At 60.9% G+C, this 57,671-nt stretch carries 34 protein-coding genes (2 of these 34 cut by a window edge); 20 read left to right on the plus strand and 14 right to left on the minus strand.

What is annotated here, in order from left to right; all coding sequences use genetic code 11:
* Both HS122_12510 and HS122_12515 read right to left on the minus strand, forming a co-directional pair.
* Window positions 1-464, minus strand: partial view of a LacI family DNA-binding transcriptional regulator gene (locus tag HS122_12510; GenBank protein ID MBE7539220.1) — the 5' end (the start) only. The gene continues 637 nt to the left of window position 1, outside the view; 464 of the gene's 1,101 nt are visible here — the first part of the coding sequence; the start codon lies at window positions 462-464; the stop codon falls past the left edge of the window.
* A gap of 48 nt (window positions 465-512) precedes the next feature.
* Window positions 513-3,077 (minus strand): CehA/McbA family metallohydrolase, encoded by a 2,565-nt coding sequence (locus HS122_12515; GenBank protein ID MBE7539221.1) that lies wholly within the window; start codon window positions 3,075-3,077, stop codon window positions 513-515.
* Between the two features lie 251 nt (window positions 3,078-3,328).
* Between HS122_12515 and HS122_12520 the strand changes: the two genes are divergently transcribed.
* Genes HS122_12520 through HS122_12535 form a run of 4 tightly spaced genes read left to right on the plus strand, consistent with a single transcriptional unit; the run spans window position 3,329 to window position 11,011 of the window.
* On the plus strand, window positions 3,329-6,244 hold the full coding sequence (locus tag HS122_12520; GenBank protein MBE7539222.1) for a TonB-dependent receptor plug domain-containing protein: 2,916 nt from the start codon (window positions 3,329-3,331) through the stop codon (window positions 6,242-6,244).
* 6 nt (window positions 6,245-6,250) lie between these two features.
* Window positions 6,251-7,594 carry an arylsulfatase gene (locus tag HS122_12525; protein MBE7539223.1) on the plus strand — a complete coding sequence of 448 codons (1,344 nt, stop codon included), beginning with the start codon at window positions 6,251-6,253 and terminating at the stop codon, window positions 7,592-7,594.
* Between the two features lie 8 nt (window positions 7,595-7,602).
* Window positions 7,603-9,726 carry a prenyltransferase gene (locus tag HS122_12530; protein MBE7539224.1) on the plus strand — a complete coding sequence of 708 codons (2,124 nt, stop codon included), beginning with the start codon at window positions 7,603-7,605 and terminating at the stop codon, window positions 9,724-9,726.
* Window positions 9,727-9,730: 4 nt separating this feature from the next.
* A complete protein-coding gene (locus tag HS122_12535; protein MBE7539225.1) occupies window positions 9,731-11,011 on the plus strand; it encodes an MFS transporter in 1,281 nt (426 codons plus the stop codon).
* Window positions 11,012-11,022: 11 nt separating this feature from the next.
* On the opposite strand, the gene HS122_12540 is transcribed toward HS122_12535, so the two are convergent.
* A complete protein-coding gene (locus HS122_12540; GenBank protein MBE7539226.1) occupies window positions 11,023-14,169 on the minus strand; it encodes a hypothetical protein in 3,147 nt (1,048 codons plus the stop codon).
* 193 nt (window positions 14,170-14,362) lie between these two features.
* On the opposite strand from HS122_12540, the gene HS122_12545 reads away from it, so the two are divergent.
* The 8 genes from HS122_12545 to HS122_12580 all read left to right on the plus strand — a co-directional run bounded on the left by HS122_12545 (window position 14,363) and on the right by HS122_12580 (window position 23,849).
* Window positions 14,363-15,439 (plus strand): LacI family DNA-binding transcriptional regulator, encoded by a 1,077-nt coding sequence (locus HS122_12545; GenBank protein MBE7539227.1) that lies wholly within the window; start codon window positions 14,363-14,365, stop codon window positions 15,437-15,439.
* A 131-nt stretch (window positions 15,440-15,570) separates the two neighbouring features.
* Window positions 15,571-16,413, plus strand: a complete 843-nt coding sequence (locus HS122_12550; protein MBE7539228.1) for a hypothetical protein — start codon at window positions 15,571-15,573, stop codon at window positions 16,411-16,413.
* A gap of 2 nt (window positions 16,414-16,415) precedes the next feature.
* Window positions 16,416-17,654, plus strand: a complete 1,239-nt coding sequence (locus HS122_12555) for an MFS transporter (GenBank protein ID MBE7539229.1) — start codon at window positions 16,416-16,418, stop codon at window positions 17,652-17,654.
* Window positions 17,651-18,658: a Gfo/Idh/MocA family oxidoreductase gene (locus tag HS122_12560; GenBank protein MBE7539230.1), complete on the plus strand. Its 1,008-nt coding sequence runs from the start codon at window positions 17,651-17,653 to the stop codon at window positions 18,656-18,658. Before HS122_12555 ends, HS122_12560 begins: the two co-directional genes overlap by 4 nt.
* 32 nt (window positions 18,659-18,690) lie before the next feature.
* Window positions 18,691-19,815, plus strand: a complete 1,125-nt coding sequence (locus HS122_12565) for a DSD1 family PLP-dependent enzyme (GenBank protein MBE7539231.1) — start codon at window positions 18,691-18,693, stop codon at window positions 19,813-19,815.
* A 110-nt stretch (window positions 19,816-19,925) separates the two neighbouring features.
* On the plus strand, window positions 19,926-21,392 hold the full coding sequence (locus HS122_12570) for a hypothetical protein (protein ID MBE7539232.1): 1,467 nt from the start codon (window positions 19,926-19,928) through the stop codon (window positions 21,390-21,392).
* Between the two features lie 16 nt (window positions 21,393-21,408).
* Window positions 21,409-23,133: a PQQ-dependent sugar dehydrogenase gene (locus tag HS122_12575; GenBank protein MBE7539233.1), complete on the plus strand. Its 1,725-nt coding sequence runs from the start codon at window positions 21,409-21,411 to the stop codon at window positions 23,131-23,133.
* Complete coding sequence (locus tag HS122_12580) at window positions 23,130-23,849, plus strand: rhamnogalacturonan acetylesterase (GenBank protein ID MBE7539234.1); 720 nt, start codon at window positions 23,130-23,132, stop codon at window positions 23,847-23,849. Before HS122_12575 ends, HS122_12580 begins: the two co-directional genes overlap by 4 nt.
* Before the next feature lie 141 nt (window positions 23,850-23,990).
* On the opposite strand, the gene HS122_12585 is transcribed toward HS122_12580, so the two are convergent.
* The 3 genes from HS122_12585 to HS122_12595 form a co-directional block, all read right to left on the minus strand.
* Window positions 23,991-25,382 carry a DUF1593 domain-containing protein gene (locus HS122_12585; protein ID MBE7539235.1) on the minus strand — a complete coding sequence of 464 codons (1,392 nt, stop codon included), beginning with the start codon at window positions 25,380-25,382 and terminating at the stop codon, window positions 23,991-23,993.
* Window positions 25,383-25,472: 90 nt separating this feature from the next.
* Window positions 25,473-27,650, minus strand: coding sequence for a hypothetical protein (locus tag HS122_12590; GenBank protein ID MBE7539236.1), 2,178 nt, complete (start codon window positions 27,648-27,650; stop codon window positions 25,473-25,475).
* Between the two features lie 35 nt (window positions 27,651-27,685).
* The gene (locus HS122_12595) at window positions 27,686-29,116 is read right to left on the minus strand and encodes a C69 family dipeptidase (GenBank protein ID MBE7539237.1); all 1,431 of its coding nucleotides are present in this window, start codon (window positions 29,114-29,116) and stop codon (window positions 27,686-27,688) included.
* Between the two features lie 206 nt (window positions 29,117-29,322).
* On the opposite strand from HS122_12595, the gene HS122_12600 reads away from it, so the two are divergent.
* From HS122_12600 to HS122_12620, 5 genes are all read left to right on the plus strand, one after another.
* Window positions 29,323-30,732: a hypothetical protein gene (locus HS122_12600; GenBank protein ID MBE7539238.1), complete on the plus strand. Its 1,410-nt coding sequence runs from the start codon at window positions 29,323-29,325 to the stop codon at window positions 30,730-30,732.
* Window positions 30,733-30,859: 127 nt separating this feature from the next.
* A complete protein-coding gene (locus tag HS122_12605) occupies window positions 30,860-31,702 on the plus strand; it encodes a hypothetical protein (GenBank protein ID MBE7539239.1) in 843 nt (280 codons plus the stop codon).
* Entirely contained in the window at window positions 31,699-32,394 is a 696-nt protein-coding gene (locus HS122_12610) for a hypothetical protein (protein ID MBE7539240.1), read from the plus strand. Before HS122_12605 ends, HS122_12610 begins: the two co-directional genes overlap by 4 nt.
* 14 nt (window positions 32,395-32,408) lie before the next feature.
* Window positions 32,409-33,869: a sulfatase gene (locus HS122_12615; GenBank protein MBE7539241.1), complete on the plus strand. Its 1,461-nt coding sequence runs from the start codon at window positions 32,409-32,411 to the stop codon at window positions 33,867-33,869.
* Between the two features lie 120 nt (window positions 33,870-33,989).
* Window positions 33,990-36,497 (plus strand): LamG domain-containing protein, encoded by a 2,508-nt coding sequence (locus HS122_12620; GenBank protein ID MBE7539242.1) that lies wholly within the window; start codon window positions 33,990-33,992, stop codon window positions 36,495-36,497.
* An 80-nt stretch (window positions 36,498-36,577) separates the two neighbouring features.
* Here the strand turns inward: HS122_12620 and HS122_12625 are convergent, their stop codons facing one another.
* Both HS122_12625 and HS122_12630 read right to left on the minus strand, forming a co-directional pair.
* A complete protein-coding gene (locus HS122_12625; protein ID MBE7539243.1) occupies window positions 36,578-37,582 on the minus strand; it encodes a hypothetical protein in 1,005 nt (334 codons plus the stop codon).
* A 248-nt stretch (window positions 37,583-37,830) separates the two neighbouring features.
* Window positions 37,831-38,541, minus strand: coding sequence for an SGNH/GDSL hydrolase family protein (locus HS122_12630; GenBank protein MBE7539244.1), 711 nt, complete (start codon window positions 38,539-38,541; stop codon window positions 37,831-37,833).
* Between the two features lie 248 nt (window positions 38,542-38,789).
* Here HS122_12630 and HS122_12635 point away from each other — a divergent pair, with 248 nt between their 5' ends.
* The gene (locus HS122_12635; protein MBE7539245.1) at window positions 38,790-39,872 is read left to right on the plus strand and encodes a LacI family DNA-binding transcriptional regulator; all 1,083 of its coding nucleotides are present in this window, start codon (window positions 38,790-38,792) and stop codon (window positions 39,870-39,872) included.
* 55 nt (window positions 39,873-39,927) lie between these two features.
* Here HS122_12635 and HS122_12640 read toward each other — a convergent pair whose 3' ends face one another.
* Window positions 39,928-42,432 carry an SUMF1/EgtB/PvdO family nonheme iron enzyme gene (locus HS122_12640; GenBank protein ID MBE7539246.1) on the minus strand — a complete coding sequence of 835 codons (2,505 nt, stop codon included), beginning with the start codon at window positions 42,430-42,432 and terminating at the stop codon, window positions 39,928-39,930.
* 623 nt (window positions 42,433-43,055) lie between these two features.
* On the opposite strand from HS122_12640, the gene HS122_12645 reads away from it, so the two are divergent.
* Complete coding sequence (locus HS122_12645) at window positions 43,056-45,905, plus strand: TonB-dependent receptor (GenBank protein MBE7539247.1); 2,850 nt, start codon at window positions 43,056-43,058, stop codon at window positions 45,903-45,905.
* Window positions 45,906-46,185: 280 nt separating this feature from the next.
* Window positions 46,186-49,494 carry a hypothetical protein gene (locus tag HS122_12650; GenBank protein ID MBE7539248.1) on the plus strand — a complete coding sequence of 1,103 codons (3,309 nt, stop codon included), beginning with the start codon at window positions 46,186-46,188 and terminating at the stop codon, window positions 49,492-49,494.
* 112 nt (window positions 49,495-49,606) lie between these two features.
* Here HS122_12650 and HS122_12655 read toward each other — a convergent pair whose 3' ends face one another.
* From HS122_12655 to HS122_12675, 5 genes are all read right to left on the minus strand, one after another.
* Entirely contained in the window at window positions 49,607-50,983 is a 1,377-nt protein-coding gene (locus HS122_12655) for a sugar porter family MFS transporter (GenBank protein ID MBE7539249.1), read from the minus strand.
* A gap of 15 nt (window positions 50,984-50,998) precedes the next feature.
* On the minus strand, window positions 50,999-52,078 hold the full coding sequence (locus tag HS122_12660; protein ID MBE7539250.1) for an Ldh family oxidoreductase: 1,080 nt from the start codon (window positions 52,076-52,078) through the stop codon (window positions 50,999-51,001).
* Window positions 52,079-52,394: 316 nt separating this feature from the next.
* Window positions 52,395-54,548, minus strand: coding sequence for a hypothetical protein (locus HS122_12665; protein MBE7539251.1), 2,154 nt, complete (start codon window positions 54,546-54,548; stop codon window positions 52,395-52,397).
* 40 nt (window positions 54,549-54,588) lie between these two features.
* A complete protein-coding gene (locus HS122_12670) occupies window positions 54,589-56,775 on the minus strand; it encodes a hypothetical protein (protein ID MBE7539252.1) in 2,187 nt (728 codons plus the stop codon).
* A gap of 91 nt (window positions 56,776-56,866) precedes the next feature.
* Window positions 56,867-57,671, minus strand: partial view of a sulfatase gene (locus HS122_12675; GenBank protein MBE7539253.1) — the 3' portion only. It continues 614 nt past the right edge of the window; only the last 805 of its 1,419 coding nucleotides appear in the window; its start codon lies beyond the right edge, outside the window; the stop codon is at window positions 56,867-56,869.

The raw sequence follows: 57,671 nt of genomic DNA on the forward strand, positions 1-57,671 counted from the left end.
AGACAGCGGTTCGGACACAGCGCACTGGGCATGTGCTCAACGACGAGGCCCATGATGTTGCGCGTGTGGAGCATCTCCAGGAGCCGGCGGTTGGGCAGCGAGGGATCCAGGAAGAACTCATCGAGGTTGTATCCCAGCTCGGAGGCCCGCCGGCGCGCGCCCTCGATGTAGTTTCGGTGAACCCGTCCGGCGAGCCGGGGCGTGGACTCAGGGACCGTGTGAAGATAGCCCAGCGTTCCCCGGTAGGCGGCGTTCCGTCTTCGCACGCGGGACAGCAGCAGGGAGACGAGTGGATTGGGCGTGTAGCCAAGCTTCCTTGCGGCGGACTGTACCCTTCGGCGCGTTCCCTGGGGAATTCTGGGATCGTTGCGCAGTGCGAGGGAAACGGTGGAGAGGTGCACGCCGACGGCATCCGCGAGCATTTTTTGCGTGACGATGGGCTTGCCGATTTTGTTCAACGACATGAACTGAACATGATCCGCGGGATCTGGTCAACGGGTTGCGCGTGCGTCTCAGTCATCCTCGGTTTTTCGTCCGCCCGGCCGGGGTTTCCCGTCGGGCAGCGGGGCGTCGAGAAGATCCCTGCTCGGGGAGAACCCGTTTCCATCGACATCGACGAAGATGGGATTGCTGACTGCGATGGGATGCAGCTTTGCGAATTGCCCGCCAAGGACCCTTCCCACGGTCGCAGTCTCGCCTGTGGCTATGACAATGATGTGGGCATCCTGTGAAAGCGTGAGGGGAATCGCGCGATCGAATTGGATCACTCCGTCGAGAAAATCCTTGGTGTTTCGTTGACGCGTGAGATTGCCGTCGGGGACTTGCCGCCCATTGACAAGGATCTGAACGCGGTCGATGTGCGCCCAGCTTGCCTGCAGCACCCTGACCTTCAGCAGAATCCTTCCGCCTGGCATGGTGATGGAATCGCCAGGGATGGCGCCGTCGATTGACACATCCAGGAATGGTCCGTTGCTCATGACGATGTGTCCCTGCTTCGCGGCGCGGGCAACATCCCAGGGATCGAGACGGGCAATGTCATCGTTCTGGACATGGATGAAGTTGAAGATCGATCCGCTCGCATGGCCCACCGTGTGCGCGTCGGTGTTCGCCGTCCCGAAGATGCGATCGCCCTGGTTGAGCATTTGCAGCCAGTGGAAGGCGCGGCTCCTGCGCCCCTTCGCCCCCGGAGCCGTGTCGGCGAGCAGGGAATGGATCGTTTCACGGATCTCCATGACATCGGTGATAGGCCGGGTTCCGAATCCGCCGTCGAGAGCGCCGTCCCGGTCGCGATCGAAATAGAGCCATCCGATGTCAGGGTGGTTCTGCTGCATCAGCTTCGGCGAACGGTGGTCGAGTTCAAACAGGCGCGTCATCTGCACGAATGGATTGGCGTCAGTGCGTGGCGCCCCGAAGCCCTGCTGGTCTTCATGGATTTCAAGGGGGAAGGCGATCTGGTGGTTGATGCTTCCGGGACCGGGACGGCCGCTCAGCTCCATCGATGCCGCGGAGGCGATGTATTGCCGAATGCCGAGCGCCTCGATGGTGGGGGAATAGGTGGAGATGCGATTGTGCTCAGTGGCCGGTGCAAACTCGATGCCGGAGCCTGCAAGATTGAGCACGCGCCCGGAAAACTCGACCGCTGAATCCCCGCTGCCCGTGGAATGGTTGTGGAGATCGGCTATGATCCAATGAGGCGTGGAATATTCGCGGTGGAGCTGGACGGACAGCCGGACCGTTCCTCCGACAGGGATGGAAACCGGCCTCACCACGGCTTCATACTCGGGGCCCCGTGAGACATGCACATCATATTCTCCCGCGGGTGCGGGAAACGTGTCGTCACCCCGTGCGCTGAAGAAGAGCGAGCCGGCGCCATTCGCACGCTTGGGCGGGCCCAGGTTTGGATTCGGCGTTCCGTTGCGGCCGCGGAACTCAATCTTGACCGGCATGCGTTCACCGGTGCCCGCTTCCGAGATGTCGAGGGAGACAAGGGATTGTGGCGGAAGGCGGAGCGTGGCTTCGCCCCTTGGCACGCCATGCTCAATTATCAGAGGCTGCTGGAAATCCGCCCGGCCCGCCTGCTCGACAATCAGCTTGTATTCTCCGTCGGCGAGGGGAAACGCCAGCCTCCCATTGCGATCGCTCAGCGAGGTCGAGGCGAGTTTCCCCTCCTGATAGACCGCCGCCATCGCGTCCTGAATCGGAGCGCCGTCGGCTTCCTTCACGGTGACCAGCACCGGATCGGCTTTCCGGCCATGAGCGCTGGCTGCGGCGAACTGGACGCCGGCTAGATCGCGCGCAACAAAAAGGTTCCTCTCGATTTCAATCTTCCCGCCAGGCTCGAGAGCGAGGGTAGGTTGCTGCCGGGGATTGACCGATGGATAGTGGACGAGAGTACCGATGGAGCGGAGATTCTTGTGATCGAGATCCTGTTTGGCGCGTTGGGCGCGCCCATCCGAGCCGGAAAGTCCGTAGGCAGCGTGGAACCACGGACTGGCCATGCCAATCACGTCCTGGTCGCCCTGCGCCTGCTGGCAGGCGATGTCATTGTCGAGACGCAGCCAGTCATGAACCGCCAGGCTCACGGTGTGACCGGAGGTGTTCTCATGAGTGGTGCGAATGTGCAGCCAGGAGTTTCCGTCGCTCAGGCTGTAGGTTGTCGATGAGCGGTAGGGCTCCTTGTCGGTGGGGTCGCGGACCACGATGAGTTCAGCGGTGGCCCCGCCGCTCCTCATGATGCCTGCCCGGTTTGCCGAAACTCCCGTCGGGCGGTAGCCCTGGGGGTAGAGGACTACGAGCTGATCGTTGTTGTCCGCACGAGTCGTGAAGTCGATCACGGCGCCCTGCACTCCCTCGACCATCTGATTGGCATCGCGCCATTGGGACGTCTGACCGATGACTGCGGTGACAAGGTCATTCCGAATGATCCAGTCGCCAACCATGCCATCAGCCTCCTTTCCGGAAGGAAGCTCCGAACGCGTTTCGTGGGTGACCTGAAAAACCTCGGCCGCGCTCAACGGGTGCCGGATGGATGGAGCGAGCGCAAGTGCCGAGGCGCAGAAACAGGAGATTGGATGCATTTTCATTGCGTGAGGTGCGCTGGTGTCGCTGATGAGAATGGCCTTTGAAGCCGCGCTCAATGGGATGGCCGTTCGACACGTTGAATGCAATGGCGGCTGGGATGCGCAACGATTTGAATGAAGCGTGCCTTGCACTTGGATCGGATGAAGCGCCTATGATCCGGACGACTGTTCCCCGCACATCCATCCAGTTCTTGAACCCGGCCAGATTGCGGCCAGTCTGAAAATCCCGACAACCACGACACCTGACCATGAAGCGAATCAATCATGCCGTTCCAACCCGCATCCTTGGAGGATGCCTGCTTGCGATTGCCTGCTGCCTGCCTGCCCACGGACAGGCGGCGGCCACCACCACCACGGACAGGAGGGATGATGATGAGGTGATCAAGCTTTCGCCCTTTGAGGTTCGACCGGATGAAGATGTGGGCTACCAGGCCGCGAACACCACTTCCGGCAGCCGCCTCAACACGAGTCTGAAGGACACGGCGGCGTCGATTTCCGTTTTTACGCCGGAATTCCTGTCCGACATCGCGGCGACGAGCGTGACGGACATGCTCGCGTTTGCCACAAATGCGGAACTCAATGCGGGCGACTCCGAGGGATCCGGCTTCAACAATCCCCGGGACTTCAATTCCCGGGGTGGGGAGCCCTTCCGCATTCGCGGCATTCCGGCCAATGTGTCCACCGATTATGTGGCGACAGCGATCCCTCAGGATCTGTACAATATCGAGCGGGCCGAGGTGGCCTCGGGGGCCAACTCGATCCTCTTTGGTTCCGGTGACGCTGGCGGCATCGTGGCGCTTTCCACAAAGAAGGCGCGTGTGAACAAGAACCGGTATGTCGGGCAGATGCAGGCGAGTTCGTGGGACTCCTGGCGCTATTCGACCGACCTGAACCAGGTCCTCATTCCGCGAAAGCTGGCCGTCCGAGTGAATGGACTCTACGAAGACGCAGAAACCTGGCGGACGTTTGAATACAACAAGCAAAAGCGCTACACGGCAGGCCTGACGTACAAGCCCTTTGAATCGACGACGATCTCAGCGTCCTATGAGGATGGCCTGACCAACCAGAGCGTTGGCCTTCGCTGGAATGTGACTGACCAGTACAGCGTATGGAACGCGACTGGGCGCACGGTCACCGACGTGCTTCCGACGCCGGCGGCCAATGCGCAGGCAGTCGGCCTCGTGGCATTCAATGCCAACCAGCGCTTCACATTCTACACGCAGGACGGGATTGTCACGAATCTGCGCCAGAAGATCCAGACCACGATCGCTCCAAAGCCTGCGAGCACGCTACTTCCCCTGTCCGTCTTCCCGATCACGGTGAATTGGGCGGGACCCGACGTGTATCTGAAGCGAGACTTCAACAACGGCCAGATCGTGGTCGACCAGGCGGTTGGTGATCGAATCGCACTGCAGGCGGGTTACTACCGCAATTACACTGACGCCAGGGCGCGGACGTTTTTCTACAACAGCAACAACATGGATCTCTACGGAGATCCCAACAAGAACATCCCCGCATCGAGTGGCACCGGGACGATTGTCAATCCGCGAGCGGGTCAGCTGTATCTCGAGTCGAATCAACGCGGAGACTACACGACCACGGAGAACGAGGTTTATCGGTTCACCGGAGTCTACGAACTTGATGCGAAGAAGCTGGGCACCCACCGCATTGCGGCGCTCTATGAGAGTGCGGTGACGGATCAGCATACCTGGACTGATCGGGAGATCCTGGTGAAGCAGGACAATTCGCCCGTGCAGAATGTGACCGCCCCCGAGAATGCCCAGAACTCGGTCTGGCGGCGCAATTACATCACTGAAGGCAACTATTCAACCTATGCGCTCCATGGCCTCTATGCGCCGATCACTCCGTTCTCCTACCTGGGCAACACCCTTTCCGGCCGGACGGTCACGACCGGCGAGCTGATATCACGCAAGGACATCTCGAGCTACGTCATTGCCGCGCAGAGCACTTGGATGAATCGCCCCAGCGCAACCTGGTTCAGGCGGCTGACCTCAACGCTCGGATACCGTGAGGACCAGATCAAGTATTTCGACACGACCTCGGGCCGCGTGGCGGCTGACGATCCGCGCATTGCTTCCGGCGAGCGCATCCGGAACGAGGTGACGGCGCTGCCCGGATTCAACGAGAACGACATCAAGGCGACAACACTGACGGCGGGAGCTGTGCTGGCATTGAACAATCGGCTTTCACTGCTTTACAATCGCTCCAACAATATCGGCGCCCCGCGTTTCGACAGGCGCATACTTCCGGACGGACGCATTCCGCCCACGCCGGAGGGGAAGAACTGGGAGGCGGGCGTCATGATCGACCTGCTCGGTGACGACCGTTACTTTGCGCGCATCAACTATTTTGACACATCCCAGATCGGCGATGCGGCGGTTTCACCCAGTGGAGCCGTGACGAACGCCACTGCGCTGGGACGCTCTCAGACGCTCGAGATTCTTGCGGAGTTTGTTCGCGTCGGTCGGATGACCCAGGCCGAGGCGGACAAACAGGGATTCAACTGGAATGCCGCAATCATCGATACCGCGACGCATGGTTTCGAGGTGGAGTTCGTTGGGAATCCAACGCCCAACTGGACGTTTCGCGCCAACTACTCGCACAGCCTTCGCGACCGCGAGAACTTCTTCGTGGAGGGCCGCACGTTCTTCACGGCCAAGTTTGAGGAGTGGCGAAAGCTGGCCGCAGGGAACCCAGCCCTGCAGGCCTTTTTGGAGTCGCGCATCACGACGATCCAGGACGACGAGATCGACGGCCGGGCTGCGGCCCAGGAGCAGGGCTTTGGCAACATCCCGCACAAGGTCAATGCGGTCAGCCGCTATGCATTCACCAACGGAACGCTCAAGGGCGCGTTTTTAGGCGGCGCTGTGCGCTACCAGAGCAAGGTTTTCTCCCAGACGGACACGGTTACCGGCCGCGACTACTACGCCAACGAGTCGATCTACGCGGATGCCTTTGCGGGCTACAAGTTCCGACCCTCATGGTTGCGCAAGGCCCAGCTGACGCTTCAGCTCAACATACGCAACCTGACAAACTCCTACCTCGTCACGACGGCACGCTGGAATGCGGATTTCAGCGGACCGCGCCGCCTGTATGTGCGTGATCCGCGTTCGTTCCGGCTGACGGGCACTCTTGAATTTTAATCGAACATGAGCCGTCGCCTTGCAGTTCTCTGGTGCCTCCTCCTGGCGGCGGCTGCCGCGCTGTCCGCCCGTCAGCCCAATGTCATCTTCATCCTCGCCGATGACCTTGGCTACGGCGACATCGGGCCGTTCGGGCAGAAGCTGATCAAGACACCCAGTCTTGACCGCATGGCTGCGGAAGGGGCGCGCTATACGCAGTCCTACACTGGAGCGACGGTCTGCGCGCCTTCTCGCTGCAGCCTGATGACGGGTTTTCACAATGGCCACGCGGCGATTCGCGGCAACCGGGAGATCAAGCCCGAGGGTCAGCAGCCGATGCCGGCCGACACGTTCACGGTGGCCCATTTGTTCAAGCAGGCCGGATATGCGACCGGAGCCACAGGCAAGTGGGGGCTCGGCTACCCCGGCTCCACGAGCACTCCGGACAAGATGGGTTTTGACTTCTTCTTCGGCTACAACTGCCAGCGTCTCGCTCACGAGTACTATCCCGATCATCTGTGGCGCAACAACCAGCGCGTTGAGCTGGATGGGAAAACCTATTCCCACGACCTGATAGCGGGTGAGGCGCTCGATTTCATCCGACGGAATCGAGCCCAGCCTTTCTTTCTCTATGCGGCTTTCACCATTCCGCATTCGAAGCTCCAGGTGCCGGATCTTGGACCCTATGGCAACGAGCCGTGGCCGGAGAATCTGAAGACGATCGCGGCGATGATCACGAGGCTCGATCGCGACGTCGGACGCATCCTCGATCTCGTGAAGGAACTGGGAATCGACGACGACACCCTTGTATTCTTCGCGAGCGACAATGGAGCGGTCTGGCGCGATGAGCTGTTTCATCACTCGGGCGCCCTGCGCGGCTACAAACGCGACATGTATGAGGGCGGCATACGATCACCGACCATCGCGCGCTGGCCCGGGCACATTGCGGCAGGATCCACGAACGACCAGGTCTGGGCGTTCTGGGATTTTCTGCCGACGATGGCGGAACTCATCGGGGTCAAGGCTCCCTCCGGCATCGACGGCATTTCAGTTCTTCCTGCACTGCTGGGGCGGCGGAAGATCGCTCATCCTCCGCTGTACTATGAGTTTCACGAGCGTGGATTTCACCAGGCCGCGCGGATCGGCGATTGGAAGGCGGTGCGTTTCGGGACGAAGGAGCCGATTCAGTTGTTTGACCTGCCGAAGGATCCGTCGGAAACCACGGATGTCGCGGCGGAGCATCCGGAAATCGTCGCCCAGTTTGACAAGTTTCTCCACGAGGCGCGCACGGACACGCCCGTCTGGCCGGTCAATGAAGAACCGCGCGGCGGGCAGCGCCCTCAAAAGCGGGCGACGCCTCCGACCAAGTGATTTCTGCCATGAGCACGCCACTTTCCTCAAAGGGAATCAGTCGACGCCAGGTGTTGAAAGGGCTCGCGGCTGCCGGCATGTGCGGGCTTCTGCCGCCTTTGCTGGCGGATGAATCAGCAATGGCCGGCCGGGATCGTGTCCTGGACTACCTGCGTCGATTGAAACGGGCCGATGGCGGCTACGGTTTTGACGGTCACCCAAGATCGCACCTCACGCCGACCTTTGCGGTGATCGCCTGTCATCGGCTGCTTGGCGAGGAGCCGCCGGACAAGACGAAACTCATCGAATACGTGCGGACGCACCACCCCCGTGAATTGAAAAAGCTGGAGCAGGAGCGGCGCATTTTTGAATTCCAGCAGGTTCAGGCGCTGCGCTGGCTCGGGGATGATGCGGCGGATTTTCGAGGAAGGATTGGCGAAATTCGAAAGCCGCAGGAGTACAAGCGGCAGTATGAGAGAAATGGATACCCGATTTTTCAGTCGGAGCTTGGACTCGTGCAGTGTCACGCGCTGCTCGGCCTGCCCCTGGCCGCACTTCAACCGGCGTTTGGTGAGTACCTGCGCTCCCGCCGCCGTCGCAATGGCAGTTACAACAATACTCCCGCGACTGATGGAGGCGACGGGCATGCAATGAACACCTGGTGGGGACTGCAGGCAGCTGAACTGCTTGGAGGCTCGGATGAATTGCGCAGGGAGACGGTGGACTGGGTGAGAGCCTGCCAGCGCGGAACCGGAGGGTTCACGTATCAGCCGGATCCGGAGTTTGCCGGTGTGGAGGATGCAGCGTACACGAGGGCCGCTGTTCGCTCGTTGCGGCTTCTTGGTTCGGCTCCGAGCGATCGCGAAGCCTGTGTCAAATGGCTGCTGTCGCTCGCGGTGAATGACGGCGGATTTTCGGATCGCCCCGGATGGCAGAGCAATCCCCTCGCAACCTGGTATGTGCTGGACGCACTCGATGCATTGGGTGCCTTGGACCGGCTCAATCATGTGACAAGACCGCCGCTGCGTCGCAGGGAACGGCTCCCCGACAACCTGAAGATTTTTTCCGTCCAGCTGGAGTCGCACGGCACCGGCAGTCCGGCAGAAGCCGTTGCTCTGGCGAGTGCGTTGAAGATCGATCTTTGGGGCGCAAAGAATGCGAAGCCCGGATGGATCGACCGCGTGAAGACCCTCGCGGCGCGGGGGAAGGTCCCGGTTCAGTTTTTCACCGCCAACGAGGAATATGGAACATGGGTTCGAGTGCCCGGCGTGGGAACCTACAGTCACACCGCCGATATTTTTGCGCCGTATGGGCGCGACATCGGAGCGTCGGTGGCCGGTCCGCAGGCGGTGAGCTGGGAGGAGTTCCGGGAGCGACGACTCGCCGCGTTGCAGCGCGGGGACGGACGACTCCTGTGGCAGTTTGGAGAAAATGAGGAGCTCGTGAGGCTGCTGCTCGACGATTCGGTTCAGCGCGGTGGTTTCTCCGCGATCAGCACCTTTCATTTCGGCAATCCGGACTTCACCAACACGGAGCCCTTCCTGTATCGCTGGCGCGGGCAGATTCCATATGTCTCAATCCAGGATGCGCACGGTGCGGAGCCCTGGTGGTTCGCTGACATGACAGAGGGCTTTCGCACACTTTTTCTTGGAACGGAACCGACCTGGGAGGCCTGGCTGGAGGCATTGAAGCGCGACTGGGTGGTGGCGGTTCGCCATGACGAAGTCAGCCGCGGAGATACCTGGATGCACGGAGGCTCGGAGGCGGTGTTGTCGCTGGTTCGCTCCCGGGAGGAAGAATGGCGCTGGTGGGACAACCCCAAGGTTCGCCGACCCCTGGCTTCGCTGGTGGCTCTCCGGCCGGGTGACACGTTTGAGGCGGGCGTCCCGACAGAGGGTGTCGCCCTCCGACTCCGCTGCGCGTGGAAGAATACGCAGCAAGGATTTCCCAGCGAGCCGAGGAGCAAACTGGTGTCGCTGCTCGTGGACGGGCAATCCGTTCAACCGCGCCTTGTGGAAACGCCACGCCCGAAGGGAGATGGAGTTGCCGACAGGTACTATCTTTATGCGGTGCCCGAAGGAGCCCGGCAGGCGGCTGCGACGGTTCGCGAAGTTTCGAGTGGACGAATAGAGACGATCTCGTGCCTCATTTGAGCGCATGAGCGCTCCCCCTGCCGTTTTCCAAGCCGAGAGCCGGCGCTTGGATGGCGGCCCCTTCACCGAAATGCTTCTCATGGGGGTGATGATGAGCGGCGCGAGTGCTGTGGATGCCATCAGCGGCACGATGCTGCCGATCACGGCGAGACATTTCACCGATGATGTCAGCCTCATTGCCGTCATGGTGGCGTTGAACCGCGTTTTTGGCTTTCTTGTGCAGCCATACGCAGCCTGGAAAAGTGACAGTCACCAGGGAAAATGGGGGCGGCGGCGACCCTTCCTGCTGGTTGGCTGGCCGGCGACGCTCGTGTGCACAGGCCTGCTGGGAGCGATGCCCTTCATTGTCCCGGAAGGTCATCATCGAACCACGACAGCGGTGTTTTTGGTCTTTTTGGTGAACCTTGGCATGCAGGCCTTCGTGGATGTGTGCTACGGGAGCGGCGATCCGATCTACGGGGACAAGTTCGGGACCGGTCAACTGGGGCGCGCCAATGCGACACGCATGATTGTCTCGAATGCCGTCCTCTTCATTCTGACGGCGCTTTTTCTGCCGCTGGCGGATGTGAATGAATTCTATCCGTATCTTGGAACGATCCTGTTTCTTGGCGTTTCGACGCTGGTTGCCATGGTACACCTGCGGGAAAAAATACCACCCCAACTGCCCGCGCCCGAGCGCTACCATCCCTTCAAGCCGCTGCGTGAGCTTGCGAATCCGCAGACACGCAGAGTGGCGGTTGTCAGCAGCGCGGTGCTCGTTGCACTCGGAGTCACGGAGATGCTCCACGCCCTGTTTGTCACCGAGACGCTTGGATTTTCGAAGACGGTTCTGGGAATGACAACGGCGGCCAGCCTCGTTGTCAGCCTGCTCTGTCCGTATCCGCTTGGCGCATTGGTCGATCGTCTCGGAGCCCGGCGGATGATGATCTCGGGCTTCGTCTTTCTTACGGTGATCGAACTGGGCTTCGTTGTCTGGGTGAAGGACGTATTTTCGCTCTACGTCTGCCTGATCCTGTTCAAAGTGGCCTGGATGACGGTGCACATTCCGGTGGTGCCTCTGATATTTCAGGACACCCCGCCGGAAAAACGGGGATCAATCTTCGCCGCGGTGCAGATGACCCGCGCCGGCGTGACGAGCGGCGCGGTGATCCTGGCCGGATTTCTCGCCGACTGGCTGAACTCCTATCGCATGTGCTACCTCGTCGCGGCAGCAGTGTGCCTGATCGGCCTAGTCGGCGCGATCAGGTTGTCGCCCGGCAGGCGCCCGATGCGGGCGTCCGCGTAGCGGTGAATGGATCAGAACTCGACGCTGAACGTGACGGTGATCAGACGCGGGTCGATGGTGACGACCTGGGAGACAACGCCGGTTGTGAGTGCTTGGATTGGAATCGGGTTTGTCTTGTCGAGGAGATTGCGGATGTTGAGCTGAACCCGGTAATCGAAGCCGCCGAAAGCCTTCATCTTGCCGCGATAACCGGCCATGACGTCCACGTAGCTTTCGGACGGCCCCTTGTAGGTCTTGTCGAGATCGAGCACAGACGTGCCGGTAGATGCTGTCTTGAGTCCGTAGCCGATGACCGGCGCGCCGCGGTAGCGGAGGGCGGCGCCCAGATTGAAGCCCTTGAGGCGTCCCTCGGTGAATCGATAGTTCACGATGGCGTTGACGCGTCCTGCGCGGATGGCGGGATTGGTTCGCCCGTCCACGGCCTGCATGAATGCGAGCGCATTGCCGGCAACCTGGCTTTGATAGTACTGGGCCAGCGACTGCCCGGTGGGCTGGGCGGCGTCAAAAGGCGCACTCGTCCAAGTCACAGGCTTTCCGGTGGAGTCGACCTCGCCGTTCTTTGCCACAACGCCTTGCCAGACGGGAAGCCGCTGGGCGATCCAGTTGAACCAGACTCCTCCGATGTCGGACTCAACGGACTCTCCCTTTGATCCATTGAGTCTGAAATTCCAGTTGCGCGTGGGACTGAAGTTCAGCTCGGCCTCGTAGCCCTTGGCCACGATGAAGGAGGAGATGTTGTAGTCTAGGTTGGGGAGCACAGGAAAGCCCCGCTTGTTTCCGTCCTTCACGTTGACTTGAGCCACGTTCGGATCCAGTTCGACCACGCGGTTCTCAACATTCCTGAACTGCGTCGTGAAGTTGTTGATCTGCTGGCTCGCCCGCGCCGGCCCGGAGGACGTCTCATAGCGATTGATCTTCAAGGAAAGCGTGTCCTTCAGAATGTCGATGCGGATGGCATAGTCGCGGCCGTCACCAGCACTACCAGGAACCATTTCACCGTACGGGTCCAGGCGGCCGGTGTTCAGATTGAATGTGGTCGACTTGTTGTAGGAAAGCGAAAGCCAAGATATGGGACGCGCAACGGCTCCAAGGTTGCGGGTGATTCCGGTCTGCCTGGCACCATATGGATTGTAGCTGACATCCCAGAGCACCGGGTAGAGGCCTGAGAAGTCCTGCTTGATCGATGGATCGTCCAGAGTGGCGGTACGCACGCCGTCCTTGCGGTAGCCATAGGTGAGTATCAGGCGCTCGCGCTGCTGGCGGTCAGGAAGAAAATGTCCCTGCCAGACGAAAATCGTGGAATCCAGCCTGTTTCTGATTCCACTGGTCGCCGCCTGGCCGCCCAGCCGTTTACCCTCAGCGGTCACGTATGGGGATATGTAGTAGAGTTCATAGGGCCTGCCATTGGCGTCATTGACCATCCACTGTCCCCAGAACGGACCGAAGGCTTCGGTGGGCTTGTAGGGGTCGCCCAAATAGTGGCGAAACTGGGGGATTCGCGAGGCGTGATTCGCCCAGTTTTGGAATGTCTTCGGACGCAGCGTGACCCCCGGAATGACGGGATCATCGAGAATGCGGCGCTGGAAGGTGGTTTGGTTCAGGCTCTCTTCATTTGAATAGGACTGGAGCCCGAGAAGGCGGTGACGGCCGAGCCACTTCATCCATGAGCTGCGTTTCTCCAGCTTTCTAGCGGCGTCAAATTCATAGGAGAGGGTTGCCCGCCAGTCCTCGCGGTTGAAATACTGGAGGCGGTTTGCGCTCTGGCCTTGAAAGTAGTACTCGCCAGCGTGCGGATTGGGGGTGTTGGTGCCCGGGATGTACATGTTCGCATCAACCATGACGCGGATGTTGTTTCCACTGGGATTGCTGCCGGCGGAAAGGATCTCGTTGTTGGATTTGTCGTAGTTGTAGGCGAGTTCGAGGAAAAGCTGGTCGGCGATCGACTGCTCGACAATCACGGTCGCATTGCGGCCATCGAGCCCGTTCTTGCGACTGCCACCCAGGACGTTCACATCAAAGGGAAATATTGAGGGGTCGACGAGGGTGTAGCTGGCACCGGCGTCAAAGGTGGGGTCGACGCCGGGCATGGTGCCCGGGCTTTTGACGGTGACGGAGTTGCGCCAGCTTCGCATCGCGCCGTCAGGCTCGCCCTGGATCATGACGGGATTCTCCCCGGCCTGTGCAAAAATGCGGTTGCTCCCGATGCCCGTGAAGCTGGTGTTGTTGTAAATGGGTTTGGGTGAAGTGTACCCGCTCCCCGCTATCTGATTCGCATTGAGCCACGGGGTGACAAAATCAAAGGGGGTCGTCATGGATGCCCGGCTCCATGAACGTTTGATGTTTTCACCCTCGACAATGATGGTGGTGCGCTTGAACGGCTTGAAGGTGAGTGTGCCGTAGATGCGGTCATCCCTGTCGTAGTTGGGCTTTTTCGCGGTCTCCATGTCCTTTGTGAGGCCGATCAGACGCAGGGAGAGCTTTTTGGGAAGGATGACGACATTGGCGTCGAAGGTGGCCCGCTTCGAATCCTCCGAATCGAACTGCACGGAGAAGCGGTAGCGGTTGCGCATTTCCGCGCGTGCAGGCGTGGCGTCGAAAATTCCCGAAGGGCTGCCGAGACCGAAAAGGATGGAGTTGGGTCCGCTCGCGACAGTGGCGCGGTCGATATTATAGTTGTCGGTCGGGCTCTTGGTCGGGAAAAAATTGCGGGACATCGTGCCTTCACCGATTCCGCGCAGGCGTCCCGGTGCGGCTGGAAACTGGGCGTCGTTGACGGTGCCCTGGTTGTATTCGTAATTGCTCTCGGAATTGGCGGTGTAGATGAGCGCCTCGTTGAAGCTGTTGACGCCAAGATCCTGCATGAATTCCTTGGTGAGCGTTTCAAGCTGGTTGGGCACATCCTTGAAGTTTGTGCGCAGGCGCGTCCCGCCGATTGTCTCGGTGGCGATCCAGCCGCCGCCCTCCTCGTTCACGACAAAGGGAGACAGAATGATGGCCTCGGGATCGGACGGGGGCGTTGAAGTTGGCGAAGCGGACTGCGCGGAGAGGGGGGCGCTGATGGCCTGGACGCAGGCGAGGCAGGCCGTCAGCACCGCAAGGCGGGCATGCTGGCGCGGGTTGATGCGGGCAGACGTTGATCCAGTTGTGCTTGGGTTCATGGAGTTGAAATGGTTGGAGGCAGCCATGGGATGGAGTGCCCGTGGAAATCCGGGCGAAGAATCGGGATGCGGAGTGGGTTTCGGGTTGGGTCCTGCTTGGTGGCGGGGTGGGGTGCAAGGGCTCTGATCTGCAGGGCCACTCATGAATTCCCGGGCTGGACATCGTCAATGGCCTGAATACTTTTTCTGTAAAGTGAATCGAAACCGGGTTACCCTTCGTGACATAGCCGCACGCTGTGATCTCAGTGCGATGGCGGTGTCGCTTGCCCTGCGCGGGCACCCCTCGATCCCCGAGGCGACGCGGGAGCGCGTCCGTGCGGCCGCGATGCGGCTCGATTACAGGCCGGATCCGGCCCTTGCGGCGCTCAACCACTACCGCCACCAGCGAACCCCGACGGCGCCGGGCTATGTGCTGGCCTACGTCACCTGCTTTGAGAAGCGAAACGGATGGCAGCAATCCCCGTTCTTCCGCCGGGCGTACCGGGGGGCGTTTGAACAGGCGGAGTTGCTCGGGTACCGGATGGAGCATGCCTGGCTGACGGAGCCCGGAGTCACCGGTGAGCGTTTTGCGCAGGTTCTCGAGGCCAGGGGAATCCGTGGCATGGTCATCGCCCCGATGCCGCGCCCCGCGAGCAGGCTGCAACTCCCCTGGGCTCGCTTCTCCTGTGTGGCGATCGGACCAAGCCTGATCGCTCCTGTACTGAACAGTGCGTGCGGCGACCAGTACCAGGCCATCATGCTCGCCTTGGAGCGCCTGCGGCTGATGGGATACCGGCGGATCGGCCTGATGGTTCATCCGGACGCCGACCGGCGGCACCAGGGAAAATACCAGGCGGCAGTCGCCTTCACCGCCACTCGAGAGACGCCCCCACCCCTGGTCGCCGAGGATCCGAGTGACGATGACCTCAGGGGCTGGCTGCGCCGCCACAGACCTGATGTGGTCATATCGGATGTCGACGCCAATTATGACCGGTTGACCAGTCTTGGACTTCGCGTGCCCCAGGACCTGGGCTTCGCCAGCTTGGTGCGCTCGGGCAGGAGGGAGATCAGTGGCGTGGAGACGTTTCCCGAGCAGATCGCCGGGGCCGCCGTCCTGCGCCTGCAGCAGGCCCTCTATGGAAATGAAACCGGAGTGCCGGAGCTGCCCAGCTGCACTTTCCTGCCAGGAAAGTGGGTTGACGGCTCCACCACCCGGCACACGGGATGCCCGTCGCCGGAACCGGCGAGGAGCGGCGCAGGGCGTTTGTCCCGAAGACGTGGAAGGGTGTGACGCCCTCCGTTCAACTTTACAGATCAAGTTACCGGGACATTGAGCCGGCGCGATTTCAATGGGAGAGACTTGGGACGAGTGCGGCGCGCACCAGGTCCGCCGCCCCGCCTGCTCCAACCTTTCCCCCTCAATTGACGTCCAAAGACCCGTCCCTGCTCCGCGGGGCAATCGACACCCATGTTCACAGTGCGCCGGATGTAATCCCGCGCAGGCTCAACGATCTTGAGTTGGTTGAACAGGCCCGCCTCGCGGGTATGCGAGCGGTCGTTCTCAAGAGCCACGCCTGTTCAACCTGCGCCCGGGCGTATCTTCTCAACCATATGCAGGGGGATGTCGAGGTTCTCGGAGGTCTGGTCCTCAATGACACCATCGGGGGATTCAACTGCCGTGCGGTCGAGACGTCCCTCAAGATGGGTGGATCGATTATCTGGATGCCGACCAAGTCCGCGGCCAACCACCAGCATTTTTTCGGCGGCCGCAATGGCCTTACGGTTCTGGATGGCCCGGGACTTTCCCGGGCCGCGCGCGATGTTGTCAGGCTGGTCGCCGATGCCGGCGCGGTTCTGGCGACCGGTCACCTTTCCCCCATTGAGTCCGGGGTGCTGATCGAGGAGGCGCTTGCGGCAGGCGTTCGAGCGATCAGCGTGACGCATCCGGAATGGGGGGCGACGGCCATGCCAGTGGAGATGCAGCAGCGGTTCGCCGGGAGCGGCAGGGTGTTCTTTGAGCGCTGCCTTGTCTCAGTCAGCCCCGGAGCGCAGCAAAGCGTGGCCTTTGAGACGATCGTCCGGCAGATCCGGGCGGTTGGGGTGGAATCTACCATTGCCGCGACGGACTACGGACTGCCGGACACGCTGACGCCTTCTGAAGCCCTGGACGCCTATGTTCGGAAACTCCAGGATGCGGGATTCACGGAGATTGAGATAAGGAGGATGATCCGCGACAATCCCGCGCGACTGCTTCAACTTTCCTGACCATGCGCAAGCCAAACAAGCGGTGGACACTCTGCGGCCTGCTGCTGCTGGCCACCATCATCAACTACCTCGACCGGCAGACGATATCAGTTTCAGCGTCGCGGATCGCCGAGGAGCTCAACCTGGGAGACAAACACCTGGGGGAGCTCTTCTCCGCCTTTCTTTTTGCGTACGGGATCGGGCAGGTCGTTCTCGGACCTGTGCTTGACCGCATTGGAACGGTCCGGGCGTATGCCTTTGCCGTCGCTGCATGGTCCATTGCGGGCGCGGCATCGGGATTCGCCACGGGATTTGGGTTCCTGCTTGCGACGAGAATCGCCCTTGGCCTCTGCGAATCTCCCAACTGGCCGCTTGCGCTGCGCGTGGTTGCGCGAAGCTTTCCGCCCGGCCAGCGGGTGCTCGCCACCGGCATTTTTCAGAGTGGAACCAGCATCGGAGCCCTGATTGCGCCCCCGATCGTCATCTATCTGGCGACGACCCATGGCTGGCGTGCATCCTTCATTGCAGTCGGTGCGGTGGGTTTCGTCTGGGTTGCCCTCTGGCTGCTTTGGTTCCGCTCGCAGCCGGACTTCAAGATCGATCAGGTCTCCGCCCCTGACGCGCCGCCTGAAACCGCCGTTGCCGAGGAGCCCGCGACGCTGTCGGAAATCGTGCGTTCCCGCGCTTTCTGGGGGCTGGCCATCGCGACGAGCTTTCTGAATCCCCTGCAGTATTTCTACACGACCTGGATCCCGCGCTATTTCGACAAGTATGCCGGGGTCGGCTTTGGAACCGAGCTCGCCCAGAGGCTCATCATCGTTTATCTCGCCCTGGATGTCGGGCTCTGGAGCGGCGGGGGGCTTGTGGCCTGGCTGGCGCGGCGGTGGGATGTTCGCAAGGCCCGCCTGCTTGTGACGTCGGTCGGTGCCGCCTGCATGATGACCGTGCCGCTGGTTGCGCTTGCGCGGAACATCGACGTGATCACGGGTCTTATTTCCCTGGCGACGTTCGGTCTGGGCTGGTTCATGGGAAACTATCTGACATTCAGTGCCGAGGTCTCCAGGAAGAGGACGTCAACGGCGGTTGGCCTGCTCGGTGGCATCGGGTCCCTGGCGGGTGCGGGATTCATGCTGCTGGTGGGGGGCTCGATTGAGCAAAGCGGGAGCTTCAGCATCGCATTCCTGATGGCAGGCGTGATGCCTGCGGTCTCCCTGACGGGGATTTTCCTGGGCACACGACGGGTTGTGTCGAAGGCAACATGAAGAAGCTGCGCGGAGCGGTTGTTGGCTGCGGTTCGATCTCCGAATTTCACTTTCGGGGATGGAATGCGATTCCGGAGGTTGAGCTCGTCGCGCTCGTGGATCCAAGCGAAGCGGCCGCGCAGGATCGTCGGGAGAAGTTTGCCCCCGGAGCCAGGCTCTACCGCGGCATGCATGAAATGCTCTCGAGGGAGGAAATCGATTTTGTCGACATCATCACTCCGCCATGGATGCACCGCGAGCATTGTCTGCTCGCCGCGGATGCGGGTGCTCACATCATCTGTCAGAAGCCGCTGTGCGATCGCTGGCAGGATGCCAGACGGCTGGTCGATGAACTTTCCGGTTATTCAAAGCGCTTTGTCGTTCACGAAAATCAGCGCTTCCGCCCGTGGTTTCGGGACATCGAGCGGCTGGTGCGTGAGGGCCGACTCGGGAGGCTGAGACACCTCCAGTTTGCCCAGCACGATCCCGTGGAGCCGCCTGAGAAAATTGATACGGAGGTTGAACTGGGAGTCCTGCTTCAATTTGGGGTTCATCTTGTCGATCTTGTTGTCGCCCTGCTCGGCGACCCGGTCAGGATTCATGCACACATGGATCGCATCAATCCGCGTGTCCGGGGGGAGAGTCTGGCGCATGTGTTTTTTGAGTGTGCCGGCGCATCCGCCGTTGTTGATGTCTCCTGGAAATCCGTGGGCGTGCAGCAGGGGCATGCCCTGGTGATTGGCGAGGCGGGCGAGGCGTTCTACGAGGGAAGAATGACGCGCGCCGACAGCGCGCGTTTCCGCGTGTGCGCGGGCAATGAGGTCGTGCGCGATGAGATCCGCTCGCCGAGGGAGGACTATGTGCACGCTTTCGGGCAGTTCGAAAGGGAGTTCGTCGATTCGATTCTCCATGAGACGCCTCCACCGCAGCCGGCCCGCGAGAATCTGCGATCGCTCCGGGCCACGTTTGCCGCCTACGAGTCCGCACGCATCGGTTCCGCCGTTGTGCTGGAGGCGTTCAAATAGATGAAGCAGGGCATCCCAGTGCACAGTCCGCGATGAGTCTGCTTGGACAACCTCCCGGCGAAACGGGAATGACGCTGGCCGAACTCGACACGCCCGCGCTCGTGGTCGACCTGGATGCGCTCGAGCGAAACATTCAACGGCTGCCGGCTTCGCCGGCGTCCGTCGGCGTAAGGGTTCGTCCGCACGCGAAGAGTCACAAGTGCCCTGAAATCGCGCACAGGCAGATCAGGGCTGGTGCAGCGGGGGTGTGCTGTCAGAAGGTGAGCGAGGCCGAGGCGATGGTGAACGGCGGGGTGCTCGACGTTCATGTCAGCAATGAGATCGTCGGTGCGCGCAAACTGCGCGCGCTTGCCGAGCTCGCACGGCGGGCGCGACTGAGCGTCTGTGTGGACGATGCCGACAATCTTGCGTCCGTAGCCGCCGAGGTCAGCCGGGCGGGCGCCCGGCTGACGGTGTTTGTGGAGATTGACGTGGGGTCCGCCCGCTGTGGAGTGCCACCGGGAGAGGCGGCGTTGGAACTCGCGCGTCGAGTTGCAGCCTTTCCCTGCCTACGGTTTGGCGGATTGCAGGCGTACTTTGGCCCCGCGCAGCACATGCGAAGTGTCGAGCAGCGGAGAGCGGCCTCTGCGCAGGCGGCGGAGAGTGCACGCAGGACGAAAGTGCTGCTGAGCGCACACGGCATCGACTGCCCGGTGGTCACCGGGGGAGGAACGGGCACGTTTGCATTTGATGCGACGAGCGGTGTCTTCAATGAGATCCAACCGGGCTCGTATGTGTTCATGGACGCCGACTACGCGCGCAATGAATGGACTGGGGGCGGACCAGCGTTCGAACAGAGCCTGTTTGTCTGGACAACGGTCATGAGCAGGCCTTCGCAATCGCTCGGCGCGGTCGATGCGGGCATCAAGTCGCTGAGCAACGATTCCGGGCCGCCGCTGGTCAGCGGTCGTCCGGACATCGAGTATGTGCGCGGAGCGGATGAACATGGCGTGCTGCATTTCAAACTTCCCGAACAGGCCCCTATCGTCGGCGAGAAGCTCATGCTCGTGCCGGGTCACTGCGATCCCACGGTCAATCTGCATGACTGGATGGTGGCCGTGCGTGGCGGTTGCGTTGAAGCGGTCTGGCTTGTGACAGCGAGAGGCGCGATTCATTGAACATGAAATCATGTGCAGTCCACACCCGCGGGTCGCGAGGGCGCGGCATCATGCTCGACTCGGGTTTCGGGGCTGCAACTCCCGGTGCGTGTCATCACAAGCTTCAATCCATGAAAAGTGTCCCGTTGCGACGATTCTCAATCTTCAGTGCGGTCGCTGTTATTATGGCGATCTGTGCCTTCATTCCGGGGGGCGGAGCAGCTCCGGCAACCGGACCGCTGCGCGTTCTCCAGTCGAATCCGCGCTACTTCACCGACGGTTCAGGGAAAGCCATCTACCTGACGGGATCGCACACCTGGGCGAATTTTGCGACCGATCAGGGGAGGGAGGTGCCCGTGGTTTTCGACTACGAAGGCTACTTGGACTTTCTTGTCGCACACCATTTCAACTTCTTCCGGGGCTGGATTTGGGATCTGCCGTATTCCAACCAGGGACCCAATGGCGGTCCGTTTCGCTGGGCTCCAATGCCGTGGCTCAGAACAGGGCCTGGGTTGGCGACTGACGGTGGGGCAAAATTTGACCTCAGCCGCTTTGACCAGGCGTTTTTCGACCGCATGCGGAGCCGCATCATCGCCGCGCGCGACCGCGACATCTATGTTTCCGTCATGCTGTTCCAGGCCTATGCCTGGGCCAAGGATCGCAACGAGAATGACGGTTTCCCGCTCGATGGACGCAACAATATCAATGGAGTTGACGCCGGTCCGGGGAACGAAGCGGCAAAGCTGAGCATTCCCGCGGTCACCGCCGTGCAGGAGGCCTATGTGCGCAAGGTCATCGACACGGTGAACGACCTCGACAACGTGCTCTACGAAATCGCCAACGAAGCCAATGACGGCACTGCGGCGTGGCAGTATCACATGATCGATTTCATCCATGCGTACGAGCGCACGAGGGCCAGGCAGCATCCCGTGGGTATGACGGCCCACATCCGCGGAGAGGTTCATTATGAGGAGCTGATGGCGAGTCCGGCCGACTGGGTTTCGCCGTCCTGTCTGGATGGATTCATTGAGAACCCCCGTGCGGCGACCGGGGACAAGGTGATGATTGTTGACAGCGATCACGGCTATACCTGGGACCTGCTCAAGCGGGACGGTCCGGCGCTTCAGCAGGCGTGGGTATGGAAGAATTTTCTTCGGGGAAACCAGCTGCTCTTCATGGACCCCTACCTCGCGCGCACGGAGGGAAAGGGTGCCGGTAGAAACGACCCGGGTGGCATCAATCCGAAGGAAGCGTATTTCGGACTGACGCCGGATCCCTACTGGGAGACGATGCGCGCGGCACTCGGCCGGGCGCGGATGTATGCGGAGAAAATCGACCTCGCCGCCACGGCACCACATTCCGAACTGGCCTCAACCGGTTACTGCCTGGCCCAGCCTGGCGTCGAATACCTGGTCTACAGTCCCGCCGATGGAACCGACTTCACTGTTTCGCTGACGAAGGGGAGATATGGCGTCGAGTGGTATGATCCGACGACGGGCAAGGTGGTTGAAAAGTCCAGGCGCAGAGTCAAGGGAGGGGCAGAGTCATTCCGCGCAAAGTTTCCAGGGGACGCCGTGTTGTATCTCAAGAAGCTGTGAACCCGTTTGGCATCTCATGAAAACTCGCGCCTGCGCAAATCTGGCTTCGCCAATCATTGCCTGGGTCCTTTTGCCGACGCTCGTGACCGGCGCCCCGCGGGTGGAGGATGCGATGACCGATCCGGGGTTTGGACAGAACGTGTTTCGGCGCGATTGTTCGCTGTGTCACTATGCCGGCTCAGGCAGCACGGGAGGCGGACAGGGGCCCAGTCTGGTTGGAGTGATGAGCAAGGCGGCGGGCTCGCGTTCGGATTTCAGCTATACAAAGGCAATGCACGACTCGGGACTCGTCTGGGATGCGGCGACGCTGGACAAGTTTCTCGCCAATCCGTCGGCTGTGATTCCGGGCACCACGATGGTCGCCAGCGTGCCGCAGGCGAACAACCGCCGGGATTTGATCGCGTATCTCTCCACACTCAAGTCGGAGGGTGAATCCGAGGTCGTGACTGATCCCACCATCAGCGATCCCAATGACTGGCGCCACCAGAAGCCCGGACGAAGGTATGAGATCAGCGCGGAGGATCTGCCGCCGCCCAATGCCACGCCTTTGAGCCGCAACTATCCCTTTGTAGTGTCGCAGCCTGAAAACGTTTCGCCGGTGGTTCCGGACGGTTTCTCCGTTTCAGTCATTGCACGCAACCTGGACGGACCGCGTCTCATGCAGGTGGCGCCTAACGGCGACATATTTGTGACGGAAATGCGGGTCGGCCGCGTGCGCGTGCTGCGAATGACTGAAGGCGCTCCGGGGAATGTGACGAGCGAGGTGTTTGCCGAGGGATTGAACCGCCCCTATGGCCTTTGCTTTTATCCTGCCGGCGATGACCCGCAGTGGCTGTACGTTGCAAATACGAACTCAGTGGTGCGCTTCCCGTATCGACGCGGCGATCTGAAATCCGCTGCCAGGCCTCAGGTGATCGTTCCTGCAATCATCATGTCGCGCGGTGGACACGTCACGCGCACGCTGGCGTTTTCCAGGGAGGGAAAGCGGATGTTCATCGGCGTGGGTTCGGGCACGAATGCGGGAGAAGATCTGTCGCTGAAGACTCCCTCGGAGGCTGAGGCATGGGATCATGAGCACGGATTGGGGGCCGGCTGGGACACGGAGCTGCATCGCGCGGATATCCTCGCAACGGATCCGGAGGGGAAGGCACCGTTGAAGGTTTTTGCCACCGGACTTCGCAATCCTACGGGACTGGTTGTGCATCCGCAGACAGGTGATCTCTACGCGGCGGTCAATGAGCGCGACAGCCTCGGCGACAACCTGGTGCCAGACTACTTCACGCATGTGCGTGAGGGCGCATTCTACGGCTGGCCCTGGTACTACATCGGAGGGCACGAGGATCCCCGCCACGCCGGTGCTCGGCCTGACCTTTCGCACAGCATCACGGTGCCGGATGTGCTGATTCAGGCACACTCGGCACCGCTCGGAGCTGTTTTCTACACTGCGGCGTCCGGAAGCGCGCTTTTCCCTCCGGAATATCGTGGCGACGCGTTCGTCGCCCTGCACGGATCCTGGAACCGCCGGTCCCGGACCGGTTACAGTGTGGTTCGCGTGAAAATGCAGAATGGCCGTCCAACCGGCTACTATGAGGACTTCCTTGTCGGGTTTGTCACCAGCCAGCGAAACGTGTGGGCGCGGCCTGTTGGACTCGCCGTGGCGCGGGACGGCGCGCTCCTCGTGAGCGATGATGAGAACGGAACGATCTGGCGGGTGGCGGGCACGAGAAGACTTTCACCATGAAACGATCATCAATTCTATTGGCGTGCTTCCTTGCAGTGTTTTCCTGCGCCGTCGCGGCACCACAAGTCTACCTGGTCGGAGACTCCACCATGTCGGACATGCCGGCGACAAATCCGCGGCAGGGGTGGGGCATGCTGTTCCGTCCGCTCTTCAAGCATCCTGAGAACGTGAAGAACCTTGCGGTGAACGGAGAAAGCACGCGGAGCTGCGTCGAGTCCGGGCATTGGAAGGAGATCGTCGGGGGGCTCAAGCCTGGCGATTTCGTTCTGATTCAGTACGGGCACAATGACGAGGTGAAGGAGAAGACCGAGCGGTACACGGATCCCGTGGCGTTTGGGGATTACCTTCGGACTTTTGTGCGGGATGTCCGCGCGAAGGGTGCGACTCCAATTCTCGCAACACCGGTGTGCCGGAGAAAATTCGATGATTCCGGCCGGATCGTTCCGACCCACGGACCCTATCCTGACGTCACACGGACCGTGGCGAAGGAGGAACGCGTGCCGCTGCTGGACCTTGAAAGGATGACCGAGCACTGGCTCGAATCGACGGGACCGGAGGCATCGAAGGCTTTCTTCGTGGGACGCAGGAATTCCCGCCTTCCGCCTGGCAAGGAGGACATCGAGCACTTTGTCGAGGCCGGCGCAGCCCGGGTTGCCGGCCTCGCGGCCGATAATATTCGCGCACAGAAGCTGCCGTTGGCTGAGCTTCTGCAGTAGCCCAATTTCGCCGAGGTAGCAGACGGCAAGCGTGCTCCAAGCGCTACTCCCGGGATTCAGCCGAATTTCGGGGAGTAATTGTGAAGACAACGCGGCGGTAACCGGTGAGCTGCGGCTTGCCGTCGTCCAGGACTTCAAGGATCACGTGCAGCGTCCGGGTGTCCGGGACATCAGGGGCGACAAGAAACTGGTGCAGCGGCCTTCGGGGTTCGCCAGCGCGATCTGTCCGTCAAAGGATCCTGGCTCGCGGTACTGCCACCATTTGTAGGTGAGCTGATCACCGTCGGGATCATTGGATCCTGAAGCGTCGAGTGAAACCGTTTCGCCGGAACGCACCCTGAGTTGGAGAACATGACGCGTGGCGTCGCCATTGACGTGGGCGACCGGTGCATGATTCGCCTCGCCGGGAGGCTTGACCTGCCAGTCGAGTCGCGCGGCGAAATCATTGCTGATGGCCTGGGCCCATCGACCGAGGCTCCATTGCATTTCGCGTTCCGGATCCGTCGAGCTTGGATGCTTGTCGCGGCCATCCACAAAAAAGTTTCGATGCGGATACAGTCGCATGCGCCGTCCACCCCAGCCACCCCACTCGGGCTGTTCTACATCGGTTAGACCAGGTGCGAGCAGGTGCAGGAATGTGGGTGAATCCCCTTCCTTGATGATGTACCCATGCAGGTTTGCGGTGCCTGCCTTGGGATAACGCGCGGCAAGCGGGCCATGACCTTCGAGCAGGTGCCGGCGCACCCAGGTTTCGTTGCGCAGGGACTCCGGCGCCTCGAGGCTCAACCCGCCTTTGACGACATTGGTGAAATCGAAAAACAACTCCGGCACATTCTTCCAGATCCAGACCGTGCCGGTGTCCTGCCAGTTGCTTTGGTGCAGTCGGATCTTTCGGATAAAACGTTCCGCTTCCGCCGGGGAACGCTCGCGACGGACTTTGCTGATGGCCTGGGCGAGATCGATGGAACCACCCCAGACGAGGACCCACAGCGGACGAGGATCGTCACGATCGACAGCCTCGATGATCTGCATGGCTCCGGCGGACTCTTTGCCTGATGCAAGCCAGGGCTCCGCGGGTTCGCAGGTTCGGGAGTCGAGGGTACCCGCGGGATAGGGGACCGGGAATCCCTTTCCCGCTCCGGCCCAGGTTCGAAGCATGCGAGCTCCTGCCCTCACAACACTCTTGAGATGTTCGGGGGTTGGAAACGGATAGCCAGGCCTGGCGTGCCGCTTCAAGGAATCGTAGACCCTGCCGTAGTCATTGAGGATGTCCACAATCCATTCCGGACGCACCGATCTATCCCCGAAGGCAAGCGAGGTGGCGACCAGACCCTCGATTTCAAACTCGTTGGCATAGGAAAGAAAGCGAATCATGGCCTGGATCTCGTCGGGATCCTTCCAGTAGTCGGTCAGCAGGACCACGCGCGGGCGCTCGGGTGAGGCGTGCTGAAGTTCGGCGGCACCGCGCGTCGGATTCAGAAATGCGACGAAGAAGGCGAGGAGCAGTGCAAGCGTTCGGTGCTGTGTGGACATGCCGGCTGTTGTGGTGAGCTTGTGAAGGTGCGTGCGTTGAAAATTTCCGCAAGGCGGCCGGGGCCGCGCGGAGTCGATTGCATGACGGGTTTATTTCGGTTGGACATTCTGAAGCAAGGCCCAGTCATGCGTGAGCGCCAAAAGCGCAGGCGGAGGGACGGAAATTCCTTGAATCACACCGCGCAGGCGCCCGTTCTCGCGCCATAGCGCCAGGTCCACCGGCTCGGTCAATTCCAGCCGGAAGTTTCCGGCCTCCACAAAGCGCAAGTCCGAGGCGGCCAGACTTTCCAGGTCCCCGTTCTTTGACAGCTTGATGGCGAATACTCCGGTGGCCTTCGCCTTGACGCGGAAAGTGCCGCAATAGAAGGTCGCGTCGATCGGATCGCCTGCGGGATTCTGCTCTCCCCGCGCCAGGAAAGTCGTGCCGTCGGTGAGCATCGACTGGTCCGCGAGTGGAGCAACCTCCACCCGGTAGGGAGCCATCGGGGCAGAGTGTGACTTTGTAAGGAACTGCACCACGCGCGAGGGTGTTGGATCGGAACCGGCACCATCGACGAGCGTATCGCTTTCGCTCCTTGGCACGCCATCGAACGTCAGGGTGCGGTGCCCGCGGATGAAGAGCTGGCTGTTCGATCGGCTCACTTTCCTGAGGAAGTCGATGCTGCTGTCGGGCTCGTATTCAGGATTCAGGAACACGAGCGCCTGGTATTTCTGGACGCCGAAACTGACCATGCCGTCCGGATCAATCTTCAATGCACCGGTCTGGATCTCAGTCGACGGAATCACGTCGGCCCGCACGCCGCGAGCCCAGAGATCCTCGGCAAAGTCCACGCCCAGGTCACCGAAGTGCGGCCCCACCCAGTTCACCGCGGCAGCGTGGCCGAAGACCACGGCGACGGGACAGTCCAGGGGGGTCTTCGAGACATAGTTCAAAAGCCGAACCCGGCTCTCCGCCCTCATGGCGGCCTTGTCTTCCAGCAGCCACCTGGGAGTGAGGAAATTCACCCGCCCGCCTGCGCGCGCGTCCCTCCAGATTTCCCAGTAGATCGACTCGGGATACCGTCTCTCGTGAAACTGATTGTACCACACGGGGCCCCCCATCTTTTTGGCGAGAGACGTCCGAATGGGCAGCGGCCATTGCTCATCGGTCTGACCGTAGTCCCGCGTTGCCTGCCACCAACTGTAACCGTTCTTGAAGGCGTCTCCAAAGGGCATGTGCCCCCATGTCGCATGCACGACGACAAACGCGCCGGACCCAAACTGGCGCTTCGTTTCCCGATAGAAGCTGTCCTCGATGCGACCGTTTTCCGTGAGCACCAGGCGCATGTAGCGGTTCACCGCCGTGAGCCGCTTGTCGCGTGCGCCGCCAATCCCGAGTGTCATGAGTACGCAGTCGCGCACGAATTCGCCGCCTCCGGCCTTCGCATACGCGGCAGCGATGTTGTCGGAATACCAGAAGTCCCCGTCCTTCGCGCCGTGATTGTACACAGGGGGAAAGCCCCACTCGTCCTTCATGGCGCCATCCATGCCGGTGTCACGGTACTGCTCGAGGATCTGCTTCTGGAACGGGATCAGCGCCGGGGAAAACACGTCCGGGGTCCGGTATTCGAAGGCCGCCGCGACGATCACCTCTTCTGCGTCCGAGGAAACCTCCACGACGATGCGCTCCTTCGATTCCTCCACAACGCGGACTCCGCTCTTCAGCTCCTCGAGATCCGATGCCAGGTTCTTCCGCGGGCCGGTCGCGCGCCAGACCCGCACCAGGCGTCCGCTGAGCAGCGCCTGCTCGCCCGTGTGGTCGCTCAGCCGCGAGGAGGCGATTTCGACGCGGATGGGATCGCTCCCCTTGAGGGGAAATGATCGGATGCGAAGCATCCATTGCTGCTGGTCAGGATGAAGTTTCTGAAACGCCAGCCGTGCGCGCCGGACATCGAGATCCACGGCCAGCCGGATGCCGCGGCTGTGGGCGTACTCGACGACACGCTTGACGTGGGCATGCGCCTCCGGGGTTGTAACATCTCGCGGTGACTTGGTGGTGAGAAATCCGAAGTTCGACTGGTCGGCAATCATGTCCAGCGACGCCTTGTAAGCGTCGGAGCCAGGCGATCCGGTGTTCCATGTCCAGATTTCGGGGGGCAACGAGAGAGGCAGTCGATGCTCGGCCCCGTGATTCGACAATTCGCCGGGCATCTGGACGCCGCCCGCGAGAAGCGCGGCCGCGAAAAGTGCAAGTTGAGCCAGCCTTCCAGGCACATGGGTCATGGCCATGAATTCGGAGCGGTGCGGTTGATGTCCTTCCAATTCTACAGGCCCGGCAGTACAAGTGCGTTTGTCTTGCTGGCTTCGCGAAGCGCGTCGATCTGCAGGTAGTCGACGCCAAATTCGAGAATCTTGGCGTCGAGCAAGGCGTGAAGCTGGGCGTACTCCTTTTCAATTCTGGCGCAGCACTCGCGGCTGAAGTCGCGCAGGAGCTGTCTCGCCTCGTCCTCGCGATTCGCGAGGCTCAGCCGTGTGACCTCATTTTCAATCCGCCGCGATTTTGCGAGCTCCCACTGCTCGGTTTCGCGGAATACGGCAGCCGCCAGTGGAGCGAGCTTGTTGTAGTTCAGGTCGCACTGGCGCTTGACCCTCTCCGCCCACCACCAGGGTGACTCGGCGTTGTAGATGTCCTTGCCGATGCCGTAGCTCTCGGGGACGGTGCGTCCGGCGAAGTAGAACGGCTTGAAGACATTGACGCAGGGCGAACTGAAGGATGCCCAATAGACGGAGCGGAGCAGCGGCGGGTTGTCCTTTCTGAGGTGGGCCACCATGCTGGCGGAGGTGCGCCCGTGATTGGGTCCGTTGTGCATGCACACCGTGGAGAACCAACCGTCGTTCGGCGACCACTTGGGCGCCTCAATGGTGCCCTCGTGATGACTGCGGTTGATCTCGTTCATGACGAGTTCCACGGTGATGCTGCCCTTGTGTTTGTGGAGGAGCGAGGAGACCTGGCACGCGCGATTGTGCGCCGCGGAATAGTCCTTGTCGGCGCGCGTGTAGCAGCGGGAGAAATTGAATGTCTCCTCCGAGGAGCACCATCCCTGCGCGATGGCGTGCTTGATGAGGTCGGGATGCGCCTCATCGAAGTCGCGCTCGATGGTGTAGATGTTGGAGATGGCGTAGACGTCGGTGACCTTCTTAGCGGCCCAGTATTTTCCCGCGGTCTCGAGCACCCAGGCACTGCTGGGATCAGCCACGATGAACGAGTTGCTGCCCCGGCCCTGGAGCTCGAGGTGGTCGATGATCACATGCATCGCCTCGTAGGCGGTCCTGCCGCGCTCGAGCGCCAGTCGAATCAGATCCATGCCGATGAGCCCCGCATTGGCCGGAGGAACCTTCGACTTGATGGCCTCATTGCCAATGGCCACACCCCATTCGTTGAGCCCGTGCTCGTAGCCGAATGTCCAGGAAAGCTGGGAGCCAATGTGCTCATAGGTTTCAGCGACCTGCGGGATCGACCGGTCGGTGCACTTGACCATCGAACCCTCGGGATGGCGGGTGCGTGGAAAGTAGACGAGCGGCTGGGCCTCCGTGATCTTTCGATCGCTGTTCTTGGCCATGATGACCGAACCGTCGCGCGTGGAGTTGCCCAGTGCGACCCAGGTGTCGCAGGCCAGGATCCGGGTTGAAAGACAGGCGGCTGCAAGCACGGCAAGCGCGTGCACGACGATGGAGCAGGAGTGACAGGTTTTCATGATGACTCGCATGGCATGGGTTGGCGGGACTGGGTGAGGGGTGGTTGAAATCCAGAAACTCGCCCCCAGCGGAGACTCCCGCGGAGCTTCAGGCAATCCTCCGGTCACTTGATCCATAAAGTGAAATTCGATCGCGCAAAGCTCCCATTCTTCCATGATCCTCGGATCGACGCGACATCGTGTCCGAACCGACATATTTTCCATTCATGACCACGCTCTCCCTGTCCAGAACCCTTGCGACTCTGCCTCCCGCCGCCGACGCCGTGCCGGTTGCCGCGGTGGCGAAACTTGTCGTGTTGGACGATGACCCGACGGGAACGCAGACGGTTCATGGCGTGCCTGTCCTGACAACCTGGGAGACTGACGCGCTCGAGCAGGCGCTGAGCGGGCCTGAGCCCTGTTTCTTCATCCTGACGAATTCCCGGGCGTTTCCGGTGGAGCATGCCTGCCGGATCAACCGGGAGATAGGCCGCAGGCTGGCGCAGGCTTCACGGAATGTGGGGCGCAGCTATTCGGTGCTGAGTCGCGGAGACTCCACACTGCGAGGGCACTATCCGGCTGAAACCGATGCCCTGGCGGAGGGGCTTGGGATTGTCTGGGACGCCACGCTGATCATACCCGCCTTTTTCGCCGGCGGGAGGCTGACGATCGGAGACGTTCATTATGTCGCCGATGTCGACCGCGACGCGCTGACGTCGGTGGGCGAAACTGAATTCGCCAGGGACAAGTCGTTTGGTTTCCGGTCATCCAATCTCCGAGAGTGGATTGAGGAGAAGACTGCGGGGCGGCACCGGGCGGCGGATGTCGTTTCGATCTCCATCGAGGACCTTCGCTTGCGCGGGGCCGCTCGCGTGGGCCAAAGGCTGCTCAGCGTTCCGCACCGCGGCGCTGTGATTGTCAATGCCGCTGCTCCAGCGGACCTGGCGGTTCTGACTCAGGCTCTCGTCGACGTCGAGCGCTCCGGGCGGCGTTTCCTGTTCCGCACTGCCGCTGACTTTGTGGCGGCCTATGCAGGCATTTCCAAACGGCCACTGCTCACCGCTGGTGAACTCTCGGACTCGAGCGGGAAAACCGGAGGACTGCTTGTGGCCGGGTCGTATGTCGGCAGGACCTCCGCGCAACTTGATGCGCTTGCAACCCGGTGCCTGAATCTGGCAAAGATCGAAGTCTCCGTCGACGACCTGCTCAGCGATGAGCGGTGCGAAAACGAAATCGCGCGATGTTTGCAAAGGGTGGATGAATTTCTCACCGCGGGCCGAAGCGTCGCGCTGTACACGAGTCGCCGCCTTGCGACTGGACGTGACGCCTCGGAGAATCTGTCGATTGGCGAGCGCGTTTCCTCGAGCCTGGTGCGGATTGTGCGGGGAATCGGTGTGCGCCCGCGATGGCTGATTGCGAAAGGCGGCATCACATCGAGCGACATCGCGACGAAGGCCCTGGGCATCCGCCGGGCCACCGTGCTGGGTCAGGCAATTCCGGGAGTGCCCGTGTGGCGTCCCGGGGAGGAAAGCAAGTGGCCCGGCCTACCCTATGTCATATTCCCCGGCAATGTCGGCGGGACCGATGCACTCGCCCGATTAGTTGAATCATTGGATGCCGCCCGGCTCATGACATAGTTCCGGCGCGCCGTCCCAAACGGCTCGAAGCAAATTCCTCGAATCGAGGCTGGACAGGTCAATTGAGTGTATGATCTCAGTGGTGAAACAATGATGAAATAGTGCATGTGTTTTTGAACTTGATTTGATGCGTTTCACGTCTCAATTAGCATCGGATGTTCGTTTCCCGATACGTTGCTCGGGGAATGAAACGAATAAGATCTTCAAGTCTGAAATGAAATTAGGTGGCTGCATGCAAATGGCCCGACTCTCCATGGTGTTGCGCGGTATTGCGGTGGCGACTGCGATCCAGACTTGCCTGCCGGCTGAAGATGCAGGAACAGCGCTGGAGCCGGTCCGTTACACGGGCGGTGAACGAGTCGACGCCAGTCATGATGGCGCGCTGCGTTATGCCGTCGGTGCGAAGAACTGGCAGGCTTTCCGGGCCAATCGCGCCCATCCGGAATCATCCGACGGCTACGGCTACACCTACAACCACGCGCCGATGATGGCTTACTGGGACAGCCGCTTCTACATCGAGTACCTGAGTTCGCCGTTCCATGAGAACAAGGGCCCCATTCACAGCCTGCTGATGTCGTCCGCTGACGGCGTGCATTGGGACAAACCGGTCGAAGTGTTTCCTTTCTACAGGATGCCGAACGACGACATGGCCCAGATGCACCAGCGCATGGGCTTTTTTGTTTCGCCCAGCAACCGGCTGTTTGTCCTCGGCTTCTACGGACTTCCCAACCGTCCGAACGACGGACGCGGCATAGGGCGAGTCGTGCGCGAAGTGCATGCGGACGGATCGTTCGGGCCGATCTATTTCCTCCGCTACAGCCGGCACAACGGTTGGAACGAGACCAACACGACATTCCCCTGCGCCGCTACAACGGCTTGGACAAGGCCTTTGGTGCGCAATACAACCGCGCGATTGCCGAGGGAAACGGCAGGCCTCCCGGAGAAGGTTTCTGGGTCACGTACAGCATGAACAAGGAGGACATCTGGGTGGCCCGCGTGCCCGTGCCCGTCACCGGCACCGTCACGCAACCGGTCCATGACACCTTTGACAGCGGCACCCTTGAGGACCTGCCGTGGAATCTTCACAGCCCGAAGTGGGTGCCGGTCACGCTTGCCGATTTGCCGGACAAGAGCGACCGCAGCCTGCAGCTGAGCGACGCCGATCCCGCCGACTACGCGCGCGCAGTCAGAGTCTTTCCCGAAACCAAGCGGGGCGTTGTGCGATTCAAGGTTTACCCGCATCAGTCCGACCACGGGCGGCTGGAAATCGAACTGAACGATCGCCATGGCAACGCTCCGATCCGGCTGACCTTCGACGAGCAGGGCCGGATTACGACGATGTCGAGTGGTATGCTTGAGACGGCTGTGCTCACACGTTACGTGCGCAATGCCTGGGTCGATGTGGAGCTCCGCTTCGATGTCGGGAAGGATTCCTTCGATGTGGTGATCGACCACCAGCCGCTGCTCAGCGGGGCGGAGATCCTCGATCCGGTGCCCTCGCTCGAGCGCCTGTCATTCCGCACCGGTCCGTTCAATGAGCATCCCACGCTGCGCGATCCGAAATCGCCGGGCGAAGATTTTCCCTCCGGAGACGAAAGGGTGCCGGAAGCCATCTTCAATCTGAACGACGTGGCAGCGGGTCCGGCGCCGAAAACGCCCTGATTGGGAGCCCTGCCATGCAGACGCGCCACAAGCTGCCTGTCCCTGGTCGAATTCCGGTCGCTTTCCTGGCCATCATCGCGCTGGGCATCCCGGCCAGTGCGTGCTCGGCGGCACCCGCAAAACCCACAAATTTCCTTTTCATACTGGCCGATGACATGGGTTGGAACCAGACCGGTTATGGCGGCTCGAAGTTTTATGAAACTCCGAACATCGACCGCATTGCGCGTGAAGGCATCCGCTTCACTCGCGCATACTGCGCCGCGCCCATCTGCACGCCATCGCGCGCCGCGATCCTGACCGGCCGCTATCCGGCGCGGATTCACCTGACGGAATACATTCCGGGCGACCCATACCCGTGGGCCAGGCTGCTGGGGCCGGACGAGGAGAAAATGCTCCCGCTGTCCGAGATAACGATCCCCGAGATGCTGAGGCCGAAGGGCTACGTTTCGGCGATGATCGGAAAATGGCACCTGGCGAGGGACTACAACTACGCGCCGGGCCGCCCGGGCGAGCCGGCTTCGCAGGGTTTCGACGTCGAGCACCTGACCGTCAAGCCGGAGCAGGACTCAAACCCGAACAACGATGCGCATCATGTCGTCGAGATCACGAACGAGGCTGTCAGGTTCCTTGAGGCGAATCGTGAGCGGCCGTTCTTCTGCTACGTTGCCCACAACGTCGTCCACAGGCCGATCATGGAGCACGCCGGCCTCATCTACAAATATCGCGAAAAGCAGGACTCCGACCTGGCGGTCAACAATTCGATCATGGGCGCGATGATTGAGCGCATGGACACCGGCATCGGCGTTCTTCTCAGGAAGCTCGACGAACTCGGTCTGTCCGATCACACCGTGGTCGTCTTTTTCTCGGACAACGGCGGCTACGACAAGCTGCAGTCGCAGGAGCCGCTTCGCGGCGGCAAGTCGATGCTCTACGAAGGCGGCGTGCGTGTGCCCATGGCGATCCGATGGCCCGGCGTCGTGAAGCCAGGCACAATCTCCGATGTGCCGGTGATCGGCTGCGATTTCTTCCCGACTTTCGCTGAAATCGCCGGCGTCACCTCGTTCCCGGAAAAAGTTGATGGTGTCAGCCTCGTTCCCCTTCTGCGCGAGCGTCGAGCACCGTCACGCGACGCGCTTTTCTGGCACTATCCGCACTACCACCGCTTCAATTACCAACCTTCCGGCGCGATCCGGGTTGGCGATTACAAGCTGATCGAGTGGTATGAACGCTCGCTCACCGGCGAGCCGCACCCGGTGTCGTTGTTCAACGTCGAGGAGGATGCCGCCGAGCGCAACGACCTCGCCGAAAGAATGCCCGATCTTGTCCAGCAGCTTTGGGCTCGTCTGCGGCAGTGGCGAAAGGATGTCGGGGCACAGGAGATGACCATCAATCCGAATTTCGTTCCTGCCCGCGCGCTGCACTGGAGCCAGAAGGTCGATCCAAACAGCGCCACGTCGATCGGCCAATACTACTAAACGATGCGGTTTACCGACGATCGTGTGTTCTGCAAAGGAACCTGCCGCGATGACTTTGCCTGTGTGCCCGCGAACTCTTGCGAGCTGAATCACCCACGACCCATCCTGAATCCAGAAAAAATGATGTCCAGTCACATGCTCGCCCGTCCGTTCCGTGCTCTCGTCGTCCTGTTGTTCGCAGGCGCGGCGATTTCGATCCGTGCCGCCGAGACTGTCGCCCTCTGGGCTTTCGACGAGCCGTTGGGCCTTTATCCCAGCAGCGCGCTGGCCGACCAGGGCCATCATGAATACTTTCTCGCGCTTGGGCCGGGGGGGAGCATCGTGCCCGGCCGGTTTGGTCGCGCCTTGTCAACGATCGAGCAGCCGCTGTCGCCCGGGAGGGTTTCCCGTGAGGCGTTTGCTCAGCACAAGGGTGAAGTCGCAGCGACGGCTGATACGGAAGGCGTCCTGTTTGGGTTGATGCAACTGGCCACGCCTGCCGGCCGCACGGTTCCTCCGCTCAGCTGGATGAACGCGCGCTTCACCGCCTTGATGACCATGGGGGAGAATCACCTGCGCAAGGAGAAGCCGGCCCCGAATCCCACCGAGACAGGACTCAATCTCGGAGCGTTTGACTGGACTGTGGAATTCTGGCTCCAGCCATCCGCTGGCACCGGGTTGAATGCGGACGGCGTGGTGTTTGAAATTGGCGAAGGCCCGCGCGGAGAAAACGACCATGTGACAGCACTTCGGCTGAAGTCGGATAGGAGCGGCTTCACCTTCATCAATCAGCCGGCGGCGGTGAAGTTGGACATTCCCTCCGATGCGGAGGCGTTGAAGAAAGCCGGCGCGTGGGCTCACCTGGCTTTCGTGTACAATGCGGAAACGCAGAAACTCAGCCACTATGTCGACGGCCGCGCGGTCGGCGCTCCGCTGCCAGTCCGGCTGCAGGCGCTGGCGATCGGCGCCGAAGCCTACTTCAGCCTGGGGCGCGACGCCCGCTGGGAATCGCCGCTGCCGGGTGCGCTCGACGAGCTCCGGGTTTCCCGCGGCCAGGTGTACACTGCGGCTTTCACGCCGCCTTCCAGCCTTGTGCCGAACCCGAACCTCGGCGCGCCCGCAGTCGCTCCCACGATTACGCAGCCTCTCTTGTTCGCTGACACCGCTCCAGGCGGTACGGTGACGGAGCTTGGTTCGCGCAAATACCTGTTCGTCGACGATGCACTTTTCCCGATGCACAAGCAGGTCAGGTTCGTGCCGACTCCACCACTCCGTGAAGACCTGGTCTTTGAAGTCAAAGGATCGTTCCGCAAACACATGGTCACGGTCGACGACGGCGCGAACGGCATCCGCCTGTACGCCCCGATTGGCAAGGAGGACCAACTGGGCGTGTTTGTCTCAAGGGACGGCATGCATTTCGAGACGCCGTCGTTGCCGAACGGCACGAAGGAGAACCCCAATATTGCGACGTCGTTTTCGGCCGGCACGCCGTCTGTGTTCCTCGACCCACTCGCCCCGCCGGCGGAACGGTGGAAATTGGTGAGCGGGGACGAATGGCATGGCATCTTCCTCGCGGTGTCGCCTGATGGCTTTGTCTGGAAGCGAAGCCCGACCGCGGCGCTTTCGGCCCGATCCGCCTCGCAGACGAACATGTTCTACGACGATCAGCGCGGTGAATACATTGGCTACCACCGGACGGACATGGGGCGAAACACTTTTGGAAGGACTGAACGACGCTTCGTGGGAACGATGGTCAGCAGCCTCAGGACTCCCTGGCCGTTCCATCCGCTGACGGGCGAGGACTACGACCGGATCGCCGCCACGACGCGCCTGAATCCCATGCAGCCATTCTACTTTGACAATGGTCCGTTGACGCCCGGGGGCCTGGGCGCCGAGTACCCGTTCATCTTTGAACCGCGCGACGGCTTTGATTCCCCCGGGGTTGATCTCTACGTCCCGAAGGCGGTCAAGTATCCTTGGGCGCCGGATGTCTACCTCGCGTTCCCGTGCATTTATTACCATTACGCGGAGACGAAGCCTGCCACGCGAAGCATTCTCGGTGAAAAATCGCACGGCCGTGGATCAGGCCCGATTGAAACGCAGCTCATGACGAGCCGCGATGGGCTGAATTGGAAACGCCACCCGCGTCCGGTGTGGCAGAACGTAGGCATGGTTGACGGCTTCGACATCCATCAGAATTACATGGGGCAGGGCATGGTGCGGCGAGGCGACGAGATCTGGATGTATTCCTTCAACAGCGAGGAGTACCATTCGCCCTTCGGCAGCCATGGCCGCCGGGGCATTTTCCGCACGGTCCAGCGGCTCGACCGGTTCGTCGCAGCCGAGGCGGCCTACGACGAAACCGGCGTGCTCACCAGCCGGCCGTTCACATTCACCGGGCAAAAGCTGGTGCTCAATGTCGATACCGGAGCATCGGGCTTCATCCAGGTGGGATTGCTGCACGGCGACGGGATGCCGATCAAGGGCTACGACGCGGACGACTGCGTTTACGTCAATGGCAACGAACTTCGCTATACCGTCGAATGGCTCGACCGCGGGGCAGACCTGTCAGCGTTTGCGGGTCAGCCCGTGCGCCTTGTGATTCGCCTCCACGGTGCCCGACTCTATTCGCTGTGGTTCACGGAATGACGCATCCAGGAGGTGGGCATAGCCTGGATTCAGAAATCATCCAGACTTCACCTGCGTGAAGGGCAGGGGCCGAGATGGACTCATTCCAGATAGGCGGCGTAGAATCGGATGCGCGGGGCGTCGATACCGGTGAAGTGAATTCGGAGGCGGTAGGCCTGATTGGGACACCGGATCACGGCGCCACCGGGCCAGGCAACCCGCACGTTCAGGCCGGATGTGGTCACGATGGCGGCGGCAGAACCGGCATAGCCCGGGATGGGTGCGCCGAACTTGTCGATGAGCTCCACGCGGAGGTTTGCAGTCTCCGAGAGGCCATCGACATTTAGTTTGAGCTCAGCGGGACTGGAATTGGTCAGAGGTTGTGATGTGAACTGGCCGCCGGCAGGGATGGGGTCGCGGAGCAAAAGTGCGGCAAACCGGTCGCGGGGGAAAATCGCGACGCCCACGGCACCGGGCTGACGGATTCCACCTGAGACGTCCCACGAGCCATGGTAGACGTAGGTCTGTTCGCCAACATTCTCAAAGCCCTGGCCGTTGAGCAGGCCGCGGGCGTCCCAGTCGGTATCGCCGCCTGCGGGAATAAACACATGATCCGCCACGGGCTCGCGGAAGTGCACGCCGTCGTTGCTTATGAGGAAACCAAGATCGAGGCGTCGCTCGACGGTGGCTGCAGCGCCATGCCAGAGGCCGTAGGTAGCGAGCAGGACATTGCGCCGATTCCACACGGAGGCGGGCTCGTGGGGCTCGTGAAGGGTTTCGCGAACATTGCGGTAGCCGTAGCGCTGGAACGAATAGGACTTGTCCTGCGACCAATGGATGAAGTCTCCGGACCAGTGGGTGACCATCGTGCGCCGCACGGCGGTTCCATCGGGTTGAAAGACATCGGGCGACAACTCCTGGCTGGCGACGCAATAGATGCCGTTGAATTTGTAGAGTCCGCCGATTTCGAAATTGTTGCGCACGGTGAATGGAACTTCGGTCTCATCGAACCAGGGGTTTTTCGGCGAGGGAATGGCGAGGGTCCAGGTGAGGCCGTCGGCGCTGAAGAAGGGCAGGATGGTCGAAGGGTTGTTGCCGGCGGGCATTCCAGTGGGCCTGGCGCTCGGCGGCACTTGGGTAGTAGATCGTGTACACGGCCATCTTGTAGCGACGGGAGGGATCCGGGTCGTCAGGCTCGTGCAGCACGAAGCAGACGAGAGGCTCCATCTTTGCCATGTCGATGCCCGAGGGCATCCCGACGAGGTTGTTGTGTCAGGATGATGATATGGAGAAGATGGGGCTTCATCGGATGGGATAGGCTTGCCGTCTTTCCCGCGGGAAGACGGGGTCGGGTTCAGGGGTGGGGGAGTTGCGTCCGAATGGTGGCGACCACCGCTTTGGAAAGTTCGCGGTAGCCTTCCGACGTGAAGTGAACGTTGGCGCGAAGCTGGATCTGCGCAAGGCGGGGAAATGCAAAGGCGTGCAGATCGTCGACAGGCACCTTGGCCGCGGTCATGACTTTCAGTGCAATCGCGTTGTAGGCGACGACGTCGGTTTCCACGCGGTTGCTGGTACGGATCGGGACCGGCGTTGTCATTGCGAAAACGAGCTTCGCTCCGGATGCTTTGAGTCGGGCGACCAGCGTGCAGAGGTTGCGCTCGTAATCGGCAATGGGTACCTGCACATAACCGCCTTCGACGCGCTTGAGGTCGTGAAGGCCCCAGTTGAAATGGATCACGTCCCAACGGGTGGTCCCGAGCCATTCATCGAGCAAGGCAAGGCCGCGGATCGTCGGTCCGCCGTTGTCCGGTATGCGATGGACGTTGGCGACGCCGCGGAGGGAATCGCGCACGAATGGTGTGTAACCGAGAGATATTGAGTCGCCGATGAGAAGAACGCGTGGAAGACCGGGCATGTCGGTGACGGGCGCCAGCGCCTCGGCGAAGTCATGCCTGAGCTGGGGTCGTTCGGCGCGAGCCTCGGCAGCGAGCTCGTTCGCGGGGATGGCGGATGCGGCGAAGGGTGAGAACAAAGCTGCAACGTAGAGCAGGGTGGAGGAGGTCATGGGCTTGGAGAGGATGGTTCCTGACGACGCCGGTCCAGCCGAACGGCACGTGCTGATCGCCATAGAACCGGAAGCCGGACAGCACTTTCCAATGCTCGCGACGCACGGCATGCAGGAGCTAAGGCTCTACAAATGGGAAGCTTGAACGGAGTGTTTTCGGCAAATGAATAAGTCATGAATTATGGAGGCCAGTCGAGGTATAGCATTGCGCGCCATGGACATCTATTGAATGTTATTGAAAATCTTCAATGAACAAACCTGTAACACTGGCCGATGTGGCGAAAGCGGCGGGGGTGGCTGTTGGTACGGCGTCCCGGGTCCTGAATAACTTTACCGATGTCAGCCCCGACTCGCGCCAGAGTGTCCTGGAGGCTGTTGCCCGATTGCGCTATCAACCCTTGCGCAAGCGCAAGAGCAGTGGTGCGCGTGGCAGCGTCGACCAGCGCAATTGCACGATTGGCCTCGTGCTCCTGGGCATGGATGACACGCTGCTGCATGTGCCGGTCCTTGCGGAGGTGCTGCACGGTGTCGAAGCGGCGGTGACCCAGCTGAATGGCAACCTCCTTTTTGCCAACCTGCCAAACGCCGATCGTGTGCCCGCCCTGCTGCAGGGCAATCAAGTGGAAGGACTGATCGTTAAGGCGTCTCAATACGGAACCTTTCCCGATATTTCCAAAAATTTGCTGCTCAAGAGCATCCTGCGGTTTCCGCTCGTTTGGGTGTGGGCCAAGCCGGACAAAGTCCCGGGCGATCTTTGCAGTTACAACCATGAGCATGCCGCCCAACTCGCAGCGCGTCATCTGCACGAGCGTGGCCACCGGCGCGTCGCCTTCCTGAATCCAAAAAAGGGCAAGTTGTCGCTCGAACACATCAAGAAGGAATTCCAGTTTGCCTGCGCCGAGCGGGGTATGGAACTCACGCTTTTGGAATCGGCGAGCCAGGGTGCGGCTGTATGGCCGGAACCAGCGTTCACCGGGCCGGAGAGGTTCGCCGAGCTGGTTGATCAGTGGATGGCAGCCGGCCCTTCGCTTCGCGCGACTGCAATCTTCGTGCCTGCGGACAATTATGCCGTGCATTTCTATACGGCGCTGGAAAACCGGGGCCAGCTGGTCGGGCGCGATGTCAGCATCATTTCCTGCAACAACGAAAAATCGATCACTCGCGGATTGAAGCCTTCGCTTACCACCGTTGATGTCGGTGCACAAAGGATTGGGAGCAAGGCTGTCGAGATGCTCTTGTGGCGCATGCGGAACCCACTGGACGATTCCGTGCAAACTCTGCTTTTCGACACGACTCTGGTGCCCGGGGATTCCGTGATTCAACTGAGCTGATGTCTTTCATCTGGGCTCAGGAAGACACGACAGGCCGAAAGCGGCGAAGGTCGGATCAAAATTCACCGGGATCGCCCGATTCGCGCACTGGTTCGCCGTGCTCGAACTCAACGCGGTAAACCTCCTTGCCGGTGGGATCATAAAGGACAGCCGGTCCCTCGGCGTGCAGATCGCGCCAGGTGGATTGCGTCCGGACCGTGCCGTCAGGCCAGTAGTTTGTCCACACTGTGGCGCTGTCGACACGGTGGTCGCGCTTCCAGGCCAGTGTGCCGTCACGGTAAAACTGCTCAGGTCCGGTGAGGCGCCCCAAGTGGTATGTGGCTGTCCGTTGCACGCGACCGTCGGGTTCAAACCAGGTTGCATCGCCTTCCAGCAGGAAACGGCCGTCGTTGCCGACACCGCCCCGGTAGCGCGCATGGACGCGTCCGGTCGCGTCGTGGTCGATGTAGTCGCGGATTGCGCGCACGGTTGATGCGGTGTTGGCGCGCAGAGTCGCATCTTCCCCGCTGGGTGCGGCGCCATGCAGGATCCACGCCTCGTTCAATTCGAAGGCCAGGCACGGTTTTGTCATTGTGGTGACGAGATGGATGACTCCGTTGGGAGCCTGCCGGGCAACCGCGTAGCCAAGGGTATCCCCGCCCATCTGCCTGGCATGGGCATCGTTCTCATGGGGCTGTGTGCCCGCCAATCTGCGGATGAGCCAGGTTTCGCCCTCGTCTTGGGATAGCGCCACATAGGCCCCGCGCTCATTGATGCCTGCGGGCTGCGCGCCTTTGTCGCTTTGAAAATCGCCGGCCATGAACAAGCGACCGCTGGCTAGCCGGATAAGTGTCGGACGCTGGTTGCTGCCCATGTGTGGAAACGGAGTCTTCGACACCGTGTAGGTGCGACCGCCGTCGCTTGTGAGGGACTTGGGCATGAAGCCGTCGATGTTCGAGCTCTTGCCGCCCATGCCGAGAATACGACCGTCGCGCAGAGGAACGAACGCCGTGTGCCGTCCGCCACTGCGTCCACCCGGGTCCCGCCATGTCCTGCCGTTGTCGTCGCTTTCCCAGAGCACCGATTCCGGCCCGATTGCGTCGCTTGCGACGTGGATGTGGCCGGCGTCGTCGCGAAACGCGCTGGTGATCGGCTGCGCGGAATGGCCGCCGACGGGCGTCGTGAACAGCGGGAAGTGGACGTCGCTCCATGTCGCACCGTTGTCGTTGGAGGTGATCCACTGGAAGGGGAAACCCGAGTCGAGCCGGTTCATGCCCCAGAAAAACCAGAGCCGGCCGGAGTCGTTCCAGAGCATGGGCGAGGTGTCGTCCACATCCGGCATGTCGACGAAACGGTCGGGTGGATCCCATTCGTCGGCGCCGAAGCGCAAACGCGTGATTAGCATGCCGCAGTCGGGATCGAGTTCCCCGACGGCGGAGAACGCGATGAAAAGGACATCGCCATTGCCCGCAACCTCAAGACCGGGGCTGTGCATGTGGCGCAGCATTCCCCGCGGCCAGCCGAGTGAACGGAAGACGTCGAGCTTGGCAGGATCGGTGTTCTCCGGCGGAGTGGGCAACAGGTAGCGCTTGCGGAAATAGGGTCGGGTGGGGTCCGGTCCGACCGACGGTGCGGGCCCGCCTTGGATCACGCCGAGCTGTGCATAGGAGACGACGCCACGTGTCGTCGGATCCGGTGTCGGTGGCGCGCAAACCACACGGAAGCCGATGTGGTGGTTGCCCTGGTTGTTCAGAACGGAGCGTGTGAATCCCTTGTAGAGGAACTCGCTCTTGTATTCGGCGCTGCGTTGCTGGCCGGCGCCCTTCGGGTCATGAGCGGTCATCGCCTCGGAAGGCGTGCTTACCATGGCGCGCATCTGCTCGAATGGGATGGGGGGGAAGTTCGGAGCCATGCCTCCCCGGTTGGCCGAACGCCTGTAAAAAGGAATGTCCTTGTCGAGTCCGCCGCCGCGTACGACTCGAGCCCATCCGCTCGACGGGCCGACGGGGTCCGTTTGAGGCCTCAGTGGGTACTCACCGTGCCAGTCGAGGCACCATTCGCCGACTCCGGTGTTCATGTTCTTCATGCCCCAGGCATTCGGAGTCCCGGGAGCCGGCGGGGTCGCGCCCGAGAAGTAGAGCGTAGTGGTTCCGGCGCGTGCCGCGTATTCCCACTCGGCCTCGGTCGGCAGGCGATAGTTGCGTCCTTCTTTCCGGCTGAGCCAGGCACAAAACGCTGTCGCTTCATCCCAACTGATGCCTGCCGCGTAAGGGGCGGTGTCCGGATTGCCCCAATAGTCGGCGCGGAACTGTCGAAATTGGTCCGCTGTCACTTCCGCCTCCGCCATGTAGAAGGAATGCGTGAGCGTGACCTTGTGCAGCGGGTGTTCATCCCAGTCACCGCGTTTAAGGTGAATGGGCACATTGAAAGTCTTGGACGGTGTCGAATTGGCCTCGCCCATCCCGAAGGAGCCGGCGGGGATTGGCAGCATCCGCATGCCGAGTGAATTGACGTAGGATTCACTCGCGAACCCCAGCGAACTGAGGGTTGCGGCCATCAGGGTCAAGTAAGTGGAGTTCATGCGGCAGGAGTGGTGACCCCTACGGTGGGAATGAATTGAAATACCTAAAAATAACGCAGTGTTTTTTGTGAAATTGGGATCTTTTCGATGGAACAGTTTGAATGCCTGTGGTCAACAAATATTCCCCAAATGAAGGAGCTCCTTCACCGAGTCTATTGCATCGTTGCAAGGCTGAGCGGTGCTTCAGTTTTTTTGCTGAGCAGTTCGCAGCCAGAGAATCGAAGGTTTCGTGGTGGAGGAAACCTCCTCGCTCCGCAATGGGCCGCTGGGTCACGATGTCTTGAGGGGGAGGCTTCAGGTGAATCGCTGGCGAAGCTGATACGATTGAAGCAAGACTTCGATATGAAATAGAATTGAATAGTTCAAGGATTAACAGAATCCTAAAATGCTAATAGATAGTAGATAACATGCACGAGATGAGGCTGCAATAAAAACGCATTCCAATTGATTAATGGATGTGCGTGTCATTGATGCGTTATTTCAGGCATTGACACATGGCTAGTTCATGTTCTTTCTGCCCGTTGGAGCGTCGAACCCCGCTGCCTTGCCATCGATCGTATTCCAGAATTTGTGCGACATTTCGGCCCCATCCTTGGGCCAGCCTCAACCCTGCGAATCAACAAATGACCACCCAGTTTACACGCCTGTTTTGCGGCTTCACGGCTGCACTTTCACTTGGCCTTGCGACATCCAATGTTCACGCGGGCGACATCGTCGGGTCCATCATGGACACTGACAGCAATGCTGCGCTGCCGGGTGCCTCCATAACTGTCCTGGAAGGAGGAAGGAAAGGCACGGCTGACAACGGCGGCCACTACCGCATCAGCGGTCTTTCTGCCGGTACGTACACGGTGCGGGTCAACTATGTCGGGTACGATAGCAAGACGGAGACTGTCGCGGTGCCGGCCACGGGTGAGGCCGTGCTCAACATTGCCATGGGCGACAAGGATGTCGTGAAGCTGGAGAAATTTGTGGTCGAAGGCTACCGGGAGGGACGGTCGCGTGCGATGCAACAGAAGCAGAATGCGGCCAATATCATGGATCTCGTGTCCGCCGACGCCATTGGCAACCTGCCCGATCGCAACGTCGCCGAGGCGGTCGCCCGCCTGCCTGGTGTCAATCTCTCCCTTGACCAAGGCGAGGGCCAGTACGTGAGCATCCGCGGTGCGGAGCCGAATCTGAACCAGGTGATGATGGACGGTGCCACCATGGCAGCGCCGGGCGGATCGCGGCTCGGGCGCGCCGTGCCACTCGACACCCTTGGTTCGGGCCAGATCTCCTCAATTGAAGTCATCAAAAGTGTGCGGCCGGACATGGATGCCAATGCTGTTGGCGGCACGATCAACATCAAATCCGCGAGTGCTTTCGACCAGGATGGCCGTCGCGTCACCGGTTCGCTTTCGGGAAACCGCAACGGTGCCGTCAGCAAGACAGACGCAGCCGGCCAGTTGTTCTATTCAGACCGCTTCGGCCCCAACAAGGCTTGGGGAATTGCGGCGAGCCTCAGCTACGACAAGCGCAACTACCAGAACGAATGGCTGCAATTCGACTGGACTCCGATAACGCTCAACGGGGCGGCAACGTACCTGCCGAGCACGTTTCAAATCAAACCTGAATGGGGCAACAAAGAGCGCGATGGAGCCACGCTGAACCTCGAATACCGCCCTGACGCCGACACGCTTTTTTATGTCCGCCCCGGTTATTCCCACACGAAAAATCCGGAGACGCGGTTCGAGGTGATCTATTCGCCGACGGTGGCGCCGGCCAACGTCATCATGTCGTCGCCCACAGCCGGCACTTTCACCCGCAATCGCACCGAGCGCCGGTCGTTCTCCTATCAGAACGACCAGTCCCTCTTCAACGTCGCGGCCGGATTCAAGAAGGTGTATGGCTCGTTCACCGTCGAGCCCATGCTCACGTTCTCGAAAGCAAAGTCAAAAAATCCGTACAACCACACTCGGGAGTTCCGCAACGCCAACGGAGCAACGGGCGACATCAAGTTCGACCTTGGCACGGGTTTCGTGCCGATTTTCTGGCAGGCCGATCCTGCGGTCGACGTTCCATCCAAGTATCCGCTGCGCCGCACCCGCGACGACTACGGCATTCAGGACGAGAAGATCCGGAGCGCCAAAGTCGATGTAACCTGGGAGTTTCCTGATTCCTTCGGGGTGCGGGGCAACGTGAAGTCGGGAGCCAAATTCCTTCACCGTTCGCGAGTCGTGGATCTCGAGTCGCGCCGCTTGGTGCCTGTGGGCAACTGGAACCTTGGTCAAACAGGCGATCAGCTTCCATCGGTCAAGGTTTACAATGACAGGTTCGACAGCCTCTTCCTCCCCAATGCGGTAGCGATCGACAAGTTCATTTCCGCCAATCCGTCGCTTGTCACCCACGATCTCGTGGGGGAGTCGACCAATTCCATTGAGGACGATTATGCCATTGAGGAATACATCTACGCTGGATACCTGATGAGCAAGGTCGACATCGACAAACTTACCCTGCTTGGAGGTCTGCGCTGGGAAAAGACAGACGCCACAATCCGGGCAGTCCAGGAAGTCACCGTGGGCAGGGGCAATCCGGTCCAGATCCCGAACTCGGGCGTCACCAGCTACGACAAATTCTTCCCGAATGTGCAGGGTGTCTACCACTTCACCGATCAGTTGCAGCTTCGCGCCGCGATCACGCAGACGATCGGCAGGCCGGCCTACGAGGACTCGCGCACGCTGGCGATTTTCAACTACTCCTCGATTCTCTCACCAGTTGACCCGACCTACGGCAATTCCGGATCGGTCACCGTGGGCAATCCGAAGCTCAAACCCTATGGAGCCAAGAGCTATGACCTTTCGCTCGAGTGGTATGCCAGGAAGGGCGGTGGCGTGGTCAGCATCGCGGCCTTCCGGAAGGACATCGCCGACCCGATCTATTCCTACTCGGAAACGCAGCGCAATGTGATCTACAGCGGCGTCGGCCTTGAGTCGCTGACCTACAACAGCAAACTCAATGGCACGAGCGGCAGGATCTCTGGTGTTGAGTTCAGCATATACCAGCCGTTCCACTTCCTGCCGTCACCCTTTGACGGATTTGGCATCGAAGCCAACTACACGACGATCAGCTCCAGTGAAGTGATTCCCACCCGTCCCGGAGAGGACATCCCCTTTTTCCGGCAGCCTGACAAGATTGCCAACTTCACGATATTCTATGAAAAGTACGGCTTCTCAGGCCGGGTCGCCTACACTTATGCCGGCGAGCAGATCTACACCCTGGGTGGCAGCCTGATCAATGACCGCTACGAGACTGCCCGCGGCCAGGTAGATGTCCTGTTGCGCTATCGAGTGAACGATCACTATTCCATAACGGCCTCTGTGCGCAATCTGACCAGGGAGCCGGATGAAATGAGCTACGGCATCAAATCCCTCGTGCAGAGCAGCCGCCTGCTCGACCGCGACTACAAGGTCGGCGTCGAATTCAACTTCTAAGGGAGAGCCTTCTCGCTGCACCGCGAGATTGCGGAATGCGAAAGAATCCGACGCACAAGGGGATGTTCCGGCCGTGCGACGGGCAGGCGCCCGGAGTACCCAACTGAAACGCGTGGTTTCCTCCACACGCCGGCCAGCGTTCTCCGCGACCGCTCAAGTGGGCTTGTGCTGGATCCGGGTGTAAACGGCCATGCCCTGCCGTGAGTCGTACTGGTTGCCAGCAGAACTTGGGCTGCACCAGTCATGGAAGACGGTCGCCTGGACGCCCATCACAACTTTCATGAACATTATTCGACTGCGCCCTTTTGGAATGTCCGCAATACTTTCCCTAGCGCTTTGCAGCGCAGCCACTGATGCCGCGCAAGTCCTGACACTTGGCGGAAGCGATTGGAAATTCAAGGACGTGCCTCCGATGAGTGCCAGGCCGTTCTGTGTTGACTGGCTGCCCGCGATGGTGCCGGGCAACATCCAGGCGGACCTGGAGTCGGCGCGATTGCTCAAGCCGCTGTGGTATGGCGCCGGGGATTCGCGGCTGTTCGACGTGGCCCGCACGGATTGGATTTATCGAAAGGAGTTCACCATGCCCGGGAGCTTTTCGGGCAGGCGGATCCGGCTTTGTTTCGATGGCGTCGACTACGCCTGCGAGGTCTGGCTGAACGGCGCAAGGATTGGCGGCAATCCCAACATGTACCGCCAATTTGCCTTCGATGTGAGCGATCATGTCAGGATCGGCGAAAGGAACAGACTTGATGTCCGGATCCAGCGCATGCCGGAAGTCCTGGTTCCCTATCTTGAGAAGAGCGATGGCAAGCTCAGCGGTCAGAATACCCCCTGGTGGCTGGTTGACGGCATGACCAAGACCAACGAGGTGCTCAAGGACCTGAAGAGCCCCACGAACTTCGGCTACGACTGGGGTGTCAATATCTGGACCCTGGGGATCTGGAAGGATGTGCGGCTGGAGGCCAGCGGGCCGGCGTTGATCGAAAACATGAAGGTGGAGACGCCGCTTTCCAGCGACTACTCACGAGCGACAGTGAAGGTGGCCGCGGTCGTGGACAGTCTGGTCGCCGGGCCGGCGAAACTGCGGATGAAGGTCAGTGGCCACGGGCCGGACCGTGTGACGGAGCAGTCCGTCACACTGGTGCCCGGAGCCAACAGGCTGCAGGCTCAGCTTGAGCTGCAGGAACCGGCCCTGTGGTGGCCGAACGGACACGGACGGCAGCCCCTGTACATGCTCGAAGCCACCGTCGTGGATGCCTCGGGAAAAGTCTCTGATGCACGCCGGACGCGCTTTGGTGTGCGGGAGGTGCGCTGGGAGCTCACCTCGGAGGCTCCGGCTGATTTTCCGCAGAAATACATGCCCGTGATCAACGGACGGAGGATCCGCATGATCGGCTCGAACCTGATTCCGCCGGACCTGCTGTTTGCCCGCATCCCGGAGCGCGCCCCGCACTTGTTGCGCACGGCCCGCGCATTGGGTTTCACAACCCTGCGGGTATGGGGCGGAGGGGTCATACTCACACCCGAGATCTATGATCTGGCGGACGAACTCGGGCTCATGCTGATGCTTGAGATCCCCATAGCCAACATCGATCCCAAGGCGAATCCGGAGCTGTTGAAGAACCTGAGCCTCACTCTGCCGAACATCATCCGTCAGGTCTGGAACCATCCTTCCATCATCGAATATACGGGGGGAAACGAAATGAGGTACGGAAAGGTTCACAAGGACCTTTCAGTCATTGAGCACATCCAGGGGATTTTTGCCGAGGTGGATCCCAGCCGGGTGTTTCGCGAAACCGATCCGACAACCGGCGGGACGCATGGACCGTGGCACGCGGCTCTCAAGCTGGAGAACAAGATTGACCCGCTGCAGCAGTATACCACATGGAATTTCCTGCTTCCGCAGGTGCCGGACGCGTCTGGCAGGATACCCACGGGTCCGACCTCCCGCATTTCCCAATCCATGCGGTGCGGCGAGTTTGGATATCAGACAACAGGGCACGTGGAGGTCTGGCACCGGGACATCCCGCCCGGTTCGCAGTGGCCGATAGACAACGAGGATCCGGTCCTCATCCGCAAGAACGCGACGTATGCGGTGTTCGATGATGACAACTGGCTGATGAAGCCTGTCATCGATTTCCTCTTCGGAGATTCTCCCGATCTTGGGCGGCTGTTGAAGGCAGGCCAATATGTGGGAGGGGAGGGCCTGCGTTACGCGATGGATGCGATCCGCCGCCGTGGAACCGCCACGGGTGGAATGATGAACTGGGACTTCAATGAACCCTGGACCAACGGCGCGGGCAGCTATGTGGTGGACTACGACGGTCGGCCGCTGATGAACAGCGCGTTTCTGAAGCAGGCGGTGGATCAGCTGTCATTGTCGCTCAGACACACGTCCCCCCTCTACGATATCCGCGAGGGAATCCAGACCGCGCTGTACCTGACCAGCGATTCAGATCAGCCGGTCAAGGATCTGGCCTGGGCCTGGCGGGTGAGGGATCGCCGGGGAGCAGTGGTCTCATCGGGCGCGGGAGCGGTGGCGATCAATCCGATCGAAGTGAAGAAGCTGGCCGATATCGCGGTCACGCTGCCGGAAAAAACCGCGTTCGGTCCCTTCTTTCTGGAGCTGCAGCTCAACGACAGCCATGGCCGGAGACTGCACGAGCGGGTGCATGTCTTTGGGCTGCGCGGCGTGCGAGCCCCGCTGCAAGGGCTGCTGCACCGGAGCCTGCTGGATCAGGATGATGACCCGGCCGCACTGCAGGCCGTGTTCGCGACTGACAACAAAGCGATGCCTGCCGTATCCCGACCGGTGAGGCAGACCAGCCTGCAAGTGAGCTCCACTGTCTTCGGCGTGGAAGGTGGCGAAGAGTGGCTCGAACTGACGCTGAGCAACACAGGAAAAATGACCGCTCTGTTCTGCGATCCCCGGCCGGTGCTGAACTACCGCACCGATCTTATCATCGACAATCTCTTCGTGAGCATTCCTCCGGGCGAAACCCGGATGCTGAAGATCCACGCACCCCTGCGGCCCCGGGAAGGGTTGAGTCTGGCGCAGACCGGGTGGCGAATCGAGAGCTGGAATGCCGGGCCGCTTTCGATCGAGCCGTCAACCGACGTCGTACTCGCGCTCGGCCGTGCGGACCGGATGACGCGGGAGTATGCAGGCTATCCGGGGCCGACTCCGCCGGTCAAAGCCAGCGTGGTCAGCCTGACGGGTCGTCAACCGGATCCCGGCAATGTCCCTTGCCTGATGGAGGAGGGCCGCGTGGTGGAGTTCACCTTTGATAGTGGGAGCGACTCCGTCAGGCAGGGTGCGCTGCTGCGGATTCATTCGGCGGACCAGTCAGGCATCGGTGCACAGGTCCAGGTTGAACTCAACGGCCGCAGCTTTGAGCTGCAATTGCCGGAGGGCTATGGAATTCAAAAGGAGAGTCCCGCCCATCTCGCGCGGGCGCAAACCACGATTCTGGCGCTGCCGGTCGGTCTGCTGAAGCCGGCAAACAATGTCCTGCGAATAAGGACCGTCAACGCAGGCTGGTTCACCTGGGACGCCCTTGACCTGAGGATGGGCAAAGGCGTCGAATAGTTTCCAAACCAAATCCAATCATCACGCGAACATCAGCAGGCTTGTGGGCTGCCTTTCCTTTGCCGCCGCGCTCGCGAGGACGACGCGTTCAGGCTGTTCAGCGGCGATCGATTCAGGTTCCGGAATGCGTCGCGGATTTTCCGCCGTTGTGAAGATAGTAGTCCCGCTCGATCGCCTCGAGGGTGCGACCCTTGGTTTCAGGGACGAATGCGATGATGAACACAAAACAGAGCAGACAGCAGAACGCGAAGACGTTGAAGACATGTCCCTGCAGTGCGGAAAGCATGTAGGGGAAGAATTGCGCGACCAGGAAGTTGCCGCCCCACAGGAAGACGACGGAAAGGGCCATGGCGCGTCCCCGCACGCGGTTCGGGAAAATCTCGGACACCACGACCCAGTAGATGCCTCCCATGCCAACCGAGAACCACGAGACGAAGCTCAAGGTGTAGATCAGGAGCATCAGGCCATTCGTCTCGGCGGTTGGGAAGGCGAGTCCCATGAGGAAAAGCGAGATGCCCATGCCGGCGGATGCTGCGATCATGATAGGCCGCCGCCCGACGCGGTCGACGATCAGCATGGCCACGATGGTGAAGAAAATCATGACCAGACCGATGATGATCGAGTGACCGTAGGCGTCGCCGGTCTTGATGCCTGCGTTCAGGAAAATCCGCGGTGCGTAGTACATCACGATATTGATGCCGGTGATGGCCTGGAACAGTGCCAGCACCATGGTCATGTAGGTGATGCGGCGGCCGCCAGGCAGAAAGAGCTCGCGCATCCGTCCTTCCTCCACGCGAAGGCTCGCGATGATCGACTCGAATTCCGTCTCCACCTCCTGCATGGGCAGGATGCGTCCGAGCACCTGACGGGCCGTGCTGAGGCGGTCGCGCTTGGCGAGCCAGCGCGGGCTTTCCGGAACCCAGAGCGTGAGCACGAGAAAGATCAGGCATGGGACAAGCATCATGCCCAGCATCCAGCGCCAGCCCGTGGAGACCATCCACTCCGGACTGCCCGATTCGACGATCATCCGGTTGGCGAGGTAGGACAGGACCATGCCTGAGACGATGGCGATTTGATTCATGGTCACCAGACCGCCTCGAATGCGTGCCGGCGCCACTTCCGCAATGTAGATGGGGGTCACCATTGACGCCATGCCGACACCGACGCCGCCAATGAAGCGCGCCAGCGTGAGGATTTCCGGAGTCGGGGCAAAAGCGCAGGCAACCGCACAGGCGGCGAAGAGGGCGCCCGAGACAATCAGTCCGAGCTTGCGGCCAAAACGGTCGGCGAACCAGCCCGCGATCAAGGTCCCGGCCACGCAGCCGACCAGGGCGCTGGAAACGACCCAGCCCAGCGAGAGGTCACTCAGCGCAAATCGCGTCTGAATGGCCTCGGTTGCGCCTGATATGACCGCCGTGTCGTAGCCGAAGAGCAAGCCGCCGAAGGCGGCGATGGCACAGATGAAGATGACGTAGAGCAGTGGAGACATGGGGAAGGTTGGGGATCAGTCACGAGAGCCGTTCAGTGTGGGCTCAGGCACATCCAGTTTGGCGCTCCATGCGGCGATTTCGTCGGCGAGCCCGGGTTCAATCGGAATCCCCTGGCGACGACGCAGCTCCTCGCAGGCGTAGTGGTCGTCTCCCGGTGCCAGCACGGGCTGTTCCGGATCGGAGCTGGCCTGTTCGCGTGCGCAGGCGGCGAGATCCCGCACGTTGTCCTGGAAAGTCGATCCACCGTGGAATCGCTTCGGATCGATCGCACCGATGAAGGATCCCAGAAAGCGGCGCTGCTTCAAGTCCCCATACATGGGCGTAATGTTCGGGCCCCACGGTGCGCCGTTGAGCGGACCACACAGCAGCTCGATCATCATGGCCAGCGCATATCCCTTGTGTCCGGCCATGGGCTTCAGGCAGGCCACGGCGTCGGGATCGCTGGTCGGCTTTCCGGATGCGTCGTAGGCAAGGTCGGGTGCGATGTCGAGGCCCTCCCGGCGTGCGTTCATGACCTTGTTCCATGCAGCGGCGCTCGTTGCCATGTCCAGGCATACGGGCGGGCGGTCCGTGCAGGGGGCGGCGATGCAAATGGGATTTGTGCCGAGGAATTTCTGGTAGCCGTGGTGGGGAGCGACGAAGGCGTCGGAGTGGGTGAAAGCCAGGCCAATGAGACCTGCCTCGGCGATCATTCTTCCGTAGAGTCCGATTGAGCCGCAGTGCGAGGAATTGCGCACGCCGACAAAGCCCAGTCCGCTGCGTTTGGCCATGGCAATCGCCTCCAAGGTGGCGCGCTCGCACACAACGAGTCCCAGACCGTGGTCACCGTCGAGATTTCCCGTGCAGGGCCCGGACGATGCATAGGCCATCTTAGGCTTTGGATTGAGCGAGCCGGCTTCGAAGCGGCTCAAGTAATGGGGCAGCCGGGCAATCCCGTGCGAATCAATGCCCCAGAGGCTCGTTTGCACGAGACTCCGGGTGGCAAACGTGGCATGGGCTTCGGTCATGCCGAAGCGGCGCAGACAGCGCCGGCCCCATTGCTCGAGATTTTCCGCGGTTGCGGTGGTTACGTTGGAGGAGGCGTCTGGCTTCACGGGAGATTGGGAGAGATCAGGAGGAGCATGCCCCGGACGCGTTCCTGCTTGAATCGAATGGCAATGGCCCTGCCGACAGGGATGCCGGCACTGGCGAACGAGGAAATTATTTGTGCAAGTCTCATGAGGGAATGCAGGGTGTCGGAGTGAGTCCGGCGCCGGTACCTGCCGCGCTGGTAGTCAGACAAAAATGAGGGTCGGATCGTTTACGATCCCGGCACATTATTCTCTCAATGCGGGTCGATCCATCGGATTGCCCGGGCATGGGCGGTGAATTCGGTTGTTCAGTCCGGGAGCCGTGCATGGCTGGCTGCGGTCATTGCAGCTCGACGAGGGAGTGCCCGAAGGGTTTGATGGGGACCTCCAGCAGGAGAACCCGGCCGGTCTTCGTGACCCTGGCGCCGTCGATGTGATAGGTCCGGTCTGGATCGAGGCCAAAGCGCGCAGGTTCGAAGAGGATGCGGCGGATCTCGGATTTTTTGTTCAAATTGAAGCAGTTGATGACGGCGGCCGAGCGATCGGGATGACGGTGAACATGGGTGCGTTCGTCGATTCCGTAGAAGGTGCCGGAGGCGAAGAATGGCTTGAGGCGCATGTATGTGGCCATGGCCTCGTGATGCATCTTGACGACCTGGGGATCCCCGTGGGTGCCGCCGATGCCGAGGTGCCGGACGGTGGAGGCATTCCACCAGAACATCAGACCTTCCCTGGTGTCCTTGCGCAGGTCGATGTGCAGATACAGCGGAATCGAGTAGGCCAGGTTGTAGTAGTAGAGCGCAATGCTGTGGCCGCCGACCAGGTCTTCCATGGGATTCCACATCAGTTCGTAGGCCCAGACGGTGTCGAATCCGCCATTTCCGTAGCCAAAGTAGGTCGGCACATAGCGGAGCCGCGAGCCGCCGACGATCTGGTCGTGCATCTCGATCTGGACGTCCGGATATTTCGCATGGATCCGGCGGGCCAGTTCATTCAGTGCGGTGACGTGCTCATGGCGGCGGGCCGGCACGATGTGGCCGTGCGCGGGGTCGTGGCACTCGTTGTGGTACATGGTGCCGTCGAACATGAAAAACTTCGCGCCACCCGACGCGAGTTGAAGCAGCCGGCGCAGGGTTTCATCCCCGTACTGCCTTGAGGCGGCGCAGAGCGAGCCTTTGACGCGATCGCCTTCAGCATTCATCCTGAGGGCATCCTCGGGGTAGGAGGACGGATCGCACCAGCCGCTCATCGGAGTGTGCAGCGAGAGGCTGAGGCCGTAGTCCCGCTTGAGCATGGTCGCAAAACTGGAGATCGAGCCGAGCCGCGCTTCGTCCCAGATTTTGGAGGCGAAGTTGGTGTCCCAGCCAGGGTCAAGATAAAGAGCCTCACAGCCGATGTCCCGAGCCTTGGCGGCCTCCGCCTTCATGTCTTCCAGTGTGTAGTATTTCGCCCGGTTTGCAGGGTCATCCTGCTCCTCCATGCCGAGCCACCACAGTTTGTTGTCGTAGAGTTCATTCCAGTGGACAGGCGCATTGAAGCCTTTGGGGCAGCCCATGCCGCGGCTCTCCATTTCTGAGCGAAAGGCGTAGAAACCGTCATTCATATTTCCGCTGAACGCTGTGAGGCGGGTAACACCAAAGGTGTGGGACTGGCCGGGTTCGAGCCTGGCCCCGTGTTCAGGATCGCCCTGATAGATGGCAAAGCCGCCCCAGCGCAAACCGAGTTGGTCACGAGCTAGGGGCACGCGGTCGAGAACGGCCCACTCCATTCCGTCCTGACTGTACTTGGAGATGACGAAGCCCTGTTTTCCATCGTGCAGACACCAGCCTTCGGAGGCGTACTCGGGGAAGTTCGTCTCGATGAAGCCCTGCGAGTAGATGTAGGTCGTCCAGACCCTGCCAATCGGACGGAATCCCTCATCGGAACGCAGGTAGGAAGTTCGCGGCTCGGTGAGAATTTCAGCGAGGGAGTAGTCGGCGCGCTGTGCATTGCCGCCGGTTGGTTCACGGAGAAACGGGATCGCCGCAAACTTGAATCCCGCCAGGGTTCCGGTGGGCTGGCCGCAGTTCAAGTGGACCGGGGCGACGAACCCCGCGCGATTCGCCGGCAGGGTGATCGGGTAGGCATTGTGATTCGTGATCGTGATCTGCTCCTCGAGCCAGGGCCGGGCTGCGGGAATGCGAAGCTTCTGGACAAATTCCAGTCCGCCCTGCAGGCGGGTGGTGATCGTGCACCCTCCGTCGATTGCGGTGATGGCCGGCGTTCCAACAACCGGGAGCGGGAAGGCGTACGAACCGGCAGACATCTCTGCACCACTGGACCGGTGCACGATTCGGCAATCCAGGTTTCCTGCTTCGGGATGGAGCGAAAGTTGAAACTCGCGGTTTTCGAGTTTCGTGACCTGGGCCACGGATGCACTCGGGAAATGGGCCATGGCGAGCGCCAGCATCGCGACGAACGGGCGAAGCGCCACGGATCGGATTGGGAGATTCATTTCGAGAGAAGGACGGCGGCGAAGGCGAGGGGATCGGAAGTCAGCGGATTTCGACGAGTGTGTGGCCATACGCGTGGATCGGGATGTCGAGCTCCAGCTGGCGATCCGCTTTGATGACGGTGGCGCCGGCGACTTGATAGCTGCGGTTTGGGTCGAGACCAAAGCGGGCGGGATCAAAGGTGATGCGACGTGTCTCCGGCCGGTCTGTTAGATTGAAGCAATTGAGAACCGCGGCGGAACGGTCGGGATGGCGGTGGACATGCGTGCGCTCGTCGATGCCGTAGAATGTGCCGGCGGCGAAGAATGACTTGAGGCGCATGTAGGTGGACATCGCTTCATGGTGCATCTTTGCGATGGCGGGATCGTGGTGGGTGCCGCCAATGCCGAGGTGGCGTACAGTGGACGCATTCCACCAGAACATCAGGCCTTCCCTGGTGTCCTTGCGGAGGTCAATGTGCAGGTAGAGCGGGATGGAGTAGGCGAGATTGTAGTAGTAGAGGGCGATGGAATGGCCGCCTACGAGGTCGCGCATCGGTTCCCACATGAGCTCGTAGGCCCAGACGGTGTCGTAACCGCCTTCGCCATATCCGAAGTAGGTTGGGACATAGCGCAGGCGCGTGCCACCGAGCATCTGGTCATGCATCTCGATCTGCAGGTCGGGGTATTTTGCGTGAACCCGCCGCGTGATTTCATTGAGCGCGGCGACGTGTTCCTGTCTGCGCGCTGGGATGGGATGGCCGTGCGCCGGGTCGCGGCATTCGCCGTGATACATCGAGCCATCGAACATGAAGTACCTCGCTCCGCCGTCGGCGAGTTCCAGGAGACGGCGGACGGTCTCATCGCGATACAGCCGGGAGGCCGCGCAGAGGGAGCCGTCGAGGCGCTTGCCCTCGTGATTCAATCGCATCGCCTCGAGCGGGTAGCTGAAGGGATTGCACCAGCCGCTCAACGGCGTGTGCAGCGAAAGACTCAATCCATATTCCCGCTTGAGCATGGCTGAGAATTCGGCGATCGGGCCCAGTCTCGCCTCGTCCCAGATCTTTGATGCGAAGTTGGTGTCCCAGCCTGGGTCGAGATAAAGGGCTTCGCAGCCGATGGCGCGCGCCTTGGCGGCCTCGGCTTTCATGTCCGCAAGTGTGTAGTACTTTGCGCGATTCTCCGGCAGATCCTGCTGCGCCAGGCCCATCCAATAAAGGGAGTTGTCGTAAAGCTCGTTCCAGTGAACGGGCGCATTAAAACCTTTGGGGCAGCCCATGCCGCGGCTTTCCATCTCGGAGCGGTAGGTGTAGAAGCCTTCGTTCAATCCTCCTTCGAACGCGGTCAGGCGGGTCACACCGTACGTATAGGACTGGCCAGGCTGGAGCCACGCACCGTGCTCAGGATCTCCACGGTAGATCGCGAAGCCGCCCCAACGCAGGCCGAGCCGGTTCTTTTCGAGGGGGACTTGGTCGAGAACCGACCACTCCATTCCCTTCTGGCTGTACTTGGAAATGACGAAACCGTGGTTGCCGTCGTAGATGCACCAGCCCTCGGAGGCATATTGCGGGAAATTGATCTTCGGAATACCCTGGGCGTAGGCGTACGTGGTCACCACTTTCGGCGAAGGCGGTATGCCATCCGTGCTAGACTTGCGGGGCAGCGTGCGATAGCCTTCGCGCGAACGCAGCGTCGAAGTGCGCAATTGCGTGAGCACCTGCGTGAGCGAGTAGTCGGCGCGCTGTCGGTTGCCGCCGGTCGGTTCACGAACAAAGGGGATGGCCGCAAAGCGATACGTGGCGAGTCCTCCTTCTGCATGGGAGCCCTGCATTGGCACCGGGAGAACAAAGCCGGCGCGGCCGTTGGGCAGTGCAACCGCGAACGAGTTCCGGTTGGTCAGGGTGATCTCCTCCTCGAGCCATGGTTTCCCGGCCGGCAGGGTGAGCTTCTGGACGAAGCCGAGGCCGCCGCGCATTTCGCCAGTGACGGTGACACCGTTCTCGGCCGACGTAATTTTTGGCGCCGCCGCCAGGGGAAAGGGAAAAGCGTAATTGCCCGCCGCCAGTTCGATCTTTGTCTGCCGGTGATGAATCCGGCACTCGAGATTGTTGTCGGTGGCCTTGAGGGTAAGCTCGAACGCCTCATTCCTGATGGTCCCGGCCATGACGACAGAGACGGATGTGCAGAGGATTGCGGCGAGCACCCGTTTGCGGCGGGTGACCGACAAATCCAGTTTCTCAGCGAAGATCATGAGAAGTTCGTTCTTTTGAGGTTGGGAATGGTTCAATTGTTTTCCTCGGATTGCAGTTGAAGCGGCGATGGCTTTTGCCACCCATGGCGGATCAGCGAATTATCAAGTCGCGATCGCTTGCGTCCATTTCGTCCTGCCAGACTTTGAGCCGGGCCTTGAGGTCACTCACAATCTCCGGGTGCTCATAGTACAGATTGCGTCGCTCCCCGAGATCCGTCTCGAGGTTGAAAAGCAGGTCCATGGAGTTCCCATCGTTCAGGTATTTCCACTTGCCCTTCCGGGCGGCCCACTGCTTGCGATTGGAACGATCGATGCGCCAGAAGAACGTGCGCTCCGATTCCGGCGCCTTTCCGCTCAGCATAGGCAGGATATCCATGCCGTCAGGGTGATAGTCCGCCGGCAGTCTGACCCCCGCTGCGGCCAGGAACGTGGCGGTCAGATCCATGGTGATGCCCATCTGATGGATTGTGCGGCCCGCGGGCAGGACCTCCGGCCAGCGCAGGACGCAGGGCACGCGGATGCCGCCTTCCCACAAGGTTGCCTTGTGGTGAAACAGCGGCCGGTTGTCTGAAAGGCGCTCGCCGCCATTGTCGCTGCTGAGCACCACGAGGGTATTCCTAGCGAGTCCCTGGCGCTCGAGTTCGGCGAGGATCATGCCCACACCGAGATCGACTCGTTCCAACATCGCGGCATAGTCGGCGCGCGTGCCATGGTACATGCTTTGCCGGGTCACCATCGGCGTGTCGGGGTGGTCCGGCGCCTGCCAGGGCGCGTGCTGCGCCAGATGCGGCACATAGAGGAAGAACGGCTCCCGTGCGTGTTTTCGAATGAAGTCAGTCGCCCGCTCATTGATCATGTCGGTCACGTAGCGACCGGGGCGGTGCACGATTTCCATG

Source organism: Opitutaceae bacterium (assembly GCA_015075305.1).
GTDB lineage: Bacteria > Verrucomicrobiota > Verrucomicrobiia > Opitutales > Opitutaceae > UBA6669.

Coding starts and splice junctions, on each gene's coding strand:
- HS122_12670 (MBE7539252.1), bottom strand. CDS start 56,775: ATGATCTTCGCTGAGAAACTGGATTTGTCGGTCACCCGCCGCAAACGG.
- HS122_12525 (MBE7539223.1), top strand. CDS start 6,251: ATGAGCCGTCGCCTTGCAGTTCTCTGGTGCCTCCTCCTGGCGGCGGCT.
- HS122_12635 (MBE7539245.1), top strand. CDS start 38,790: ATGAACAAACCTGTAACACTGGCCGATGTGGCGAAAGCGGCGGGGGTG.
- HS122_12560 (MBE7539230.1), top strand. CDS start 17,651: ATGAAGAAGCTGCGCGGAGCGGTTGTTGGCTGCGGTTCGATCTCCGAA.
- HS122_12610 (MBE7539240.1), top strand. CDS start 31,699: ATGAACAAGGAGGACATCTGGGTGGCCCGCGTGCCCGTGCCCGTCACC.
- HS122_12625 (MBE7539243.1), bottom strand. CDS start 37,582: ATGCCCGCCGGCAACAACCCTTCGACCATCCTGCCCTTCTTCAGCGCC.
- HS122_12585 (MBE7539235.1), bottom strand. CDS start 25,382: ATGTCCACACAGCACCGAACGCTTGCACTGCTCCTCGCCTTCTTCGTC.
- HS122_12620 (MBE7539242.1), top strand. CDS start 33,990: ATGATGTCCAGTCACATGCTCGCCCGTCCGTTCCGTGCTCTCGTCGTC.
- HS122_12520 (MBE7539222.1), top strand. CDS start 3,329: ATGAAGCGAATCAATCATGCCGTTCCAACCCGCATCCTTGGAGGATGC.
- HS122_12595 (MBE7539237.1), bottom strand. CDS start 29,116: ATGAAAACCTGTCACTCCTGCTCCATCGTCGTGCACGCGCTTGCCGTG.
- HS122_12535 (MBE7539225.1), top strand. CDS start 9,731: ATGAGCGCTCCCCCTGCCGTTTTCCAAGCCGAGAGCCGGCGCTTGGAT.
- HS122_12615 (MBE7539241.1), top strand. CDS start 32,409: ATGCAGACGCGCCACAAGCTGCCTGTCCCTGGTCGAATTCCGGTCGCT.
- HS122_12605 (MBE7539239.1), top strand. CDS start 30,860: ATGCGTTTCACGTCTCAATTAGCATCGGATGTTCGTTTCCCGATACGT.
- HS122_12515 (MBE7539221.1), bottom strand. CDS start 3,077: ATGCATCCAATCTCCTGTTTCTGCGCCTCGGCACTTGCGCTCGCTCCA.
- HS122_12575 (MBE7539233.1), top strand. CDS start 21,409: ATGAAAACTCGCGCCTGCGCAAATCTGGCTTCGCCAATCATTGCCTGG.
- HS122_12580 (MBE7539234.1), top strand. CDS start 23,130: ATGAAACGATCATCAATTCTATTGGCGTGCTTCCTTGCAGTGTTTTCC.
- HS122_12655 (MBE7539249.1), bottom strand. CDS start 50,983: ATGTCTCCACTGCTCTACGTCATCTTCATCTGTGCCATCGCCGCCTTC.
- HS122_12530 (MBE7539224.1), top strand. CDS start 7,603: ATGAGCACGCCACTTTCCTCAAAGGGAATCAGTCGACGCCAGGTGTTG.
- HS122_12640 (MBE7539246.1), bottom strand. CDS start 42,432: ATGAACTCCACTTACTTGACCCTGATGGCCGCAACCCTCAGTTCGCTG.
- HS122_12565 (MBE7539231.1), top strand. CDS start 18,691: ATGAGTCTGCTTGGACAACCTCCCGGCGAAACGGGAATGACGCTGGCC.
- HS122_12555 (MBE7539229.1), top strand. CDS start 16,416: ATGCGCAAGCCAAACAAGCGGTGGACACTCTGCGGCCTGCTGCTGCTG.
- HS122_12570 (MBE7539232.1), top strand. CDS start 19,926: ATGAAAAGTGTCCCGTTGCGACGATTCTCAATCTTCAGTGCGGTCGCT.
- HS122_12650 (MBE7539248.1), top strand. CDS start 46,186: ATGAACATTATTCGACTGCGCCCTTTTGGAATGTCCGCAATACTTTCC.
- HS122_12665 (MBE7539251.1), bottom strand. CDS start 54,548: ATGAATCTCCCAATCCGATCCGTGGCGCTTCGCCCGTTCGTCGCGATG.
- HS122_12590 (MBE7539236.1), bottom strand. CDS start 27,650: ATGGCCATGACCCATGTGCCTGGAAGGCTGGCTCAACTTGCACTTTTC.
- HS122_12600 (MBE7539238.1), top strand. CDS start 29,323: ATGACCACGCTCTCCCTGTCCAGAACCCTTGCGACTCTGCCTCCCGCC.
- HS122_12540 (MBE7539226.1), bottom strand. CDS start 14,169: ATGAACCCAAGCACAACTGGATCAACGTCTGCCCGCATCAACCCGCGC.
- HS122_12630 (MBE7539244.1), bottom strand. CDS start 38,541: ATGACCTCCTCCACCCTGCTCTACGTTGCAGCTTTGTTCTCACCCTTC.
- HS122_12645 (MBE7539247.1), top strand. CDS start 43,056: ATGACCACCCAGTTTACACGCCTGTTTTGCGGCTTCACGGCTGCACTT.